A 56126-nucleotide genomic window follows, 5' to 3' on the forward strand; every position below is an offset into this window, starting at 1 on the left:
GAGAAATCCGTGACCCAGAACCCGCGCGAGGTGGCTACCAAGTTTGGCAAGAGCATCGACACCTTCTTTGCTCAAGGATTCCCCGAGGCCGAAACGGCTTTGGCGGTTTGGATTACCTATCTCGAAGATGACGCGCTCAATGGCCCGGACGACCCGTTGTTCCCGGCAACCGACATTGTGCCTCAATCCAACACCGGATTCTCAGCCGAGGGCTTCGCGCGCCGCCCTTGGAAAAGCACCGAACCCGTGCGCAAGATCGTCAACGCCGCCTTCGCCGCCGCAAATCTGGATGCCTTCGGCCCGCACGCCTTTCGCCACATGCTGGCCCGCCACGCCGCCAAGACTTGCACCTCGGTCGCGGAATTGGTCGCCACTTCGCAGAACCTCGGCCATACCGACGTGCTGACAACGTTGCGAAGCTACGGACAGATCAGCCGTGAGCGGCAACGGGCACTGATCACAGGCGAGTCAGGGGATGATGTTCTGGAGGACTGATCAGGTCGATCTGACTGAATTCAATCAAACTTGGGGCGTGGGAACAAGTGTGGGAACGCATTCCGGAGATCTATATATTTACGCTAGAAATCAATCACTTAGCATTGATTTGTGGCGGAGCGGAAGGGATTCGAACCCTCGAGACGGTTCCCCGCCTACACACTTTCCAGGCGTGCGCCTTCGACCACTCGGCCACCGCTCCGCCGGTCGTCCTAAAGGAGACTCGCACCCTATTGCAAGAGCTTATCCACGGATCCACGCCGCAAGGGCAGCAAAATGATACGTTTACCCAGAACTGACATCCTCGGCATCCGGGTGGACAGGGCCTTGAGGCAGAACATCATCGAATACTTCGGTTTTGTCGGGCACCGTCAAGGGCTGACGCAGAACTTCTGGGTTACGGAGCCAGATATCGCGCTGCGCGAAGGGGATCTCGATTTCGGCTTCTGCAAACGCCTTGGCGATCTCGTGGTTCAGTTCTGACTTTACCGTCAAAGACCAGTTCACATCCCGCAAAATCGCGCGAATTTCGAAATCCATCGAGTCTGCGCCAAACCCCTGGAACACCACATTTGGTGCGGGATTGGCTAAGATCATCGGATGGCAATTGGCAACTTCGCGCAGCACCGCCTCGACTTTGCGGGTGTCTGTGCCATAGGCCACACCAACCGGAACGATGACGCGCCCAATGGTATTTCCGCGGGTATAATTGACCACCGACCCGCTGATCAGATCCGAGTTCGGGACGATTACATCGGTGCGGTCAAAGGTTTCAATCCGGGTGGCGCGCACCGAAATGTCGCGGACATATCCCATCATCCCCCCAACCGAAATCCAGTCACCCTTGGAAATCGGGCGTTCAATCAGAAGGATGATACCAGACACAAAGTTCGACACGATTGTCTGTAGCCCAAAACCAATCCCGACTGACAGCGCACCGGCAACAATCGCAAGTGACGACAGATCCATCCCTGCCCCTGTGATCGCAACCAAAGCGGCGATGACGATGCCTACATATCCGGTCCCGGACACAATGGCGTTCTGCCCTCCGGCGTCGATGTTGGTCTTGGGCAACAGCGAGTTGCGCAACCCGCTTTGCAACAGGCGGGTGACCATGTAGCCCACACCAAAGATGGCAGCGGCAGCCACGATCGTCACGGGTGCAAACGTCGTGTCCCCAACCTCAAAACCGGCAAGGAACTGCGACCAGATTTCGGTCAGGTTTGCGACACGCCCGCCCCAGATCAGTACCAGAACCGGAAGCGCAAGGGCGCTGAGAACGAAGCCGACAATCACGGTAAACAAAGAATCGCGCGCCACTTCGGGACGCCCGGTTGCCCAGGCCGCGAAATCGCCTAGGAACTGTTGCAAAACGATAATGACTGCGATCAGGGCCAGAGTGTTCACGGCCGGGAAAATCAACGCTTCTGCTGCGTACACATAACCCGCCGCCGCAAGGATAGGCGCCGCTGCAGACAGCAGAAACAGCCCCCGTCTCAGAACGCGCACTATGGCGCTGAATCCGGCACGGCGAGGTGTTTCTTCTTCACCTTCGTTCGCCGGTTTTGGCTGCGCACGGAAAAACTGCAATCGGAACAAGATCAACGCCGTTGTTACGATGATCGGAAACGCTGCGACGGCGCGCGACGGTTCCGAGATGTTTTCGATGCGTTCGAACAGATTGACCATGTTCAGCAGAACAATCATCACAGCCAGCAAATCGACATAAACGCGCAACTCGGCCAAACGCACCGGGCTAAGTTTGATCAAACGTTCATTGTCGTCGCGGCGGCCAATCGTTTGCGTTCCGATCCAATGATAAATCAGGAACACGGCAGCCCACTGCGGAACAGACTCAAGAATTAACTGACCTCTGAGACCCAGAACATTTGCGGTTGTTATTGCCTCGATAAGAGCGACGGTCCCCAGGAACGGCAGTACGATTTTGGCAAGCGATACGACAAAACTCCAGACGCCGGATCCAGACCCTCCAAACCGACGCATGAAATCGCCAAAACGATTGGCCCAATGCGTCCCCCGCACAATCAGAACAAGACCAACCATGGTCCAAAGCAGGATGATGAACGCATTGTCGCGAATGTTTTCCCGCGTTGAATCAAGACTAAGAGCGACCTCAGTCTCGTTCACGAGGGCCTTTGCCGCCTTCACGAAGTCCTGGTAAAACAGTGCCCAATGATCAGGAAGCAAAGGCGACGGGCCTCGGGACAGCAGCTTTTTCCGCTGCCGTTCGCGAATGATACGATCAATTTCCGAAATCAATCCATCGGATCGGCTATACGCCTCTTCCGCAACGATGCGCGGCACCCGCAGCTTATCCAGTCGACCTGTCAGATGGGCCCTGAGGTCGGCAATGTCCTGCGCCTCTTCCTCGCCTTCTCCTGGCGGGGCTGGCAGGCTCGCGACCTGGGCTTCAAGCGTCTTGATCCGCGCCGAATTCTCGTTTCGCACTTTGTTGAAAAGCTCGCGATATTGAACGATGTCAGCGCGCAGCTTTTCCATTGCCGCGCTTGATGCCCGGTTTGCATCAACAACCTGCTCGGCTCTGTCCGCCACCTTGATCCAGTTGGCATAGTAATCGCGGCCCTCATCGCTGAGTTGCGCATGGGCCGGGACTGCGACCCACAAGAACAGCGCCGCCAGCAGGCATGTCAGAGCACGGCCCATCACCGTCATGTCAAACGTCCTCGAACACGCCTGGAATTGAAGCCGGAGCTCGGGTCATCCAGTCGGGCACAGGCAAGTCTTTTTCGCGAAGGAAATCGGGGTTGAACAGTTTGGACTGATACCGGGTACCAAAATCGCAGAGCACCGTAACAATCCGATGGCCGGGTCCAAGATCACGCGCCATGCGCACGGCACCCGCGATGTTGATCGCCGTCGATCCGCCCATCACCAGACCCTCTTCGCGCAGCAGATCGAAGACATACGGCAGCGCTTCGGTGTCGGGAACCTGATAGCAGAAATCGGGTTTGAACCCTTCCAGATTCTTGGTGATCCGCACCTGACCTATGCCTTCGGCGATGGATCCGCCTTCCATCGCGATCTCGCCAGTCGTGTAATAGCTGTACAACCCTGCCCCCATCGGATCGGCCAGACCGATCTTAACGCCCTTGGGCTGCAACGCTTCGGCAATTCCGGCCAGTGTGCCACCCGAGCCAACAGCACAGATGAACCCATCGACCTTGCCGCCGGTCTGTTCCCAGATTTCAGGCCCCGTAGTTTCGACATGAGCCTGCTTGTTGGCCACGTTGTCGAATTGATTGGCCCAGATCGCGCCGTTGGGTTCGGTTTTGTTCAATTCATGCGCAAGGCGTTCTGAATACCGTACAAAGTTGTTGGGGTTGCGATACGGAGCGGCGGGCACCTGTACCAGCTCGGCACCGGCCAGACGCAACATGTCTTTCTTTTCTTCGCTCTGGGTCTCAGGGATCACGATGACTGTCTTGAACCCCATCGAGGCCCCGACCAGCGCAAGACCGATACCGGTATTGCCTGCAGTCCCTTCGACGATGGTGCCGCCAGGCTTGAGATCCCCACGCGCAATCGCATCGCGAATGATGTATAGAGCGGCCCGATCCTTGACCGATTGTCCCGGGTTCATGAACTCGGCTTTGCCCAGGATTTCACATCCGGTCAGTTCGCTCACCTTCCGAAGGCGGATCAGTGGGGTATGTCCAACGGCGTCAGCCAGATCCTTAGCAATGCGCATGATGTCCTCGATATATTGAAGTCTAGCTTCTGGTGTAGCGCTCGCCCTACCCGACCTCAAGCGATCTTGCGCAGCCGATCACGATGCCGTGCTAGCCAAAGCGCCGTCGTAACCAATGGCATGTCGCGGTAAACATGTGCGTCGATCCCATCCATCAGAGCGTCATAGGTGATGATCTGGCTGCGGATATCTTCGCCCTCTTCCGCCAAACCGCCCGTGTCAGTGGTGTCTGTCAGGTCGGCTAGGCCTATGTAAAGATGCAGGTATTCGCTGGATGATCCGGTGCTGGAATACACCTCTCCGGCCTTCTCAATTGCTTTCAACGTCAATCCGGCCTCTTCCATTGCTTCGCGATGGGCCGACTGGTCTGGGGTTTCGCCGGGGTCGACCAAGCCTGCTACCGGTTCCCACACCCAAGGGGACCGGTCTCCGCACATAAACACCGGGGCGCGAAACTGTTCGATCAGCAAAACGCAATCACGGACTGGATCGTACGGCAGCACCACCGCTGCCTGCCCGACCATCAACGCCCCACGGTTCAACGGGGTACTCATGGTCCCGTCATGGCGACGAAACCGTAAATCCGCCTCTTCTACGCCAAAGAAGTTCAGATAGGCCCGCCTGTGATTCAAGACCACAACGTCCGTGTCAATGTCCCGGTTCGGGTCGGCTGGCCGGTTTTGCGCCGCCAACCACGCGGCAGCCCGGATCCGGATCGATGGCAGCCGTTCTGCGGCCTCTTCTGCGGTCAGCCGACCGAAAAACGCCATCACTTCTTCCGCTGCGCGCAGGCTGAGTGGGCCCCATTTCGAAATCCAGTCTTCCAGATGCCAATCCGCCCCCGGAACCCACTGATTTGAGGACGGAAAGAACACCTGAGCATTCGCCTTTTCACCCTGCGGCAGCGTCACTTCCAACGGCTTCAGATCATAATCAAATGCCCCTTCATAAAAGGACAAACGCGCCCGGTCATCCTCGGTCAACCCGCGCACCAGTACGCCCCGCGCCGTAGCATCTGACTGAACCTGAATGATCGGAAACGGCTGATTGTGGACCCAGGTCACCAAATGGCCAGGTAGCACTGCTTCGGCTGTTTCAACATCCTTGCGGCCAAGAACAAGTTCCAGCAGCGGCGCATAGCACAGCGTGCCATAAAAGAACAAATCGTTCACGTCACCCTCAACGTTTAAAATCAATGGATTACGGCCATCTCTTCCAGGAATAATCCGTAGCCAGCCCAGCAAGCGCGCCGCCGACGGCCAAAGTGACCAGAATGACCGGATTCAACAAGTACGCGCCAAATTCGACCATGTGTTCGAAAATCGCGAAAATTGCCTCAAACGGCCCGTCATAATAGTTCCGCATGGCCAGACGCAGCATTTCGTTGCCACCTTGCACAAACAGGCCCCAAAACACCAAAGCCAAAGCGCCAGTCAGCCCGTTGGTGATTGCAGCCGAAAAGCCGTTTCCAGCGCGCCTGCCCATCAAGACCCAGCCCACCAGAAACCCGATCACGATGTTTACAACAGTGAAATAGCCGAAATCCGTGTCGTCCGGCATTAGCGGCATAATCATCCCGGATAAGATAAACGCCAGTAAAGCAAGACAGGCGGCGGCAGTAAGACGGGCGGCGTCGGGCATTCGGGTCTTTCAGATATTACACAGGTTTTTTGACTGTTATCTGCGTAACATCACATACCGCATTGTCAAAGGCCGCTGCACATGAAGTCAGATAGAAATTCCACATCCGGCGGAACCGGTCATCAAAACCCATCTCGGAAATCTGATCCCATTTATCATTGAAGGTTTGGTGCCAGCGACGCAGTGTCAGATCATAGCTGGCCCCAAATTCAACCGATTGCACCAACCCCAGCCCGGCCTTGTCGATCTGTTCGCGCAGCACCAAAGGGCTTGGCAGCATACCGCCGGGGAAAATGTGCTTCTGGATGAAATCCACACCACGCCTATAGATCTCCCATCGTGAATCGGCCACGGTGATGATCTGCAAAGTCGCATTGGCGCCGGGTTTCAGTCGGTCTCTGACAGCATCGAAATAGGTCGGCCAGTACTTCTCGCCAACGGCTTCGAACATTTCAATACTGGCGATTCCGTCATAGGTTCCACGCTCGTCTCGATAGTCCTGCATCTTGAACTCGACAAGATCGGAAAGTCCCGCTTTTTCAATGCGGTCTACGGCAAAGTTATACTGTTCCTGACTGATCGTCAGACCGGTGACCCGAAGTCCCCGTTCTTTGGCGGCAAATTCAGCAAACCCGCCCCAACCACAGCCGATTTCAAGAATGTGGTCCCCCGGTTTGGCTCCCATCTGATCAATCATGCTGGCGTATTTTGCCGTCTGTGCCTTCTCCAGACTCTCTTGTCCCGTTTCGAACAAGGCACTTGAATATGTCATCGTCTCATCCAGCCACATGCCGTAGAACTCATTCCCAAGATCATAGTGATACGAAATGTTCTTCTTCGCCTGAGATTTATGGTTTCGCTGCAACCAAAAGCGCATCCGCTCGTACGCGCGAACCAGCCCCATGCCGGGGAAATCGTCATAGACCGTTTCGGTGCTTTGGTGCACCAGATCCATAAAGGCCTGCAGATCGGGTGTACTCCACCAGCCATCCAGATAAGCATCGCTGAACCCCAGATCCCCTTCGCGGATCAACCGCGCGAACAAATCAACATTGTGCACGTCCAGCTCGGCCACAGCGCCCGGGGCCGCCGCTTCGACGCGAAACATACGACCGTCCGGCAGCTTGATATCAAGCCGCCCGGCCCCCAGTTGTTCCAGCATTTGAAACACCTGAGCAAAATAGCGCGGCAGGTTGCCTTGCCCTTCGGTCGTCGTCAAAATCATGTCTTCCCCCATTCCCCGATCACGATGTCAGGCTAGGTCGAACTTTGCCATCGGGCAAGATTTCCGTGCGTTGCGGCGCAGTTGACCGATCTTGATAGGCTGCAAGCGCCCTCTTTCGACCTTCCGCGATGTCCACGATTGGCTGCGGGTATGGCGCATCGGGCGTCAACGCCCAACTGCACGGAACGGCGTCAAAATACCTCAGTGCCGTATCCGACGGATGCGCCTGTCCTTCGGCAATCCATCGACGCGCGTAAGCGCCACGGGGATCAAACTTCGTCAGTTGGGTTACGGGGTTGAACACCCGGAAATACGGCGCTGCATCGGGACCAGATCCGGCGACCCATTGCCAGCCCATCGCATTGCTGGCCGGGTCCCAGTCCGTCAGGCATTGTTCGAACCAATCCAATCCAATTTTCCAGTGCGTCATCAGATGTTTGGTCAGGTAACTGCCGACAATCATCCGGGCCCGGTTGTGCATGCGACCCGTGACAAACATCTCACGCATCGCGGCATCGACAAAGGGCACGCCAGTACGCCCACGTTTCCAGGCGGTCACCTCTGGCGAGTCCGCATCCGTCTTCCAGGGAAAGCCATCCCATTCAGGTCGCCAGTTTCCTGTCAGGATATGTGGTGTGTGATACATCAGGTGATACGCGAACTCGCGCCAGACCAGTTCCTTCAGGAAATGCTCGGCACCGCGTTTCCCTTCTTCTTGTGCCCGCATTCCTGCGTGCCACATCTGATGCGGGCTGATCTCACCATAGGTGAGATACTCTGACATCCCCGAGGTCGCATCCTCGGACGGGCAATCCCGCGCCTCTTTGTAATTCTCAATCCGATCTGAAATGAAGGCGTCCAGTCGTTCGTGTGCAGCGTCTTCGCCCGGACGCACATGTTTGCGGACCACATCTGCACCACGTTGCATTGCCGTGCCCAGAGCCCAGTGGTTCAACACGTCAGAGACCGGCCATTCTGCTGGCGCAGGTATGTGAGCGGGCGCCGCCACTGGCGTATCCACGTGGCGTCCGCGAACCGCGCGCCACATTGGCGAATAGACCCGATAAAATCCACCGGTCTTGGTTTCGACAGTCCAGGGCTCGAACAACAGATGCCCACCGAACGACCGTGCCTCAACACCTTGCGCCTTCAAAGCAGTCTTGATCTCAGTATCTCGCGCACAAGCATGAGGATCATAGGCCCGGGTCCACCAAACCGCTCCGGCACCGGTTTGAGCAATCAACGATTTCAGTTGCTCCAGTGCCTTCCCGCGCCGCAAGACCAGGCGGCTCCCGCGCGCCTCGATGGCTTGGGAAAAGACCTCAAGCCCCAGACCAAGTCGCCATTTGGGCGCGGCTCCAAGCGTTTCTACGGCTTCGTCACAAATAAAAACCGGGATCACCGGCCGCCCCGTCGCACAGGCCGCCGCCAGCGCCGGATGGTCGCTCAGCCGCAAGTCGCGCCTGAACCATAATAGGATCGGAGAATGGATATCGGTCATGACCTGCCTGCTATGTTTTGATGGGTACGCAGGACAAGGAAAAGCGGATCACAAAACGCGGTCAAGCGCTTGCAAAAGCTGATCGATTTCAGATTGCGATGTGTAATGCGTAAAGCTGAGCCGCAAGACACCGCGGCTCAGGTCCGCGCCCATCGCGGTCAGCGGGCGCAGAGCATAGAAATCGCCACCACCAGCCATGATCCCGTGCTCCGCCAATTCGGCGGCAACCGGTTCAGCTTCGCGGTTCAGGGCCAACGCAACCGTTGGGGCCCGCCGCGTCGCATCAGACGGTCCCAGAAGGCGCAGGTCATTGCGGTCTTTCACGGCATCCAGAACGGGCTGCAACAGACGTGTTTCGTGTTCGTGGATAAGGTCGTTTACAAAGGCCGACCGCGCTGTGGCACCGTTTTTCGGGCCGTCATGATGATCGCACACAAGATCAACGTAATCCGCCATACCTGCGCTGGCGGCGACCTGCGCATGATCCGGTCCTGCAGGAGTGAAGCGTTTGTACAGAGCGTCAGCATTGAAATGATGCGCCTGGTTCGGCAGCATTTCCCCCAGCGCACGGCGCATGACCATCAGCCCCTGATGCGGACCAAAGGTCTTGTAAGCCGAGAACAGATAGATATCCGGCCCCAGCGCGCCCACATCCGGGAATCCGTGCGGCGCGTATGACACCCCATCAACACAGACAAACGCGCCAGCAGCATGGGCAATCGACGTGATCTCGGTCACTGGGTTGATCTCGCCCACCACGTTCGAGCAATGCGGAAAGCAGACCAACCGGACCTTTTCATCCAGCAACTCTTCCAGCTTTTCCGGGTCAAGGTGGCCTGTGACCGGATCAACCTTCCATTCGCGAACTTCGACCCCATCCCCAGCCAAACGCCGCCACGGGCCGGAATTCGCTTCGTGATCCTGATCCGTAACCACGATTGCTTCGCCGGGTTTAATCCACTGCCGGAACGCTTGCGCCAGAACATAGGTGTTTTGCGTGGTCGACGGACCAAAGCTCAGCTCGTCGGTCTCAACGCCCAGAATGGCCGCCATCCGCATCCGCGCTTCGTCCATCTCTTCGCCCGCAAGGCGGCTGGCCTCATAGGGCGCATAGGGCTGCACTTTGCGCTGGGTGTAATACCGCGTCAAACGGTCGATCACTGGCTTGCAAGTATATGATCCGCCTGCATTTTCAAAGAACGCCTGCCCATGCAAAGACGGTTCGGAAAAGGCCGGAAACTGCGCCCGGACGAAATCAATATCCAACTGAGGCATCTTGCCTGTCTCCTGTGTTTCTGATCCCATCCGGCGGAGTGCTTATGCGCCGGAGGATCCCCAATACATGGCAGGTCTTCCAGCCAAGCCGACCTCTGAACCCGTCAAAGACACCGGCAACCCATCACCCAAACACGGTCATAGATGAACGGATTTGGTGTAAAATCCTGCGGGTTGGAATTCAAGCACCGATGGTCCGATTGCCCTGAGTTTGGTCCGTTTTGTACCGCCGTAAAACCGGTCATCTTCCGTTTTGTACAAAAATCCGGCGGGGGTTTTGGCCCCCGTTTCTGAACATTTGGTTAAGTCGAACGGTGACACTGACGCGCAACGCAAGCCGGGGCGCGGCTGCCTGGGCGGGCGCGGCCCGGCGTTCCGCCGGGCGTTGCGTTAATGGCGGGCAGCGAGCACGGCATAGATAGCGGCGGTAAAGAACAGGATCACATCCTTGTCGATCAGATGCGCGCCGCTGCCAAGATAGGCCAGAGACAAACTGCCATAAATCGCGTTGTGGCAGGTTGCGATCCGAACGTAATCATTCAGTTTGGTCTTAAGTTCTTTCAGTTTGGTTTTGATCGTCTCAAACATCCTTTCTCTCTCTCGATGGTTGAGCCGTGCCTAGGATTGGCTCATGTTGGTTATCAGCGCTTGAAACCAAAATGCCGTTTCCCCGCCCCCTTGGGGAGCCGGTCCAAGGTTAGAGAAGTTAGAGATTGTTAGAGATGCCCGACAGTTTCGGGGCCCGGTTTGGGCGATTGATCAAACGTGTGCGCGGGGATCTGGGTGTGACCCAGCCCGATCTGGCCGATCAGGTGTTCGGGGACCGCGCGCGCAAGGGCGATATTTCAAAGCTGGAAAACGGGCGTGTTCCCAATCCGCAGGCCGAAACAGTTGCCAAGATCTGCGGCGCTCTGGGGATTGATCCCACTGAGGTTGAAGCGCTGCACCATACAAACGAGGACGATACGCCCGAGATCGTTCAAAGACTGCTGGCTGAAAAAGAGGCCCACGCCAATGACCTGAAAGTGGCGCACGCTTTGGTTGTGTCGCTGGCGTATCGCTATGCCGAGGGAAATCCGGGCGACTTTGACGGCGCGCTGAAGGGTCTGGAACGCGCGTTGGAAGTGGCGGCGGAGGAACGGGCAAAGGGGGACTTGCCGTCGAACACCAGTGACGCGGTGGATGTGGTGTTGCGCCGGATTGATGATTTGAATGACGCAGGTCGCGTTGAGGATGGCGTGGCCGAGATCCGCCGGGCGCTGGCGGCGCAGGCCGATGAAGTCGAACGCCAGAAGGCCGCGCAGGGGCGGATGTTTGACAAGGGCATCGCGCAGGCGGTGCTGGCCCGCGATGTGGATCTGGCGGTTGAAATGGAACTCGGCAAGTTGGAACTGGAGGGCGGCGGGTTTGAGGATTTGCGGTCGGTCCGTCGAGTTTGGTACGAACGTGGGCGCGACAAAGGGTTGCGCTTTGATCTGGAGGTGGCGATTGCGCTAGCGGAGATCGCGTGTGATCGCGCCAGCGATGCGGATGAAAAAGGCAATGCGCTGAATGATCTGGGCCTTGCGCTCTGGACCCTCGGGCAACGCCAAAGCGGCACGGACCAGTTGGAGCAGGCCGTCACCGCCTATCGCGCCGCGCTGGAGGCGTGGACCCGCGACCGCGTGCCGCTCGATTGGGCCATGACACAGAACAATCTGGGCAATGCGCTCTGGACCCTCGGGCAACGCGAAAGTGGCACAGAGCGGCTGGAGCAGGCCGTCATCGCCTATCACGCCGCGCTGGAGGAATGGACCCGCGACCGCGTGCCGACTGACTGGGCCATGACACAAAACAATCTGGGCGTTGCGCTCAAAACCCTCGGGGAACGCGAAAGCGGCACAGAGCGGCTGGAGCAGGCCGTCACCGCCTATCGCGCCGCACTGGAGGAGCGGACCCGCGACCGCGTGCCGCTCGACTGGGCCATGACACAGGAAAACATGGCATTGGTGTATCTGGCGATGGCCGAAAAGGCGGACCCGGAGGAGCAAGGGCCGCTTCTTTCCAAGGCGCTGACCCATGTCGATCTGGCGTTGGAGGTGTTTGATCCTGCGGAGACACCCTACAACCATGACAAGGCGAGCCGGTTGCGGGACGCGTTGATGGACGCGCTGCAATAAGGCGGTGTCCCGTTTGGTCGACGCAGGGCGGCTGGCCCCATAGGCGCATGAGGTGAACGTTGCGCTGGGTGCAATCGCCCAGCACTCGGTCGATCATCGGCTGACAGGTGTAAGACCCGGCCCCTGACCCAAAACGGCCAACCCGAATATGCCGGGCTGGCCGCATCGTGATCAACCGTCGGATCAGAAACTGATCGCAGTATCCGCCGCCAGCATCGATGCCGCCATTTCGCCGGGGTTCGCGACGCCGATCCCATCCAGCAGAACCTCAGCTGTCGAGCCCTTGCCGGGCAGATAGATGGCGCAGACCTCGACCTTGGCACCCGGCAGGCCCATGATCATCTTCATCAGGCCTTGCGGGCTCATATCCTTGGGTGGCTGGCCTGCCGTGGCGTTGGCAGGCGCGTCTTTCAGGGCCAGATCGCCTGCCGGGCCACACAGCAGGATATGCGGGGCCGCGCCCTGTTTGGCGGCCTGCATCGTCAACACCATGGCCATCAACTGGGTCTGTGGTTCAGGGGCGGTCAGAATTGTGACCAGTGTTTCTTTGTCATCGGCGCTGGCAGTTCCGGCAAATGCAGTCAGGGCAATGGCGGCGGCGGTCAGAAGGCGTTTCATCGTTACTCGATCCTTTTAGGTGTTCCCGTACAAAGCCTAGAAGATACTTCGTGGATACAGCTTTGTAGGGCGGGTCTAACGCGAACCGAGCGGTGGCCATTTGATCCAGATCAGATACATGCAATTTTTGGAATTTATTTAAACGAAAAAAAGGGGCGGCACCACTGGCCCGCCCCATCTACTCAATCTGGCGCCAAATTCAGGCGTTCACGTCCACCACGACTCGCCCTTTGACCTGTCCCTTGAGGATGTCAGCCCCCAGCTGAGGCAAATCTGACAGAGTCGCCGGGTGCACCATGTCCTCCAGCTTGTCCATCGGCAGATCCGAGGCGATGCGATTCCAAGCTCGAACACGATTGTCATATGGCTGCATGACCGAGTCGATGCCGAGCAAATTCACGCCACGCAGCAGAAATGGGATTACCGTCGCAGGCAACCCGGCGCCCCCGGCCAAACCAACGGACGCGACAGAGCACCCGTACTTCATCTGGCCCAGAACCCGTGCCAACATAGCACCGCCGACAGCATCGACGCACCCCGCCCAGGATTCCGCTTCCAATGGGCGCTTGACGGTTTCGTTGATCTCTTCACGGGCCACGATCTGTGTGGCCCCCAGCGATTTCAGGTAATCCGTAGTTTCGGGACGACCAGTCACGCCTGCCACCTCATAACCAAGGTTCGACAAGATCGCTGTCGCAACAGAACCAACGCCCCCGGCGGCCCCGGTGACCAGAACCGGGCCATGGTTTTTTTCCAGCCCGTGATCTTCCAGCGCCATCACCGCCAGCATCGCCGTAAATCCTGCCGTGCCCACTGCCATCGCCTGACGGGTATCCAGCCCTTTCGGAAGCGGCACCAGCCAATCGGCTTTCACCCGCGCTTTCTGAGAATACCCACCCCAGTGCGCTTCGCCCACACGCCAGCCGGTCAAAACGACCTTGTCGCCGGGTTTATAGCGATCATCCGACGACTCTTCGACAGTTCCGGCAAAATCGATGCCCGGAATATGCGGGTACTTGCGGACCAATCCGCCACCCGGCCCAATGCAAAGACCGTCCTTATAGTTCACAGTCGAATAGTCGACTGCCACCAGAACCTCGGCTTCGGGCAGATCAGAAACATCGATCTGCTTCACCGCGGCGCTGGTTTTACCGCTCTCTTCGTCCTTGTCGACAACCAGTGCATTAAACATTCGTTTCTCCTTTTTTGCGGGGCTTCGGCCCCCAAATTGTTGCGTCCAGAGCCATCAGGCCCAAAAACTGTCACGGACCGTCGCGCTGCGTATGCCTTCTGGCGTTTCGACTTCTATGCGCGCGCCTGCATCCCAATGGCTCAGTCGGATCATCCCGATCGCGACGTTCGCCTGAAAATCAGGTGACCAAGCGGCCGAGGTTACCTGTCCGACACGACGCCCATCGGCATAACACGGCCAGATTCGATCACAGGGTGGAACGGCATCCCCATCAATCTCGATGGCCCGGATCTGCTGCACCGGACCTTCCTTGGCCACCCGCAACAAAGCATCCCGCCCGACGCAGCCGATGGCGGTATGGGTATTACAGAACCGGCCAAGGCCGCATTCGTGCGGGGTGTTGTCGTCGGTCATGTCGTTACCATAGGACAAAAGCCCGCTTTCGATCCGCTCGATCAGATTGGGGCATCCGGCTCGCACGTCCAGGTCTTCTCCCGCCTCGAACAACGCGTTCCAAAGCGGCATGCCGATATCGCCGCCCTCGACATAAATCTCGAACCCACCCTGTTTGGAGTACCCGGAACGCGCCACCGCCATGTCGCGTCCCTGAAAGGAGAACATGTCGAACTTGAAAAACCGAATGTCGCGAACCCGGTCGCCAAACACCCGCGCCATCAAGTCGTCGGCTTTTGGTCCTTGCACGGCCAGCGGTGAAACATCGGGTTCGTCCACAAGAACGTCCAGCCTGTAGCCGTTGGCGATGCCCTTGACCCACAACAGAAGATCACTGTCCGCGATTGAAATCCACCAACGATCCTCGGCCAGTTTCACGGCCACAGGATCGTTCAACATTCCCCCCGTTTCGTCGACAATCGGGATGTAATAGCACTGCCCGGCCAACATGCCTCGCAAATCCCTTGGCGTCAGCATTTGCATCAAACGCCCCGCATCTGGGCCGCGCAATTCCACCTGACGTTCGCAAGACACATCCCAGACCTGAACCGCCGTCTTCAGGTGACGATAGTCAGCCTCGACACTATCAAAAACCGTCGGCAACAACATGCGGTTGTAGACCGTGAAACCTTTGACTCCCGCGGCCTCGACACCGTCAGAAAACGGAGTCCGACGCAGCCTGCGAGAAAGTGAAATCGTTGCCATGATTACGCCTCCGGCATCATAACGAGATCGCTCACCGGGGCCTCGGCCCCGGCGGCGGTCAGCATCCCGTGAATCTGCCCACGGTGATGCGTCTGGTGGTTGAACATGTGCACAGCGCACATGGCGAAGGGTCGGGTCATCTGCGCCCCAATCGAACTTGAAAACCAGGTCAGGTCCCCGGCCAAAGTCACATCCTCGACGGCGTCTGCCCATTCCAGAATACGCTTGTCCGCATGCAAACGCGCAGGACACCAGTCGGCATAACTTGGGGTCAATGACGGGCTGTCCGAAATAGAGACTGCGGGACTGTCACCGCCATCAAACCGCGCCATCCACATCAGGTCGCCCCAAAGCAGATGGCTGAGTGTGCCCATGATAGATCCGAAAAACGCCTGACGATCCTGCATCAGATCGACCTCGGGTAACACCTGAATACTTTGCAACAACTGATTGTTTTGCCACGCATTATAGCGCGCCATCATGATGCAGTAGTCGCGCGTGATCATTACCGTGGCCCGTGCCAGTCGATCTGGCAGATCTCGGCCGAGCGGCCTTCGAAATCCCAGACCCGCCCAAAAGCGCGCAGGCGCCCCTTGGTCGCCGTCGCGACCGTGATGTCGGGTCCCATCCAGTATTCGGTGTTCGAAATCACGATGTCTTCATCCTTGTCCTTGCCGGACACCGGATGCACAACGCCTTCGATCTTGCGTCCCACGGTGATGTGGCGGGTCTTGCCATCCGTCTCATAGGATACAGGCTGACGTTCGGCGCCCAGGAACTCTCCGACCAGCACCTTGAACAACCCGGTCGTTCCCTTGGCCTGACCGCTGAAGATCTTGACCAGCGCTTCATAAGCCGCATGGCTGGCGCGGTCGTCGATGAACACAGCCGCTTTCCAGTTGCCGCGCGACATCATGCCGGGGATTTCGATCATCAGACCGACATTCAGCCCACTCAGGTCTTCGTCGCCATAGTGACCTTCGTCGATGCGCACGCCACCCCATGTCTGGCAGTGGCCTTCGGTCGGGGGATGCTTACCCAGGGACACAACGCAGGGGCAGAACACCGTGCAGTTGCAGTTCAGGATCAGTTCGCCCTTCATCGACCAGGGCGTCAGCCCCGGATCGGTTTTGTCCGCCGCCGGGTGGCGGCTGTCAATTTTTGCTGGCACTTCCAACCGGTCGCTTGCCATAGTTTCGTTCCTCCTCAGATCAATCCAAACCCGATCACCACAGCGCCCGCAATCAGCAAGGCGCCCAACGGACGGGTCACATATCGCCCGATTTCGGGCAGTTTCTCTAACACCATGATCACGGTCGCCAGCCCCATGAAGGCCAGGTTCATGACCCCACCGACAAAGGCCAGCAGCATCAGCGCCCAGCAACAGCCCAGGCACACCAGCCCAAGACGCAGGCCGTTTTTCCACGGTCCCTCGTCCCAGTGCTGCATGAAAAAGGTCAGCGGGCGGCGGCACTTGCTTAGACACGCTTCTTTCACCGGCGAAAACTGATAGAGCCCAGCCACAACCAGCAGCGCGGCCGACAACACAGGAGCAGCACTTTGACCAAGAGGGTCAAGCAACCCTGCCCTAAACAGACCCATCTGCGCCGTCGCGGCCAGAACCGCAAACCCCAGCCATACCGACAGATACCCGGCAATCAGCCGCGTCATGCGAATTTCAGTGCTTTGCCCCAGTTCTTCATAGGTCGCCAAAGCCGGGAGTGCCGTTGGTGCCATCATCGCGGCAGACATCAAGGCCCACATCGCGACCATCCGCACCCAACCGGCAGCATCCGGGGTCAACGTACAGAAATTCTGCCAGAATTCAGCGCCATACAGCCTGCCAATGGCGCGCAATTCAGCTGGAACCGACATTAGGTACAGAGCGATCCATGCCAGCAGGATGCCCGCGAACAAGGTCAGCCAATGCGGCGCGCTCATGGCTCTGATACGGTCCGACAGCATGATCCCCCTCCGGTGTCCTGACGACTCATCACTTGCAATTTAAATGTCAGACTTTTAAATGTCTGACAAATGAAAAGTTTGCATCCATGAAGATCGATCCCAAAAGCACAGGCGACCTGTCCACCCAGATCGCGCAGGCGATCCGCGATGCCATCATTGGCGGCGATCTGATCGTTGATGAGCGATTGCCGTCCGAAGCCGAGCTGGCGGACCAGTTCCAGGTCTCGCGCCCCACGGTGCGCGAGGCGTTGAAGCGGCTGGCCGCACAATCCCTCATCCGCACACAACGCGGCGCATCTGGCGGAGCATTTGTGAACCGGCTGTCATTTCAGGACGCCTATGCACAACAGGTCACGACCTCGACCCTGTTGCTGTCTATGAATGCCGTGAAGTTCGACACAGCTTGCGAGGCGCGCTATGCGCTTGAACGCGCCTGTGGCCCGTTGTCTGCCGAACGCCGAAACCCGGATCATCTGGCGACCATGCGCGCCGAGATTCACCGCCAATCCCAACCCGGACTGTCTGACGAGGCCTTTTGCGCCTCGGATGTGGCGTTTCACCGGGCCTTGGTGGATGCGGCGGAAAACCCGGTTTTGTCCTATCAATTGGCGGGCGCGGTCGAAGCGATGCAACCGCTGATGAACATGATCACCTTCACCGCCCGATCCCGCGAACAGATCGTCGCGTTCCATACCCGGATTGCCGACGCGCTTGAAGCCCATGACAGCGCTGCCGTCGATCAGTCTTTGCGCGAACTGGCGGCCTATACGATCTCACTCGCTGACCAGCTGATGCGGAAACGCAAACAGACGACTTAACCGGCCAGCGGCGGCAAACCCACGACGACCCCCTCGCGGATGACCTCCGGATCATAGGCTTTGCGCGCGAACACCTCGCGCACCATCGGAGCGAAATGCGCCAAAGATTGGGTCGGGTATTCGGGGTCGAAAGACGATTGATCCCAGCGTTCACAAAACGCAGCACAGCTTTCGAAACACGGATGATCGCGATATTCGTCGCGGGCGTTTTTGTCCCAGCCATAGTGGTGGCCATAATACAGCATCTGGAAAATACCGTGATGTTCCACCACCCAGGACACCTCCCAGCGCAAGAATGGGCGGATGATTTCAGCCGACATCCGGTCGTGGTTCTGCGGGGCAAGACCATCGCCGATGTCATGCAACAACGCGCCCACAATCCAGTCGATATCCGCGCCTTCCTGTTCGGCCCGCGTCGCGGCCTGAAGCCCGTGGGTCAGACGCGTGATGCGGTACCCTTCCAGTGTGAACTGGCCTTGCCTCTCAAGCTCTTGCAGAATGCGATCGCCCGTCATGGCGTGAAACGGGCGTTCAAGTTCAGCCAGAAGCTCGTATTCTGCCTTGGTGCCATCCTTCATCTGGGTGAAGGACACGGTTTGCGAGGTTTCTGTCATGATGATGCCCCTTCAGACCATCCAAATATTCAATTTGACCTGCGCGCGCGGGCGGCCACCCTAAGTGTGATCCCGGATTTCGGGATCGTAAAGCGCCATATCCGCCGAATGACCACGCACCTGCGACGAATCCCTCTTGAATTCTCGCCCCAACACACCGATATTCCTGTTGTTCCCTCGGGAACTATGGACATAAACGCGCTCGTAATAAGCGGTTCGGACCCGGGGGCGGTACCCGGCGACTCCACCAATAATCCTTCATTTGAGGATCATGGGGTCGAAATAGGATCGACGGACGTCTAAAGGGGTTAGCTTTGTTTCGGCTGGGTGCCACCGTATCGGCCCAAACTGTACAATTGCAAATGACAATCGTGCTCCGGCAATGGCAGTAGCAGCGTAAGCTGTTAATGTCGCCGAAACTTAAGTCCTTGTGCCTAGCAGCGTAAGGCGGGGTTCGCAGGCACCTGGCAACAGAAGCCTGCACTTCCCTCCCTTTTCATTATCCTTTGGCCCGCTTTAGCATCCCGAACAAATCGCGTGGATCGTCGGGATCGGCCAGCATATCAAGCTGGATAAAAAACTCGGTGCCCTGAATGGATTTCAGCACATAACGCAGGGCCGAAAAATCTTCGATCGCAAAGCCGACACTGTCGAACAGAGTGATCTGACGATCACCGGTCCGTCCCGGTACAACCCCTGAAAACACCTGCCACAGTTCGGTCACTGCATGGTCCACGTCCAGCTGCTGGATCTCGCCCTCGACCCGCGTCTGTTCCGGGTATTCAACAAAAATATCCGACCGCAGCAGAATGTCACGATGCAGTTCGGTCTTACCCGGGCAATCGCCGCCGATGGCGTTGATGTGCACACCGTCGCCGATCATGTTGTCTGTCAGGATGGTCGCATTCTGCTTGTCTGCCGTGCAGGTCGTGATGATCTGCGCACCTTCCATGCTGTCCTCCCCGCTTTTGCAGGGGATAACCGTCAGGCCGGACCCCGCCAGATTGCGCGCACATTTTTGCGTCGCGGCCGGATCGGCGTCGTACAACCGCACGGTCTTGATCCCGCAAATCGCTTTGAACGCCAGACACTGGAACTCGGACTGGGCGCCATTACCGATCATCGCCATTGTCGTGGCGCCTTTTGGTGCCAGATGTTTCGCCACCAGCGCCGACATGGCAGCGGTGCGCAAGGCGGTCAGAATGGTCATCTCGGTCAAAAGCTTCGGGTACCCGCTATCCACATCAGCCAGCAGGCCAAACGCGGTCACAGTCTGAAGCCCTTCTTTCGTGTTCTTGGGATGGCCATTGACGTATTTAAACCCGTACATGTGCCCGTCCGAAGTTGGCATCAGTTCAATGACGCCCACGTCCGAATGGCTGGCGATACGCGGGGTTTTGTCAAAGCTTTCCCATCGCAAGAAATCGGCTTCGATCTCATCAGCCAATTCCCGCAGAACGGTTTCGATCCCGATGTGATGGACCAGACCCATCATGTGTTCGACCGACACGAAGGGAACGTAAGCAAGGTGCGAGGGCAATGGGGTCATATGTGTTCTCCTGATCGTACCACGTGGTCTCCTGCGCGATCATCCAAAAACCCTTCACACCACGCGTCGCTGCGAAGACCGGTATGGGAAGGATGAAATCCGCCTTGGAGTCCAAAGGATCCGATTAATGATAAGACCGACTCTTTTTCATTCACACTGACAAAATGTTCTGATTGCACTGAAACAATTGCCAATTTGATAAGCCTGACTTACTAAAGTGCTATGCAGATGTTTGACGATCTCGACCAGAAACTGATTGGTATTCTGCGCGAAGATGGCCGCGCCCCGATCTCAAAGCTTGCGTCGATCCTAGGTGTGTCGCGCGCCACTGTGCAAAGCCGTCTGGATCGGTTGCTGGACAGTGGCGCGGTTCTGGGTTTCACCATCCGCGCCCGTCAGGATCACGGGCCGGACGGGGTGCATGCGATCATGATGATCGAAGTATCGGGCCAGTCCACCACAGCCGTGATCCGCAAATTGCGCGGCCTGCCAGAGTTGCGGCAATTGCATTCGACCAACGGAAAATGGGACCTCGTCGCGCAACTAAGTGCCGAAAGCCTGACCGATTTCGACCGCGTCCTGCGACAGGTGCGCGGCGTCGACGGAATCACGAACAGCGAAACTTCGATCCTGCTGAGCTCGGTCTGACACCAGAAAAAGTACGAACGATCAAAGGGTTACTTCTTCAATCCGTGCCCTCAGTGAAACACGCCACGATGACCGCGCGGCGTGACGCCGACCTGCGCACTGAACGCTTTCGAAAAATATGAGGTCGACGGCAATTTCGACAAAGGTCTCCAGATCATGGCAGCGCTGATGCCCCTGATGCGCGTGCTGGAACAAGGCACCAAGTATATCCAATGGGTCAAGCATGGCTGCGAAATGGACGGTTTGCACCCTGGACCACCCCGCCCGACCTTAAAAACGCTGAACAGCGATGACAAACGGCAGCTCGAGCAAGTGGTTCGGCTGCTGAAAGTCACCATTTCCCACATCGAAGCCGAGTAACTGGCATGAGCGACCTTCTGACACCCGAAGAATACAACACCATTGCCGCCGGTCTAATCCTGCTGTCTGATGCCAGTGCCGCACGCATATTTCGGATCGGTTGTGGAGAGCCTCGCTTTGGGACGCGCTTTTCGTTGCGCAGCAACCATATTCGGCTTCTTCCACAAACCTCGTCCGGTGATGGACGACCCGTTCAGGTTGGGCGTTGGGTAGTTATATTATGCCACGCCCTCCACCTTCTCGGGACGGAATTCAGTGCCACCAGTCCACAGGCGATGCAGTAGGACCGCAAGCTTTCGTACGACGGCGACGACCGCACGGCGTCTGCCTTTTGTTCGCATCAAACGCATTCCCCATGACTTGATTTGTGATCTAGCCCTTGTGCGCATCAGTAATGAATTGGCTGCTGCATAGCGGATCGCACGGGCATCGCGGTCTCCCGCTCGGGATATGCTACCTGGGTCATCGTGCTCGCCTGATTGCTACCGTCGAGATGAAAGGCCAGAGTGCGCACCAACGGTTCGGGAACTTTTGAAGTGAGCAAGATCATCAATGGCGGCTTTGAAAGTAAGTGCCGCAATCGGGCCAACGCCCGGAACAGTCATCATCCGCAGGCAGACTTCATCATTGCGGGCCGCGCGTTTGACCCGCTGCTCCAGCGCGAGATAGTTTTGGTAAACCGCAAAGCGCGCGTCCTGCAGCGGCAGAGTTGCCTGAGACAATACCTTATCGGCTGCGATCAAAGGGCCCACGAGGTCATTTAAGCTGCCATGCTGGACAGTTTTTTAGAAGGCGCAGTCCGAAGATCTTTAACAGCCCGCGAACCTTGTTTGCCAGATCAATGGTTTTGTGGAGCAGGGCTTTTCGGCAGTTCAACAAAGCGCGTATGTTGTGGGCTTCACGGCTCTTCATATGAACCGGGCTGAACCAACCTGTCAGTAAAATCTGCGCAATCCCTCGGGCATCGTTCTTATCTGTCTTGTTGCGCACCGCCGACAGTGCGGCGCTGACTTGTCGGGCTTCCATACAGACAACGTCGAAACTGTCGTTGGTCAATCCATAGAAAAGATGTGGCTCTTCGTGCCCGCTTCAATACCGATCCGAACAACCGGTTGAGCGAAGCCTTTCAAGCAATTTTTGATCTCATCAACATCACATGCCAACTCGCGCTCGAGAATGATCGCGCCCTTGGTTTCCAAAACGCATAGCACGTACGACCGCAGCGACACATCCAGTCCGGCAAAATAATCCATCGTCTTTCTCCCTTGCTTACAGATTTCCTGCGATCCGATCGGGAGCATTACTTCATTCAGGGTTAGCCCAGTTACGCATGCTCTGGGCCGGGTTGCAGGCATGATAGGTGAACTCGGCAGAAATGGTCGTGATCAGATCGCGTACCAAAGCCCGATTTAGATGCACATGGTCACCCGGTACATCGGCCCCGACCCGTTTCCGGTCGGCTGGCGCAATGGGGTCGCGAAAGATCACGCCGACGTATTCGAGGATACTCATCGAAGCCGCATCGATCCCGACGATCTGTTCGTCATCCATCGGCCCGCAAATCGGCAGGTTGTTTTTCAACTTCGACAGCATTCTTGCGTCAGATTTCGCCCGATGCGTTCCGCTGCCAAATCCATCCGCACTCTCCCAAGCCTGCTCGTCAGCTCATAGTGAGGTCAATCTTTGCAGTTCGGCAATCAACACTGCGAAGCGTTTCTCCCGGAATCGACAGTACAGCCGTTTGTCAGCAATTCGGGCTCACGGAACGGGCCTGACAAGTTGCGACGATACGTGCACTGCCAGTGGCCGTCAGCCCATCGCCCGATCAAAGGCCTCGACAATGGCGTTTGCCCGACGGGCAACCTCGTCCACGGCCATACCCGGCGTGTAAAGCGCTGACCCGATGCCAAAGCCGTCCGCGCTGGCCTGCAGCCAGTCGGCGAAATTCTCGGGCCCTGCCCCGCCAACCGCAAACACTTGCGTGCCTTGCGGCAAGACCGCTCTCAACGCTTTTAACCCATCAGGTCCGGCCAGAGTGCCCGGAAACAGCTTCAATCCGGACGCCCCGGCCCGCAGCGCGGCAAAGGCTTCGGTCGGGGTGAAAATGCCGGGCCAGCTTTGCAGGCCCAAATGGCAGGTATGTGAGATCACGATCGGATCGCAATTCGGGGAAACGATCAGCCTGCCCCCAGCGGCCGCAACCGCATCGACCTGTGCTGTTTCAAGTACCGTTCCTGCGCCAATCAAAGCCCTGTCGCCCAGCGCATTGGCCATAGCGCGAATACTGTCGATTGGGTTGGGCGAATTCAGTGGAACTTCGATCCGTTCGATCCCAGCGGCGACCAGAGCTGTTGCGATCGAAACCGCCTCGTCCGGGCTGATGCCCCTTAGTATCGCGATAATGGCGCGGCTCATGTCTGTGTCTCCAATGTCATGCGGGCGGCGATAAGGCCCGCCAGCGTCATCTCTGTCCCACTCAGCGCTTGCGCCGGTACGCCCTGGCGGGCCAGAGCCTGGACATAGATGCCCGCCAACGCGTCTGCCCCGATCACGGCAACCTGCTGCCCCAGCCAATAAGGGCGCGCTGCGGCCAGTTCTGTTCCGATCAGCATCCCCGACAGGCGGGCACGGGCGCGGTCCGGGTCCTGCCCGTCCAGCAAGTCCCCCGCCCGCAGCCCGAACAACCGGGCTGCCAGCCTTTCAGGCCGCGATAGGGTCTCATCCATAGCCTCTGCAAATGCGTCCTGATCCCAGCCATCGCCGATTGAGTGGCGCAGCACGGATGCGGTCGACAACAAATTGAAAAGTTCCCCGGTCATGAAGGTTTGAAAGCTAACTACCTCATCCGCGCTGATATGCGCCCATTTCGTGTGGGTGCCCGGCAGGCAGATCACGCCATCCCAGCCCGGATTTAACGACAGAAACCCGGCGATCTGGGTTTCTTCGCCGCGCATGACATCTGCCGGCTTTGCCTGTTTCAGACCCGGAACGACAAACACCCTGAATCGATCCGTCGTGTCCGGAATCCGCATCGGTGTCTTGGGCATCGGCGTCGTTGGCACCGCCGCATATGGCACTTCGAACCAGCCTTGTCGCGCGCCCACCATGCCACAAGCGACGACGTCAACCGGAGCAGACCCGCACCAGTCGCCCACCAGTTCCACAAGGGCAGGTTCAAAATCGTCCTTACTCAATTGGCCCATACCGTTGTCCGAGGTTGCGCGGGCTACAACCTCGGTCCCATCCATCGCCCAGGCCCGCAGATGCGAGGTGCCCCAGTCAACGGAGATCCATTCAGCGTTCACAGTCATCCCTTACCCCGACACCACAACGCCGCCATCGACGGCCATGCACTGACCCGTCATCATCCGGCTGGTGTTGGACGCAAGAAACAACACTGGCTCGACAATATCCGCAGGCGCCAGATGCTCTTTCAGACACTGGCGCTCCAGATGTCCGGCCAGATCTTCCGGGGTGGCCCACAGGTCCAGCTGCTTCTGGGTCAACACCCAGCCCGGAGCCAGCGCATTGACGCGAATCCCGCGCGGCCCCAGCTCGCGTGCCAGACTGCGGGTCATCCCTGTAATGGCGGCATTTGCCGAGGTGTAAGCCGGGTATCCAGCATTGCCCATGATATAACTGATCGAACTGAAATTGATGATCGCCCCGCCATCCGTCATCTGACGGGCGGCTTCCTGACAGGCAAAGAAATACGCCTTCAGGTTCACCGCCATCATCCGATCCCAATACTCTTCGGTCACCTCGTCCAACGAATGGCGTTCGTCATTAGCGGCATTGTTGACCAGAATATCGATTGGGCCATGTGTGCGGGCAACGTTCTGCATGGCCGCGCGAAGCTGACTGACATCCGCGATGTCGCCCTGAACAAACAACGGAGCCTGACCATGTTTGGCTGCCATTTCGGCGACGAAATCACCGGCGTCCGATCGTCCAATGAACCCGACGCGCGCACCCTGCGACAGGAACCCATCTGTCAGGGCCGCTCCAATTCCGGACCCACCACCCGTGATAAAAACAGACTGTCCCGCAAGGTCGCGAAAACTGGCATGACTTTCCATTGATGGTCCCTCCTCATGACACGCTCTTTATGGGCAGCTTCGCACGTCAGTACCAGACAGCAAAACGGCCTTCAGGCCGGAAGAGGTCCCCCTTGCCATTACCCTTTGGCAATAAAGGCCGTCGCCTCGATTTCAAGAAGCGCGTCATCTTCGATCAAGTCGCTGATCACGATCATCGACATGGCCGGGAAATGTCGACCAAACACCTTGCGATAAACTTGGCCGACCTCGCGCTGACGGGCCAGATATTCGGCCTTGTCCTTAATGAACCACGTCAGACGACCAACATCTGACACATCCCCACCAGCCGCGCGCACGATGTCGGCAATATTGCTCAGCGCCTGCTCCATCTGGCCGATGAAATCATGCGACACAAACACTTTGTCCTTGGTCCAGCCGATCTGACCTCCGACATGCAACGTTCCATCCGGCATCAGCATGCCGTTGGCGTACCCAAGGGCCGGAGCCCATCCTTCGGGATGGATAACTTCTGGTTTCATTCTGCCCTCTCCTCCTTTGTCGTGATCCGTGTCGCAGTGCTGCCCGATCAGGTGACCCAGGACACGACCTGATACTTTGGGTCGCGCCACAAGTCTTGATTTATGACCTCGCCTATAACCTCGGCAGCCCGGCGCACATCGTCTTCGTCCAAGTATAGCGGTGTAAAGCCAAACCGCATGATATCAGGTGCGCGGAAGTCGCCGATCACGTCCCGGTCACTGAGGGCCTGTATAACGGCATAGCCATGCTGGAACGCAAAAGACACCTGAGAGCCACGCTGGTTTGCATCCCGCGGTGAAGCAAGAAGCAGATCCGGGCAACGGGCTTCGACCTCGGCAATGAACAGATCCGACAACCCAATGGACGCGGTGCGCAGGTCGGCCATGTCGACACCGTCCCAGACATCAAGGGCGACATCCAGAACCGACAACTGCAGGATCGGCGGCGTTCCAACCCGCAACCGTTCGGTCGACATGGCCGGGCGATATCCGGTCTCCATGGCAAACGGCGCATCATGGCCCAACCACCCCGACAACGCCGGCTGCACATCCAGGATCAGATCAGGTCGCGCATAGATGAACGCAGGCGCACCGGGGCCGCCATTCAGATACTTGTATGTACAGCCCACTGCGAACTCTGTCTGGCTTGCGGTCAGATCGACAGGAACCGCCCCGGCACTATGCGCAAGATCCCAGATCATCACGGCCCCGGCGGCATGCGCCCGGCGCGTGATCGCCTGCATGTCATGCATCCGCCCGGTGCGATAATCGACATGGGTCAGCATCACCACGGCGACCTCGTCAGTGATTGCCTCGGCCACATCTTCGGGCGCAGGCGTGTGCAGGTCATAGTCTTTGTCGATGGTGCCGATCAGCCCCTGCGCCATGTACAAATCGGACGGAAAGTTGCCATTATCGGACAAAATAACCTTTCGTCCGGGCCGCAGCTTCAAAGCAGCCGCCAGCGCCTGATAAACTTTGATTGACAGAGTATCGCCAGTTGCAACCGACCCGGCGGGTGCCCCGATCAAACCACCGATCCGGTCGCCGATCTGTTGCGGCATCGACATCCAGCCAGCCGTGTTCCAGGCCCGGATCAGGTCCGCGCCCCATTCGCCCTGCATCGTTGACGCCACCCGGTCAACTGCACCCTTGGGCAATGGCCCAAGGGAATTGCCGTCAAGGTATATCACCCCATCGGGCAGTTCGAACCGGTCCTTGCGAAACACACTTGCCGTCATAGTCACAACTCTCCGCGCAAATGCCAAAGTTCTGGAAACAATTCGACGCTCAGCATCTTGCGCAGATACTGAACCCCCGATGTGCCGCCGGTTCCACGTTTGAACCCGATCACCCGCTCGACTGTCGTCACGTGGTTAAACCGCCACCGGCGAAAATAGTCTTCCAGATCGACCAGTTTTTCGGCCAAATCGTACATTGTCCAAAAGGTGTCGACGTTCTCGTAAACCGTTTTCCACCGCGCCTGGATCTCGGGCACCGCCGCATGCGGCGACATCAACTGCGGCGCTGGCACGTGGTCCTCATGCCCATCGACGGTACGAAACAACAGGCGCACGACCTCATCATAAAAACTGGGCCGCGCCAGTTCATCTGACAGCAACTTATGGACATCCGGCACGTGTTCATGTGGCTTCAGCATATTCGGATTGCGATTGCCCAGCACGTATTCAATCATCCGGTACTGATAGGACTGAAATCCGGAAGACGGCCCGAGCGCTTCGCGAAATGTCGTGTAATCAGCGGGTGTCATGGTGCGCAGTACATCCCACGCGTTGTTCAGCTGTTCAAAAATCCGGCTCACCCGGGCAAGCATCTTGAACATCTGCGACGTGTCACCGGCAATCAGCGCATCCCGGGCCTGGCTCATTTCGTGAATAGCCAGCTTCATCCACAGCTCACTGGTCTGGTGTTGGATGATGAACAGCATTTCGTCTGGGGCCGTGCTGTGGGGATGTTGCTGATCGAGCAAGGTATCCAGCTTCAGGTAATCCCCATAGGACATTGCATCGGCAAAGCCCATTTTGGCGCCTTCATTACCCGGGTCATAGGGCTGGCTGCTCATTCCGCATCCCTCAGTCTAAAGCGCTGAATCTTGCCGCTCTCGGTTTTGGGCAAGGCTTTGGCAAAGATGATCGAACGCGGATATTTATAGGGCGCAATCATCGCCTTCACATGGTCCTGCAGCAGTTTGACAAGCGCCTTGCTTGGGGCTTCGTCGCCCCCTAACACCACATGCGCTTCGACAATTTGCCCGCGGTCGTCATCGGGCACCCCGATCACGGCGCATTCAGCCACCGCGTCATGCGCCAACAACGCCGCTTCGACTTCGGGACCGGCAATGTTGTACCCGGCCGAGATGATCATATCGTCGCTGCGGGCGGCAAAGCGGAAATACCCGTCACCGTCCATGACGAAGGCATCCCCCGTGATGTTCCACCCGTCGCGAACATACTCGTCCTGCCGTTCGCCGCGCAGATACCGACACCCGGTTGGGCCACGCACCGCCAGTTGCCCGACCTCGCCCGGCGCAACCTCTGCCCCATCCGGGCCAATCACCCGCGCCTGATACCCCACCACGGGTTTGCCTGTGCAAGCGGGTTTGTGATCTTCGAACCTGTTGGTGATAAAGATATGCAGCATCTCGGTCGCACCGATCCCGTCCAGCATCGGCTTGCCGGTCTTGGCCTTCCATTCATCGTACACTGGCGCTGGCAAGGTCTCCCCCGCCGACACGGCCGCCCTGAGCGAGGACAAATCCGCGCCCTCATCCATCGCCCGCAACATCGCGCGATACGCAGTCGGAGCCGTAAAGCAGACGGTGGCCTTATACTTCTCGATGATCTCGATCATGTTGGGCGGAGTCGCGGCCTCAAGCAACGTCGCCGCCGCGCCGAACCGCAAGGGAAAGATCGCCAGCCCGCCCAGCCCAAAGGTAAAGGCCAAGGGTGGTGATCCAACAAAGATGTCATCCGGTTGAACCTTCAGCACTTCGCGGGCATAGCCATCGGCGACGATCAAAAGATCGCGGTGAAAATGCAGTGTTGCCTTGGGGTTACCGGTGGACCCTGATGTGAACCCAATCAGGGCCACGTCATCCTGGCTGGTCTCGACCGCCTCGAAACCCACCGGTTTTTCCAGTGCCAGCCGGTCAAGTTCGGCGTCGTGATTGGCAGTTCCGTCAAAGCCGACAACGGTGTTCAAATGATCACTCATCTTCGCGCAGGCGGTCATTTCGTCCATCAACCGCGTGTCGCACAGAGCGTGGGTGATTTCGGCCTTTTCGACATATTTTGCCAGCTCGCCCGCCCGCAGCATCGGCATCGTGTTGACCACAACCGCCCCCGCCTTGGTGGCCGCCAACCAGCAGGCCACCATCGCCGGATTGTTGGCCGACCGGATCAGCACCCGGTTGCCGGGCCGCACCCCCAGATCATCGACAAGCACATGCGCCAGCCTGTTGGTCCAGTCCGCCAATTCCTTGTAGGTGCGCCTACGCCCATTGCCGATCAGCGCTGTGCGGTCGCCAAACCCCTGCGCGACCATGGCATCGGTCAGCGCGACACCGGCGTTCAACCGATCAGGATAATCGAACCCGCCCAGCAGCAGGTCAGGCCAGCTGTCAAAAGCGGGCAGGTTATCGCGGGTAAACGTGTCGGTGTGGGCAGAGGGTTGCAACATGCTCAGCCTCCCTGATGCGTGGAAAGAGCCTGACGGGCAATGACAACGCGCTGCACGTCGGATGCCCCTTCGTAAATCCGCAAGGCTCTGATTTCGCGATACAGCTTTTCGACGGTCTCACCCGATTTCACGCCGTCGCCACCATGTAACTGTACGGCCTTATCGATGACGACCTGCGCCTGATCGGTGGCAAACAGCTTGGCCATTGCCGCTTCGCGTGTGACGCGCGGTGCGCCGCTGTCCTTGGTCCAGGCCGCGCGGTACACCAGCAAAGCGGCCGCATCCACATCCAGCGCCATATCGGCGATATGCCCCTGCACCATCTGCAAATCAAACAGCGGTGCGCCCTGAACATGGCGCGTCGTCACCCGCTCCAACGCCTCATCCAATGCGCGGCGCGCAAATCCCAACGCCGCCGCCGCGACGGTTGAGCGGAACACATCCAGAACCGACATCGCAATCCGGAACCCCTGCCCCGGCTCTCCGATCATGGCACTGGCCGGAATCCGACACTCACTAAACCGCAACGTCGCCAGCGGGTGCGGTGCAATCACATTCAAACGCTCGGTGACCTCAAACCCTGACACCCCGGCGGGCACAATGAACGCCGACAACCCTTTGGCCCCGGGCGCTTCGCCAGTGCGCGCAAACACCGTATAAACATCGGCAATCCCACCATTCGAAATCCAGGTCTTTTCACCGTTCAAAACCCAAAAATCACCATCTCGCGTCGCGGTCATCGTCGAATTTGCAACGTCCGACCCGGATTGGGGTTCGGTCAACGCGAAAGCCGAAATCGCGTCACCCGCACGGGTCCGCGTCAGCCATTCCGACTTTTGCGCCGCGCTGCCAAACAACGAAATCGCACCGGTGCCCAACCCCTGCATCGCAAAGGCAAAATCTGCCAGACCGTCATGTCGCGCCAGGGTTTCGCGGATCAGGCACAAAGATCGCACATCCAGCCCTGCGCCAGTCACAGGGTCAACTGCCGAATGCAACAGAAACCCGGCCTCTCCCAGCATTGCCACGATCTGTCGGCAAGCCGCATCGGTATCCGAATGATCCACCGCACCCAGATACGCCCCGGCCCACTCATCCAGTCTTGCCGCCAAGTCGCGATGCCGCTCTTCAAAGAAGGGCCATGTCAGAAAACTCTTGTCAGCCATGTCGCACCATTTCCGCTTCTTTCTTGTTTCAAATACCTTGGGGGAGTCGCGCACAGCGCGGCGGGGGCAGCGCCCCCTTCATTCTGTCAGTCGCCTTCAAACACCGGTTTCTCTTTGGCGACAAACGCGTGGTAGGCACGATGGAAATCCTGCCCCTGCATGCAAATCGCCTGTGCCTGCGCTTCGGCCTCGATGGCCTGATCCAGCCCCATCGACCATTCCTGCGCCAGCATCGTCTTGGTCATCATGTTGGCAAAGCCCGGCCCGGCAGCGATGCGGCGCGCCATGTCCTGCGCAGTTCCCATCAAATCGTCCGCCTCGACCACCCGGTTGAAGAACCCCCAGTTCAGGCCTTCTTCGGCCGTCATCGCCCGGCCCAGATACAACAGCTCTGCCGCGCGGCCTTGCCCGATGATCCTCGGCAGGATCGCGCAGGCGCCCATATCGCACCCGGCCAGCCCGACGCGGTTGAACAGAAATGCGGTCTTGGCGCCGGGTGTCGCCACCCGCAGGTCCGACGCCATCGCGATAATCGCCCCGGCTCCGGCACAGATCCCGTCCACGGCGGCAATAATCGGTTTACCGCAGCCAATCATCGCCTTGACCAGATCGCCGGTCATCCGGGTGAACGCCAGCAACTCTTTCATGTTCATTTTGGTCAGCGGCCCGATGATGTCATGCACGTCCCCGCCGGAACTGAAGTTGCCGCCATTGGGCGCAAAGACCACGACCTTCACATCATCATCGTAATGAAGATCGCGAAACCAGTCGCGCAACTCGGCGTAGCTGTCAAAGGTCAGCGGGTTTTTCCGTTCGGGCCGGTCCAGAGACACAGTGGCAATGCCATCCTCAATCCGGCAGCTGAAATGGGTCACGTCCTGTCGCATATCTACTCCTGTTCTTCCAAGGCGGCCGTAAGATGGTCCAAACGCAGGATCATCCCATCGATATCATCGGCATTCAGCCCGCCCAGTATTTCGTCAATCCAGGCCTCGTGGGCCGTTGCGTGGTCGTCGAACAGCGCCTGGCCCTTTGGCGTCAACCGGACGCGGTTGGCACGCCGATCCCCTGGCACGGCCACACGCAGTGCCAGACCTTCTTCGGCCAGTTTGTCGACGATGCCTGTAATGTTGCCATTCGACACGCGCAGCATTTTTGAGATTTCGCTCATCTTCAGACCGTCAGGCGCGCGGGATAAAGCCGACATCACGTCAAACCGTGGCAAGGTCCAATTGCAGTTCTGACGCAGGCGGCGGCGCACCTCGTCCTCGACCATGCTGCTGGCCTTGAGCAGTTTCAACCACAGCCGCAGCCGTTCCTTCGAAATCGGCTCGGATTCCGGTTCGCTCAGTGGGTTCGCAGTCATATCTCTCCCCCCGATAGCGACAACGCATGCCCATTTACCGATCGTGCCGCGTCCGAGCACAGCCAAACAGCAGTTCCGGCCACTTCGTCGGTCTGGATAAACCGTTTCTGCGGGTTGCCCGCGACCAGTGAGGCGCGCGCCTTGTCATCGCTCATCCCGGTTTTTTCGATGATGTTCACGATCGAGCGGTCCAACATCGGCGTGTCGATGAACCCCGGACAGATCGCGTTGACCGTGACCCCACTGCTCGCCAGTTCCAGCGCCAATGCCTTGGTGAGCCCGACAACGCCGTGCTTGGCGGCGCAATAGGCCGAGACATAGGAATACCCCTTCAACCCGGCGGTCGATGCAATGGCGATCATCCGCCCCCACCCAGCGGACTTCATGTCCGGCAAGGCTGCCTGCCAGACATTGGCCACCCCTATCAGGTTCACCGACAGCATGGATTGCAGCATGTCCGATGACATCTTTGCAAAGGGCACGCTGTCGGCTGCCCCCGCATTGGCGACAACGATCTCGACCGGGCCGTTCAGCCCGCGCGCCTGCCGGAACGCCGCTTTGACGGCGACGTCATCCGTAACATCACACGTCACCCAACCAATGAACTTGTGCTGTTTTGCAACCTCGCGCAACGGCCCTTCGCGCCGTCCCATGACAGTGACTTTGGCCCCGGCATGCGCCAGTTGCTGGGCAATCTCGGCCCCGACGCCAGTGCCGCCGCCCGTGACGATGGCGTGTTTTCCCTCGATGCTCATACCCGGATCATCTCTGCATCCCGATCCGCAAGACGCCAGGCCTGATCGCGACCTGCCTCATATGGCAGCGGCCATACCGCGTGCCGGTCGCCAATTTTGGCCGCTTCGTGCAGCGTCCAGTACGGATCGGCCAGATGCGGGCGACCGATGGCGACCAGATCGGCCCGGCCAGCCATCAGGATCGAATTGGCATGGTCAGCTTCATAGATATTGCCAACGGCCATGGTGCTGATCCCGGCCTCGTTACGGATCCGGTCCGAAAACGGCGTCTGGAACATCCTGCCATAAACCGGCTTGCCCTGGGTCGAGGTCTGACCCGCAGAAACATCAATGATGTCCGCGCCTGCGGCGCTGAACGCTTTGGCGATCTCGACCGCCTCTTCCGGTGTGACACCATTTTCCGCGACCCAGTCATTGGCCGAAATCCGCACCGACATCGGCTTGCCTTCGGGCCAGACGGCACGCATGGCGCGGAACACTTCCAACGGATACCGCAGTCGGTTTTCCAGACTGCCGCCATAGTCATCCACGCGCTGGTTCGACAGCGGAGAGATAAAGGACGAGATCAGATAGCCATGGGCGGCGTGCAGTTCGACCATGTCGAACCCGGCCCGTTCGGCCATTTCAGTGGCTGCCACAAACTGAGCTTTTATCCGATCCATGTCGTCCCGGCTGGCGGCCTTTGGCGTGGCGTTGGTCGCGGACCATGGAATGTCCGACGCCGAGATCAGATCCCAGTTTCCGTCTGCCAGCGGCTGGTCCATGCCTTCCCAACCCAGGTTGGTCGACCCTTTGCGGCCCGAATGCCCGATCTGGCAACAGATCGCAGCCTGCGTTTCGGCATGAACGAACGACGTCAGCCGCGCCCATGCTGTTTCATGCTCGGGCGTATAAAGGCCCGGACACCCCGGCGTGATCCGCCCTTCGGGCGACACGCAAGTCATCTCGGTGTAGACCAGCCCGGCCCCGCCTTTGGCGCGCTCGCCATAATGGATCAGATGCCAATCGGTCGGACAGCCATCGACGGCTTTGTACTGTGCCATAGGCGACACCACCAAACGGTTCTTCAGCTCAAGATCGCGCAAAGTATAGGGCGCAAACATCGGTACCCGCACGGGCGCATCGCTGGACACGCCAGATTGCGTCTGGAACCATTTCTCGGCTGACTCCAGCCAATCCGGATCGCGCAACCGCAGGTTTTCGTGACTGATCCGCTGCGACCGGGTCAGCAAGGAGTAATTGAACTGCACCGGATCAAGGTCGAGGTATCGTTCGACCTGCTCAAACCATTCAAGCGAATTGCGTGCCGCCGATTGCAAACGCAACACTTCCAGTCGGCGTTCTTCCTGATAGCGCTCAAACGCGGCTTGCATCGTTGGTTCCGAATGCAAATAGCTGGCCAGCGTGATCGCGCTGTCAAACGCCAGACGCGATCCTGACCCAATCGAAAAATGCCCGGTGGCTGCGGCATCGCCCATCAGAACCACGTTGTCGTGGTGCCAGTTTTCACAGATCACGCGCGGGAAGTTCATCCAGACCGCCGAGCCACGCAGGTGGTCGGCGTTTGACATCAGATCATGCCCGCCCAGATGGGCCTCGAACACCTTGCGACAGGTTTCGACAATGTCCTCTTTGGACATATCCGCAAACCCCCAGTTGTCCCAGGTGTCTTGCTGGCATTCGACGATGAAGGTCGCTGTCTGGTCATCGAACTGATAAACATGCGCCCACATCCAGCCGTGCGGTGTCTTTTCGAAGATAAACGTGAATGCATCATTGAATTTCTGATGTGTGCCAAGCCAGATGAACTTACATTCGCGCACGTCGACATCCGGCTTGAACTGATCGGCAAAAACCGACCGCGTGCGCGAATTGATCCCATCGCAGGCCACCACAAGATCATAGTCGTCCTTAAAGGTCTCTGCGGTGTCGAACTCGGCTTCAAACCGCAATTCCACACCCAGTTCCAGCGCGCGTTCTTGCAGCAAGCTCAGCATCTGCCGCCGACCGATCCCGGCAAACCCATGTCCACCAGACACCGTGCGCACACCGTCATGAATGACGGCAATGTCATCCCAATAAGCAAAGTGATCGCGAATTGCCTTGGCGCTTTTGGGGTCGTTTTCTTCCAGATTTTCAAGCGCATCATCGGACAGCACCACACCCCAGCCGAATGTGTCGTTGGCCTTGTTGCGCTCGAAAACAACCACGTCATGGGACGGGTCCCGCAGCTTCATTGAGATTGCAAAATAGAGCCCCGCAGGCCCGCCACCCAAACACGCAACACGCATGGTTCACTTCCTTTCGACGACAGACCCAAAATGGCCAACCGAACACGGATCAGCCTAGGTGAGTCGCCTATTTGCTTCAAGTTTAAAATATCGATGCATGAATTAGTTTTAGTTCTCCGCCGATCACAAAAAAAACCCGGCGCCAGATCTGGCGCCGGGTTTTGCAGTGTTTCAAGTCAACGGTTCAGGCCGTTGCCACAGCACGGTCAGGCGCAATGCGGGCTGTCAGACTGCCAGCGATGTTGTGGGATATGCTTGGAGTGGGCCGCAGCATACCGCGCTTCTTCCCACTGCTTTTTCCACGCCCGCCAGTCATGCAGTTCAGTATCCGGCGCCACACGCGACCGGGCAACGAAGTCGGGAAAATGCGAGCGACCTGTCGGTTGCCCGGATACGTTGAACCGAATGTCGAAAGACCAGCGATAGCCGTCCGACGTGTTGGGCCCCGCGCAATGCGGCGTCAGCGGATCGATCAGAACAAGGCTTCCGGCCTTGACCTCGATAGGAACTGCGCGGTCCTGCTCGATGAAGGGATCTGCAATCGCCGTCTGGGTCTTGGGGCAATGTGGATACATCTGGGCCGGTGGATTTGGGATGACCTGTAAGCACCCGTTTTCAACCGTCGCATCCGTGATCGCGATCCACACCGTCAGAATGTCGGTGTCATCCGCCTCTTCATGGCCAACCCCGCGATCCTGATGCCAGTCAGTCGTTGTGATATGCGCGCGTAGTTCACCCTCGGGCACTTCGTTTTGCGGTGGCTTGATACGTACGTGCTGGATCGGGTTTGAGGTCAGTTCGCCCCCCAGAAGGCTTTCGGCGACATCCAGCACGTTGGGATGGGTGAGCAGCCCGAATACGGCCGGACCGAAATGAAATGGCGTATCTTCCGTGATATCCGCGTGCGGCAACGAGATATCAAGCGGTTGAAACCACTCCAGACCCGCTGCCCGCACGTGATCCAGCATCTCAAAGAACGACAGCCCATCCGGCGGATCTGCGACCAGACCAGCCGCGTGCCAATCGTCATAAAGCCGGCGCAAGGCATCGCTGTATTCGTCGTGCACCGCCTGCAATGTCGCCGCGTCGACAGCCTCCGGAACGACAAGATACCCTTGCGTCCGGAAGGCTTCGACTTGCGACGCAGACAGCATGATCGCCCCTTAAAGCAGCACGGTCACAATTGACGGCCAGACCAGCAAGATAGTGATCGCAAACACCTGAATCCCGATGAAAGGCAGGAAACCACGGAAGATGTCGGTCAGCGAGATATGCGGCGGCGCCACGGATTTCAGATAGAACGCTGCCGGTCCAAACGGAGGTGACAGGAAACTGACCTGCATGTTCATACAGAACAAAACTCCGAACCAGACAGACAGGTACTTAGCATCCAAAATCCCGATGAAACCAATCTCTTCAATCGGCAAGCGCTGCACAATGGGCAGAAACACAGGGATGATCAGCAAAACGATGCCCACCCAATCCATGAAAGCGCCCATGAACAGCAGGATCAGCATCATCACCAGCAAGATGCCCATCGTCGGCAGATCTGCACCAATGATCATATTGGCCACATAAGTCGGACCGCCAGCGATGGTATAGGCCCCGGCCAGCGCTGCTGCACCGATGGTCACCCAAATGATCGTACCGGTTGATTTCAGCGTCCGCATCAAGCTGTCCCAAACCAGATCGAACGAGGCTTCTCCGCGGAAAATGGCAAGGATCAGAACGCTGATCGCCCCCATGCCGGCGGCTTCGGTGATGCCGGTGATACCGCCATAGATCGACCCCAGAACAACGCCGATGACAACGATGGGGGCGACAAGCCCCTTGCCCATCGACCAGCCCAAAGCCGACCGTTCACGGCCAAAGGCAAACAGCGCCAACAGCACCGAGATCACGACGATACCAGCAAACCAGGGCACATCGCCCGGCGTGCCCCAACGGATCGCGTCTTCACCTTCGACGTATGTGTTCTGACCCATCATTGTAAAGAACAACGCGCGCAGGAACAGGATCGAACAGAAGCCCGCGACCAGGATGTTAAGGAACGCTCCGAACAGGGCCAGCTTTGCCCGGCCCACAGGTTCCCCCGGAACCGGCTCGGGCAGAGGAGCGTCTTCGGGGCGCAATTGCGTGCGGATAATGATGTAAACGATGAAGAAGCTCGCCAGCATGAACCCCGGAACGAAAGCTCCTGTGAACAAAGCCTTGATCGAGGTTTCCGTGATCAGCCCATAGATAATCAAAACGATCGAGGGAGGGATCATAGTGCCAAGCGATCCGCTGGCGCAGATCGTCCCGATGGCAAGATTTTGATTATACCCCAGCCTCAGCATCTGTGGCAAAGCGATCAGGCCCAGCAGCACGACCTCGCCCCCAATGATGCCGGACATCGCCGCCATGATCACAGCCATGATCGAGGTCACAATGGCGATGCCACCGCGTGTCCCGCTGAGCCAGACGTTCAGCGAAGAATACATGTCCTTGGCGATGCCGGACCGTTCCAGCAGGGCCGCCATGAAGATGAACAGCGGAATGGATATGAGAACATAGTCCGTTAAGAGCCCGTATATCTTCTGCGCCAGAATGTTTAAGGGCCCCGATCCGGGTCTTCCGGTCAGAATGCCTTCGCCAAATGTCCAGGGGGCGGTCATAAGCTGAGGCTCGAACTTCATGACAAGCACAAGGACGGCCAGGAAGGCCGACGCCATGCCCAAGGGCATACCGATGGCCAATAGAATGAGAAGTCCCATAAGAAGGACAATTGAGATCGTGCCGATATCCATTATTTATGCCTCGTCTGGCTGCCTTGAATGGCGCCTCGGGTAACATCCAGGTCTCCGGTGCCTTCTGCCCCGACTGCGGCGCGCAGACGCGCCAATTCATCTTCGTCGATGTCATCGGCTGCGGTATGTATCACCGGCTCGGCGTTCCAGTCGTTGATCAGGTTGAGTATGGACTGAATGGCAACAAGCGTGACGATCAGCAGAACCATCGGTTTCAGCGTCGCCGGGATCGGCGGATCAAAGGCGGTGCCAAACGTCTCCCATCGGTGCATTTTCGAAAACGCTTCGCCATAGCCGCCATAGACAAGGGCAAAGGCGAAAACCACGATCAAAGACGTTGAAATCACGTCGCAGACCCGCTGCCAGAAGCGTGGCATCATGTCATACAACAGGAAGATGCGGATGTGGCTGCGTTGCTGCATGGCGTAAAGCCCGGCGCAGAGAAACACAAAACCAGCAAGCCACAGTGATAACTCGTTCGCCCAAAGCGTCGGCGCTTCGAAGGCATATCGCAGGATCACTTCGTACAGCATGACCGTTGTCAGCAGGACAATCAGCATCATGGTGATCCGGCCGACAAACAGCGCCACACGGTCTAGGGTGCTTTCCCCATCGAACTCCATCGGCGCGCGCCGCACTGTCAGAACGCCAAGGATCATGAAAACGATCATCCCGGTCGCGGCCAAATAGTCGATCCAGTCTGCTTCACCGCCAAAGGGACCGGGCATACCGGGCGTTACATCGTTACGGTGATGCAGTCCGCGCAAGTTGTCGACCTGGCTGGCATCGGGCGGAAACCAATCCAGTGTGAAAGCTGGCAAATGCCAAATGATCCAACCAGCGCATAGAATGAACAGAAGTGGCATGATCCATTCAATAAAGCTTCCGGATTTTTCCTGCATGTGCTCCCCCAGCGCCGAGACATCATCTCGCCCATGCGCCTAGCCTGTATGTCTTAAATTGATCGGGCCCCGCTTGATGCGGGGCCCTTTTGCTTACATCTCGAAGATTAATTTGAGACGAGACCCAGCTGCGTCAGGTAAGCCATGTGTGACTCGACAAGCGCTTTTGCTTCCGGCGTGGTCGCAAACTCGGGCCATGTGGCCTGGGCTGCGGCACGGAACTTGGCCAGTTCTTCAGGTGCCCACTGAGACAGGGTCACGCCCTGCTCACGCAGCATGGCAGCCGCTTCAGCATTGGCCTTTTCAAAGGTCAGAGCCGTGCGCAGAGCCAGCGCCTCGAAGCCAACCTTCATGATCCGCTGATGATGCGCAGGCATCGCGTTGAAGACCTCAAGGTTACAGGCAAGGTGGTCAGACGGCATCGAGTGGAAGCCGGGGAAGTTGGCGTATTTGACGATGTCATACAGACCCAGACCAACGTTATTGGCCAGGCCGGATGCGTCAGCACCATCGATGATGCCGGTTTCCAGCGCGGTAAAGATCTCGGTGAAATCCATCACGATTGGCGATGCGCCCAGCTTTTCAAAGATCTTTGTTTCCATGCCCGGGGGCGAACGGAATTTCCAGTCTTTGAAGTCTGCAACCTTCTCGATTGGCTTGGACGAAGCAAAGCTTTCCTGTCCATAAATCCACCAGCCGATCAGCTCCATGCCGTACTTGTTGTACAGTGGTTTTGCGGCTTCACGCCCGCCACCGTAATACAGCCACGACAGCTGCTGGTAGGGGGTCGCATACCCGCCCATGATATCGCCAACGAACTGGAACGCCGGGTTTTTACCGGTTTGGTAGCCACCGCCGGTAAAGTCGCAGTCCAGAATGCCGGACGCGGCCGCGTCGAACGTCTCGACCGATTTCACAACCGACGAGCTCCAGAACATCTCGACCTGAATTTCGCCATTCGACATCGCCGTGATATCGTCAATGTAACCCTGTGCCAGCTTACCCGATACGGTTTCAGGCGCATAATGCGTCTGAATACGCAGCGAGGTCGTCTGGGCTGCGGCGGGCAGCGTTGTGGCCAGCGCAAGCGCTGTGGCCGAGGCCGCCATGGAAAGCTTCTTCATCATCTTCATTTGGTTCCTCCCTATATTATTAGCCTGTGGTCGGATCCTTGACCCCAGGCGGTAGAATCTTCAAGTTTGGTATGACCAAGCTAGCGACGCCCCTATTTTCTGGCAAGAAAATTGTTGATTTCACATTTTTTTCGATATTTTACTGTTTTCACGGAATTTTGAGGCCAATTTGGGAAAACTGTTGTCCGACCAAAACCTCTTTGAGCAGATGCGCGCCCGGGTCGTGAACGGCGAATTTGCCCCCGGCCAAAGGCTGAAAGCCGAACAATTGAAGGCGGATTACGGGGTATCCGCGTCTACCATGCGCGAAATGCTGTTTCGCCTGTCCACCTTCGGTCTTGTCGACTTTCAGGAACAACGCGGTTTCCGCCTGCCAGAACACTCTGCCGACCTACTGCATGATCTGACCCAGTTCCGCATCCTGCTTGAATGCCAAGGCACGTGCCTGTCAATTCGACTGGGTGATCTGGAATGGGAGGCCCGCCTGTCTGCCGCCCACCACAAGTTAAGCCACATTGAATCGCGATTGTGTGTCGAGGATCTGTCCCCCGAATTTCTGGCACTTTGGACTGGTGCCGAACTGGAGTTTCACCAGACCTTGATCGACGATTGCGGCTCGGACACGCTGAAGCAAACCCATGGCGTCATCTATCAGCGCTTTCGTCAGCAAATGATCGCAACGGACAAGCGGGTCGATTACGTTCCCGAGAACATCAAAGAACATCAGGGCATACTGGATGCCGCGCTGAACAAGGACGAGGATCTGACCTGCAATCGCATCCGCGAGCACCTGTCGCGCAACCTGATCCGACCACTGACGAAAAAGGCGCAGGTCATCGTGTGATGACCCTGCGCCTGTTTCGGTTAGGGCCTGGATCTGAGCAAACCGCTTATCGCCCCATCCAGCCACCATCCACCACAAGGACCTCGCCGTTGACATAGTCTGACGCGGACGAGGCCAGGAATACAGCCGGGCCACCAAAGTCAGCAGGCGTGCCCCAGCGCCCTTGCGGGATGCGTTCCAGAATGGACTTGGACCTGTCTGGATCATCCTGCAAAGCCTGCGTGTTGTCGGTCGCGATGTACCCCGGCGCGATGGCATTGACGTTTACGCCCCTGCCCGCCCATTCATTGGACAGCGCCTTGGTCAGCTGACCAATTCCACCTTTCGAGGCCGCATAACCCGGCACAGTAATTCCGCCCTGAAACGTCAGGAGCGATGCGGTGAAGATGATCTTGCCGCTGCCGCGTTCGACCATGCCGCGCCCGATTTCGCGCGACAGAACAAACTGGGCCGACAGGTTCACCTCGATCACATTGTCCCACATCTCATCCGGATGCTCGGCTGCGGGTTTGCGCTGAATAGTCCCGGCGTTGTTTATCAGAATATCCGGGGCAACCCCGTCATTTTTCAGCTGATCAATGAAACCATGCAAAGCCGCGCGATCCGAGAAATCGCATTGGTAGGCTTTGAAATCGCGCCCCAGCGCTGTCACGGCTTGATCTACGTCACTGCCTGACAACTCTAGCGACGCTGACACGCCAACGATATCCGCCCCGGCCGAGGCCAGCGCCTCGGCCATGCCGCGCCCGATCCCGCGTTTGCACCCGGTAACAAGCGCCGTCTTGCCGCTCAGATCAAAAGCCGAAAGGATGTTCATGCCAATTCTCCTACCTTGATCAGGCTTTTCATCGCGGTCGGGCTGCTGTCGAGCGATTCAAATGCGCTCTGAATATCGGCCAGCGGGCTGACATCGGTGATGATCGTATCCGCATCAACACCGCCGCTCAGGATCGTGGCGATGGCCTTTTCGTAGTCCTCAGGTTCGTACACCCGCGCTCCGATCAACTTCAGCTCACGCCAGAAGAACTGGAACAGGTCGATTTGTGGTTTCTGAGCATGGATCGCAACCATCACGATCCGCGCCCGCGTGGCCGCCACGGCCGTCATCGCATCCACCCCAGGCTGGGTCCCCGACACTTCGAACACCACATCCGCGCCTTTGTCGCCTGTGCGGGCATTGATCACCGCTGGCAGGTCTTCTTCCGCCGGGTTCACCGTGTCGAACCCCAGCTTTTGGGCAATCGCCAGCCGATGCGGGTTCACCTCGGAAATCACCACATTCCCACCAGCATCCCGCGCGACCATCGCCACAAGAACGCCAATCGGGCCGCCCCCAATCACCACAACGTCTTCGCCCGGCTGCAAGCCAGACAGGCGCACGTCGTGGCAGGCCACGGCCACGGGTTCAATCAGCGCGGCATGGTCCAGCCGCAGATCGTCCGGCAAAATATGCAAAGTGTGCGCTGGAACCGTCCAGACCTCTTGCATCGCCCCATCGGTATCCAGGCCAAGGAACTTCAGCTTGTGACAGATATGAAAATGCCCCGCCGTGCAGGCCGGGCATTCGCCACAATGATCCAGCGGACGCACGACCACCTTTTGACCGGCAACCACATTGGTCACACCTGCGCCCACGCTGTCGACGATCCCCGACATTTCATGCCCGATCACCCGGTTCAAACCGACGCGCGCATCCATGTTGCCATGGAAAACATGCATATCGGTGCCGCAGATCCCGCAATAGGCAATGCGGATCGCCGCCTCGCCCGGACCGGGGTCTTGCGGTTTTGCCTGCTCCACCGAAAATGTCCTGTCGCCCCTGTAAAAGGCAGCCGAGATCGTATCAGCGCTCATTTGTGCATTCCTTCATGTGCGGATTTGAGTTTGCCCCAGTCAAACGTCACACCGATGCCAGGCACATCCGGTGCCACGGCCCGGTGGTTTTCGACCACAAGCGGACGGGTTGTATATTGATCGATCGGGAAAGAGTGGACTTCCAGCCAGCCCGCGTTGGGTTGGGCCGACATCAGGCTGACATGCAGCTCCTGCATGCCGTGGCTGCACACCGGTATGTCGTGCTGTCGGCTAAGCTTTGCCACCTGCAACCATCCGGTAATACCGCCGCAATTGCTGGCGTCCGGTTGAATGAAACTGAGCTGGGCCTGATCAAACGCGTATTCGAATTCGTGAATCGTATGCAGGTTTTCCCCCATTGCCAACGGGATTTCGGTCGCTTGGGCGATACGTGCAAACCCCGCGTAATCATCCGGGATCGTGGGCTCTTCGAACCATGTGATGTCAAACGGTTCAAACGCCTTTGACGCGATAATCGCCTGTTCGACGCTCATTGAATAGTTGGCATCAACCATGAACGTGACATCTGGTCCGATCAGGTCGCGCACGGCGGCGATGCGCTCCACATCCTCGGTCAGCGTCGGCTGGCCGATCTTGATCTTCACGCCGTTGAACCCGGCGGTCAGATAACCCCGGACGCTGTCCAACAGCTTGGGCAACGGAAACCCCAGATCGATCCCGCCCGCATAGGCCCGACATCGGTCCGACGCCCCGCCCGCCATCTTCACCAACGATTGTCCGGACCGTTTGCCCCGCAAATCCCACAACGCAATATCCACCGCCGAGATCGCAAACGACGCGACCCCGCCGCGGGCCACATAGTGCACATGCCATTGCATCGCGTCATACAGGTCTTCAACGTCGCTGCTGTCCTGCCCGATCAGAAACGGTTTCAGGTCGTGCTCAATCATTGCAGCGATGGCCCGGCCACCCCGCCCCCCGGTATAGGTGTATCCGGTGCCTTCTTCGCCATTGGCCAGTGTCACTGTCGCTGTGATCAGTTCGAAATGCGTATGATCGCCATGCTTGGCGTCGCTTAGAACTTCGGCCAGCGGGACGTCAAATATCTGAACCCGCACATCGCTGATTTCGGTCATTGCTGTCTTACTCCCCCCACCCCACCGCGACCGTTGGCGCCAGAAGAATCGCTTGCGATTCGAGCCTCAGCCTGCTTTGGTATGACCAAACTAGACTCAGATCACCGAAATTGCCAAGCCTTGTCACACAATCATCCCGGTGCGTCACACTGCGGATTTGCGCCATCTGCGCACCGACAATAACAGGCAAAGTATCGCAGCTATCCGAAACGGCCCCATGACTGATGCCAGCGCCCCAAAGACCGCTTCCCCTCAGACCGACAAACGGGCTGCAGATGACCTGTTCCGAATTCTTGAGCGTAAGATTTCGTCAGGTGAGCTTGAAGAAGGCGCACCTTTGCCGCCGGAACGCGAAATCGTTCAAACCTATGGCGTCAGCCGCACAGTGGTCCGCGAAGCTGTGCTGGCCCTTTCGAACAAAGGCCTTGTCGAAGCCAAACCGCGCTTTCGACCCATCGTGCGCAAACCCAGCGCCGATACCGCGCTGGAAACCATCGAAAGCCTTGTGCGCCGCCTGCTGGTCCAACCCAATGGCGTCAAAAACCTGTTCGACACCCGTATTCTGGTCGAGGCCGCATTGGTGCGCGAAGCTGCTGTAAAGGCCAACAAAAGCGACATCGCCAACCTGAAAACGGCGCTGGACGCCAATCTGGAGGCAATCTCGGACAATGACGCGTTCTATCGATCGGACATGGCGTTTCACGCAATTTTCTTCGACATTTCAGGCAACCCGCTGCTGCCTGCCATTCACCGCGCCTATACCGCATGGCTTGCCCCGCAATGGAAGCAGATGCCGCGCATGGCTGATCGCAACCGAACCAACTACGACTCTCACAAAGCCATATTCGATGCCATCCTGATGCGCGATCCCGACGCCGCCGAGGCTGCTTTGCGCCGCCACATGACAGACGCGTGGACCCAAGTGCAGATGACATTCGGTGATATCTGAAGGACATGCCCCGCCGATGAACCCCCTGAACAAAATCGCCTGCATTGGCGAAGTCATGATCGAACTGGTCACCCAGGCCGATGGGCACACCGATCTGAACATCGCTGGTGACACCTATAACACGGCTGTTTATCTGGCTCACCTGTTGGCCGAGACCGACAGTCAAGTGTCCTATGTCACTGCATTGGGACAAGATCGGTTTTCCAAACGCGTGCTGAGCGACATGGAACAGCACGGCATCATGGCGGACTACGTCGAGATCCGTGACGACAAGGTGATCGGGCTCTATGCCATCGATACGGACGCCAATGGTGAACGCAGCTTTACCTATTGGCGGTCCGACAGTGCTGCACGCACCCTGTTTTCTGAACCGGCTCAGATCGGGCTGGACCAGTTGATGGGGTTTGACCTGATCTTCCTGTCCGGCATCACTTTGGCAATCCTGCCCGAAGGCACCCGTCAGGCCCTGTTTGATCTGCTCGACCAGTTCCGGCTGGCAGGCGGTCTTGTGGCGTATGACAGCAATCACCGCCCCCAACTTTGGAACACGATAGATCAGGCGCGGGCCGTAAACGCCCAGATGTGGGCCAGAACCGATATCGGGCTGCCGTCGGTCGATGACGAAATGGCGATATTCGGTGAAACCGACGAGATCTCGGTTCTGTCACGCCTGCGCACAGCAGGGTTGCAGCAGGGTGCACTCAAGCAAGGCGCGACCGGCCCTGTTGCCCTGTCACCAGACGTCGCACCGCAATCATGGCCGCCGGTTCAGTCCGTGATAGATACCACCGCCGCCGGCGACAGCTTTAACGCCGGATTTCTGGCTGGCATTGCCACCGGAACCGGACCCGAAAAAGCGATGGAGTTGGGCCACGCCCTCGCCTCCGAAGTCATCCAGCATCGCGGCGCCATTGTGCCCTGGCAAAACATCTCCACCAGAACCGGCCGTTGACCTGGCGGTTTCGTCCGACCAAAACCCAAACCTGAATACTAGTGATTATGCCTCCGGGGGTGTCGTTTGGCTCAGGCTATTTCACAAACCCAAGACATTTCGGAAGCGTTCGAAACCCTACTAAGCCGCCTTCGAACAGGCGCGCTTCGTAAAGTAAGTTGTTGTTTTTTCCGACCTGTTGTTTCCATCCCAGCAGCACTTTGCACCGTTTTTTGCCCGGAAATCAGTCCTTCAAGTTGCCACCTCAACGACGGATCGCGTGGTTCAGCGTGAAGCACATAGGCGGATAGACCAAAGGAGTGCCTTTTTTTATCATGTTTTCGGCACTAATCAGTCCTTGGATAAACCCGCATTTCCCAAGTAACTTGACGTTTTCACACCTCTGAATGCCAGTAACGTGTTATATTTCAGCATGTTAATTGGGCTGAAGGTGGCGGATTATGGATCACCCAGAGGGTGCGGGCAAAACGGGCGATGGGCGGCTTGGTTTTGACCGTCGGGTGCGGCTGGAATTTCGCGGCACGCAGCTCAGTTCCGACGGCGGTTTGCTGGTGATGTGCGAGTTGGATGAAGTGCTCGGGCTGTCTGATCTTGCGTCCGGTCCGCTCAATGACACCCGCCGGGGCAAGAACATCGTTCACCGGCTTGACGGACTTTATCGACAATCGGTTTATGGACGTCTGGCGGGCTACGAAGACGTCAATGATGCTGACCGTCTCTCCCTTGATCCGGTCATGCGCCAAGTGGTGGGTGGTCGGGCTGTCGAGGCGCAGGCGGCCTCGGCCTCGCAGATGGGACGGTTTGAGATCGAGACGTTGGCCGCGCCCCAGAACCGGAAGGCATTGGCCGACCTTAATGGCCAGTGGATTGACCGCTTCCATGATCGCAACGGGCTCAAATACATCGTGCTGGACATGGATAGTTCCGTCAGCCCGACCCATGGCGATCAGGAAGGCACGGCTTGGAACGGGCATTTTGACTGCACCTGCAATCACCCGAACTTCTTGTTCAACCAGTTTGGCATGCTGGAACGCTGCGCCCTGCGAAACGGCAATGTCCACAGCGCCGACGGCTGGAAGGACGTCCTCGACCCTGTTATGCTGGCCGCAACCTTGGGGGCCGCTTCTTCCGCGCTGACGCCGCCTATGCGATCCCGGCACTCTATGAGCGGCTCGAAGAGGCGGGCTATTTTACGCCATACGGCTGAAGAAGAACGCCGTTCTGGAAGGCTGTATCGCCCGCCGGTTGACCCGACCCGTTGGGCGTCCGTCAAAGACCAAGGTGAAGCGGTTTTACGAGAAGTTCCAATATCAGGCCGCATCCTGGGACAGGCCGCGCCGGGTCATTGCCAAGATCGAATGGCATCCGGGCGAGCTGTTCCCGAAGGTCGGCTTCATCGTCACCAACCTGCCCATGGAGCCGGACGAGGTCACCCGCTTCTACAATCGACGCGGCACCGCCGAGCAGCACATCAAGGAGGGTAAATACGCTTTCCGCTGGACCCGGCTGTCGTGCAAGCGGTTCTGCGACAACGAGGTTCGGCTGCAACTGCACGCGCTGGCCTACAACCAGGCAACATTTCTGCGCTGCATCGAGTTGCCCGAGGCCATGGCCGATTGGTCGTTGACGAGCCTACAACTGAAGCTGATCAAGATCGGCGCCCGCGTCGTGCGTCACGCCCGCGCCATCACTTTCCAGCTTGCCGAGGTAGCGGTCACAGGCCCCATGGTCAGGGCCATCCTAATTGCGATCCACCGCCTTCGAGCGCCGCCGTCATGTGCGTGCCCGCGATCCTAACAGCATCTGAACCAAAGCGGCAGGACAGGTCTGTCCACCACGCTGAAGAACGGCGACGCAGGGCCAAAATGACGCGAGTTTGTGGACCGACCTGCACGAATTCGAGCCTTTTGATCCATGCAAACGCCGCCCGGGGCCCAAAACGCTTGATCAGCAAGCGAAATCAGGCAACCCTGACCTCAAACGGCAGGCCACTTGGGGAATGTCGGTTCCCTTCAGCTTGGTGGTCATTAGGTCTACCAGATCGTCAGGTAGAGGCAGACGTTGTTCGCTCTTGCGCCTTGTGGCCTTCGGGAGTTCGAGACCAGAAAATGGGTTGGTGATCTTCGTGTTCAAGTCGAGTTCTCTGTCAGCCAGATTGACGATTTCCGACATGATAGAGAGTTCACGGCTGATGCTTTCTACTGAGAGCTTCTTGCCGTTGGCTTGGCGATAGTCTTGGAGAAGGTAGTCACGAACCATATGCCATGAGAGCGGCGAAGATCATCCAGCTTCATCTCGCGTGGCGAACCCATCACATGCTCCATGCGGCTGACGATACGGTCCAACCGTGTGGCCTTGTCCTTGTCGTCCTTAACACGCTCCCGAGAGTAAATGTTGATGGCGTCCTGAAGGGTAGCTGCAGGTGCCTGAGCATTGGGGTGGGATAACGCCTTGAGGACCAGAGGGTCTTCGCCTTGCTGAGCTAGACCGTGTCTGAGCATGTTCCTAGCGTCGGTCTCGTCCAGACCCGCGACGTCTTCCAGCATTCACTCGGCCTTCAGCAGGGCTGAATGCCAACGCTCCATAGGGCTGCGGGTGTCTTCATCACCTCGAAGCGTTACTCTCGATTCATCGACCAGCTTGTCGAAGCCACGGGCGATGGCGTCATACTCAGCCAGCATCTTCGCACCTGTCTTGTGCTTGAGATGCACTTGGAACCATTCCTGCCCAAGAATCTGCTGAACGCCTTTGGGGATACGGCGAAGATAACGGGGGTTCGTCTTGTTCTTACCGACCATGTCGAGATTGGGGAGTTTCATCGTCAAAGCCATCTCGTGTGCCCTCGGTGTGTTAGCTTTTGTGTGTTCGCCAAGCAACCGATAGGCCTTGTTTTTCAGTGAAATGACGGCTTTCAGCCTTGTCACTGGTGCGGGTGAAGGGACTCGAACCCCCACGCCAAAGGCGCCAGAACCTAAATCTGGTGCGTCTACCAATTCCGCCACACCCGCACACAGGCAGACCCGATCAGGATCTGCGCATGCTGCGCTCATAGCAAAGCTTGAAATCCGATGCGAGTGAAATCCGACGGGTGATCTAAGATTTGGTTTTTCAACGCAAATCCCCTCCGCCCCCTTCAATCAAAGTCAAAAAAAGCCGCGACAGCGGCACAAAAAGGACGTATTCTTAAAAGAAAAACTGAGGCAAATGAGCGAGAACGTTATGACACCAACCCCAACGGGGCGGGGTCAGAAGAGCGATGGACTTCTGCAACCTGCGCTACTCGACCTTCCCACCACTCGACTGGCCTGTGGCACCACAGTGCTGACAATGGACGGCGATATGCCGGTCGAATTTCTGTCGCCCGGAGACCGGATCATCACCCGCGACAGCGGTATGGCGCGTCTGTCTCACATCAGCTTTAGCCATAGGCCTGTCAACGCAATTGCTATTCAGGCCGGCTCATTGGGCGATACCCGTCCTGAGACGGACATGATCCTTCCCATCGATCAGTTGGTTCTGATCCGCGATTGGCGGGCACAGGCGCTGTTCGGCACTCCTCAGGCAACGGTGCAAGCGGGCGACCTGACAGATGGTGAATTTATTCGCGATCTGGGTGTCCTGAACATGCGGCTCACCCACCTGCATTTCAATCGCCCGCACGTGATCTATGCCGGGGGCCTCGAACTTGTAGCCGCTTTGCCGCACACCGAACACGCCCAGGCCGCCTGACGCGCCTTAAGCACCCAATGACCTGAACACCGCGGGCAATTGCTCGGGCAGATCTTCAGCGATCAGGCCCGGGCCGAACTGCAGCGCACATTCTACATGTAGCCACGCGGCGGTTTCCGCCGCCTGTATGGGCTTGAAGCCACGCGCCAGCAGCCCGGTGATGAACCCGGCCAGCACATCGCCCGATCCGGCCGTGGCCAACCACGGCGCAGCCCGGTCATAAACAGCGGCGTTCACACTGCAGGTTCCGGTTTCATCCGCAATAACGGTATCAGGCCCTTTGAATAGGACAGTGCAGCCTGCCCGCTTGGCAGCTGCGCGCGTAGCGTCGACCTTGGAATAGGCCGGCCCCTTGACCGGGGTCTCGTTCAGCTTGGCCGCGATGTCCGGAAACAGCCGCGCGAACTCGCCGCCATGCGGGGTGAGCACACAATTTCGGTGCAGCATCCCGAACAAGTCGTCAGGCGCATCCGCAAATGCCGTCAAAGCATCCGCATCCAGAACCGTCGCCCGCGTGGCCTTCAAGGCCGTCGGCACCAGATCCCGCGCCCGTTCGATCCCCAGTCCGGGACCAAGACACAGGGCGTTCAGCCGCGTATCGCCTAACACCCCATCCAGCCCAGCCGCATCATCGGCGCGCTTTAGCATCAGGGCCGTGATCTGACACGCCACCTCCATTTGCGCCGACCCCGGAACCGCCAGCGTCACCAGCCCCGCCCCAATCCTGAGCGCCCCCCGCGCCGCCAACCGCGCCGCGCCGGTCGTGCCGGCACCGCCTGAGAGCATCAGGGCGTGTCCATGAGTGTATTTGTGGCCATTTTCCCGTCTGATGCCGCGCGTGTATACATTCACCAAAGTACGCTCAGCTACATCCATATCATGCATCTGGTGTGGCAACTGACTTTCCAAGCCGATGTCCACTTCCACCAACTTGCGCGAGATCTTTGCCAGTGGTTCCAAAAAGTGTCCTAGTTTGGCCCTTTGAAATGTAACCACCAGAGGCGCGATTGCGTACGCCGCGCTATCGGCGCCAAGCAGTTTGCCACTATCCGCACAAAACCCGGATGGAATATCCACTGAGACAGCGAAGTCCTCGTATTGATACAAGTCGGATACAATCCTCAACAAACCCGCTTCCAAGGGACGTGTAAGACCCGTCCCAAACAATGCATCGACGGCAATGACGGGCTCAATACTGCACTGTTCGTCCAGAGTCTCGTGCACTTTGAGCGGTTTGACACACCCCAATAAGCTCCACCGGTCATAGTTCGCCCGCGCATCCGGCGGTAGCGTCTCGGCATCTCCATACAGAAACACCTCCACGTCCCAGCCGCGCTCCTTCAACAACCGCGCCACGACGAACCCGTCGCCGCCATTGTTGCCCGGTCCGCACAAAACGACCGCCCGCTTCCACTCTTGCGAAACACAATCGGGGAACTGCGAAACTGTGCTCTCTTCTTCATAAACGAAGGCCTGCCATCCCTCGTAAATCGCCTCAACCACGCCCTGCCCCGCCCGCTCCATCAACTCCAGACCGGTGACCTCGCCAGAGGCAATCGCTGCCTGCTCAATCGCCCGCATCTGAGCCGCTGTCAGCAGTTCCGTCATGCCCAATCCCCCGTCGATTCAAAAACGATTACTTTTTGTGCAAGTCGCACATTTTTTTGACAAGCAGGCCAATTCGCCCGGCCCAGCCCAAACCGCGACATCGTATGCGATTGTGGCTCCCACTTAGAAGTGATCTCTCCCAGCGAGACAAGGTTGCGAGGAGTCCACCGATGAAAAAGATCGAAGCGATCATCAAACCGTTCAAACTGGACGAAGTGAAAGAAGCGTTGCAAGACGTCGGCGTTCAGGGTCTGAGCGTGATCGAGGTCAAGGGCTTTGGCCGCCAGAAGGGCCACACTGAACTCTACCGCGGCGCCGAATACGTCGTGGATTTCCTGCCCAAGGTAAAGATCGAGGTCGTTCTGGATGACGATCAGGTCGATGGTGCTATCGATGCCATCGTGAACGCTGCCAAGACCGACAAGATCGGCGATGGCAAGATCTTTGTCACCAATGTTGAACAGACCATTCGCATCCGGACCGGCGAAACCGGTTCAGACGCGCTCTGATCACAGATCACAGACCCAATTTTTCTGAATTTCCAAACGAGAGGACCAAAGGGAATGAGCATTGACGCAGTTCTTCAGCTGATCAAGGAAGAAGAAGCGGAATACGTTGATATCCGTTTCACCGACCCGCGCGGCAAGCTGCAGCACGTGACGGTCATGTCGGACCAGGTCGACGAAGACTTCCTTGAAGAAGGCTTCATGTTCGACGGTTCGTCGATCGCCGGCTGGAAGTCGATCGAAGCTTCAGACATGAAACTGATGCCCGACACGACAAGCGCATATGTCGATCCGTTCTATGCGGAAAAGACGATCTGCATCCATTGTTCGGTTGTTGAGCCCGACACGGGTGAGCCCTACGAACGGGATCCGCGCGGCACTGCCGAAAAAGCCGAAGCCTATTTGATTTCCAGCGGCATTGGCGACACGGCCTACATGGGCCCCGAGGCCGAGTTCTTCCTGTTCGACAACGTCAAATTCGCCGTTGAAATGAACAAGGTTGCCTATGAGGTCGACGCGACAGACGCATCCTGGAACACAGATGCCGATTTCGAAATGGGCAACATGGGCCATCGTCCCGGCGTCAAGGGTGGCTACTTCCCGGTGAACCCGGTCGACGAAGCGCAAGACCTGCGTTCGGAAATGCTGTCGACGATGAAGCGTCTTGGCATGAAGGTCGACAAGCACCACCACGAAGTTGCGTCTTGTCAGCACGAACTGGGCCTGATCTTTGGCACAGTGACCAAACAAGCGGACGAGCTGCAGAAATACAAATACGTCATCCATAACGTAGCGCACGCTTACGGCAAATCGGCGACCTTCATGCCGAAGCCGATCGCAGGCGACAATGGCACCGGCATGCACGTGAACATGTCGATCTGGAAAGACGGCAAGCCGATCTTTGCTGGCGACAAATACGCCGACCTGTCGGACGAAGCGCTGTATTTCATTGGCGGCATCCTGAAGCACGCCAAGACCCTGAACGCGTTCACCAACCCGTCGACCAACAGCTATAAGCGTCTGATCCCGGGTTTCGAAGCCCCGGTTCTGCGCGCCTATTCGGCCCGTAACCGGTCGGGTTGTGTGCGTATTCCATGGTCGGAATCGCCGAAAGCCAAGCGCGTCGAGGCCCGTTTCCCCGATCCGTCGGCAAACCCCTATCTGTGCTTTGCAGCCCTGCTGATGGCTGGCCTTGACGGGATCAAGAACAAGATCCACCCGGGCGAAGCCATGGACAAGAACCTCTATGATCTGCCTGCAGAAGAACTTGCCGGAATCCCGACAGTCTGTGGATCGCTACGCGAAGCACTGGATTGCCTGGCCGACGATCATGACTTCCTGTTGGCGGGCGACGTGTTCACCAAAGACCAGATCGATGGTTATATCGAACTGAAGATGGAAGAGCTGCAAGCTTACGAGCACACGCCGCACCCCGTCGAATACGCGCTGTATTACAGCTGCTGATCAAAGTTTGATCCTGTGATCTTGGGGCGTCCCGTTGGGGCGCCCTTTTCATTTTTGATCGTCCAAGTGGCCGTGTTCGGTTTTTGGGTATTTGGAACAAGAAAGAAGCAGGGCGCGTCTTCAATCTGGGCGATTGCATTCGTACGACAGGCAGGCTAAATCCGCGCTCCCCACTTTTGATGGAGACGGGTCATGGCGGTTTTGGGGATCGATTTCGGGACATCAAATTCGGCGGCAGGAGTCGCGGTCGGCGGCCAGCCTTGGCTGATCAATCTGGAACCTGGCGCCACAACTTTGCCGACGGCTGTTTTCTTTCCCGAGGACAGGTCTGGAATGCGGATCGGAGAGCGGGCCGTAAGAGCCCTGATTTCCGGTGAAGACGGTCGGTTCATGCGCGCGCTCAAGAGTCTTCTGGGTACTCCGCTTTTGCATGAGGAGCGCCGGTTCTATGGCCAGAAGATGACTTTTGCCGATATCGTTTCGGGGTTTCTGGCCGACGTGAAAGCCCGGGCCGAGGCCGCGACGCATCAGTCGTTTGACCATGCATTGTCAGGCCGACCTGTTCGGTTTCACAGCTCTGATGAGACACGCAATGCCCGGGCCGAGGCCGATTTGCGGGCCTGCTATCTGGCTGCCGGGTTTACAGACGTGAAGTTCATGTTCGAACCCGAAGCAGCCTTGCGGGCCACTCCGGCGCAACCCGGACTTGGGATGATCGTGGATATCGGCGGTGGTACGACGGATTTCACGGTGTTCGAACAGGGTGACAGCGGTGCGGCGCGTATTCTGGCGTCTTTTGGTGTGCGGATCGGCGGGACGGATTTTGACCGCCAGCTTAGCATCGATCATGTCATGCCGCTGCTGGGGCGCGGGTCGGGCATCCGCAACAGTTTTGGCGGCGGCAGCCTTCCGGCCCCCAACCGGTTGTTCAACGATCTCGCGACCTGGCAGATGATTCCGTTTCTCTATGCGCCCGAACCCCGGCGCGCGGTGGCGGACCTGGCGCGGCACGCAGTCGAACCCGAGAAACTGGCACGGTTTCGGACTGTATTGGACGACGAACTGGGCCATGATCTGGCTTTTGCCGTCGAAGCGGGCAAAATACATGCCAATGACGCGGCAGACACCGGAATCCGGATTGGCATGATCGAACGTGGTCTGAGCGCCCCGCTTTCACCGGAATTGCTGGAACAAAGCCTCAGCAGCAGTATTGGGAAAATCCGTCAGGCGGCCTGTGACGCGCTGGCGTTGGCCGATGTTCAACCAGAACGCATTTCCCGTCTGGTTATGGTTGGCGGGTCGTCGCTGATGACGGCCCTGCGACGCGATATGCAGTTCCTTTGCCCCTCGGCCACAATCGAAACCGGCAACGCGATGACGGCGGTGGCGGATGGATTGGCGTTAAGTGCCGAACACGCGTTTTCCTGACGTCCGCAGTTTTCGACAAGACCTGCCTGCCCGTCATAGCCCTTTGGGGCGTGTATGGTTAAGGTCGCCGATAACCCGCCATCAAAAAGGAATTCATCTATGCGCATGTTACCCCTGTCAACGCTGGTCGCTGCCGCGCTGGCCCTGCCCGTCACGGCCCAAACCATCGACCGGATCACCGAAACCGGCGAATTGCGGTTGGGATATCGCATTGACGCAGCCCCTTTGTCTTTCGCGGATGAGGCCGGGCTGCCTGCCGGGTATTCAGTCTTGCTGTGCGCCGAGATTGCACAGGGCATCGCCAACGCGCTCAAAATGGAAGAGTTGAACGCCGACTTCTTCGCCATCTCTCCGACGGATCGGTTCGACAAGGTGGCTGCAGGCGAGATTGATTTGCTGTGTGGTGCTGCAACAATCACCCTGGGTCGACGCGCGCTGGTCGACTTTTCCATCCCGACCTTTGTTGATGGAGCCGCCCTGATGCTTCCGGCAGATGCCCCGGGCCAGTTCGCCGACCTTAAAGGCAAGCGGATCGGCGTGCGCGGCGCCACAACCACCGAAGAAGCGTTAAACAATTCCCTGACCCGGTCTGGCATAGAGGCCGAAGTTGTTGCCTTTGACGCGCATGATCAGGGCATGGAGGCCATGAAGGCGGGCGAGATTGACGCCTATTTCGCCGACCAGTCGATCTTGTTGTATCTGCAAGCCACCAGCGGCGCGCACAACGATTTCAAAGTCTCGAACGAAATCCTGAGCATCGAAAAACAAGGGCTTGCGCTGGCCCGCGGGGACACTGATTTCCGGCTGATGGTCGATAGCATCGTGTCAGAGCTCTATAAAAACGGCAAAATGGAAGAGATCTTTGCCACAACCATGCCCGGTGCCACGGCTGGCAATGCGCTGCGGGCTCTGCATCTGATTGCGCCGACCCTGCCTTAAGGCATCTGGAAACGACTTGGCGATTTGCCCGGCGCACGATAGTGTCGGGCAAATGGTGTTTTTGATTTTTGGGGGCGTTATGCGGCGGATCCTTTCAGGTTTAGCGATTGGTTTTTCACTTTTGAGCGCTCCGGCGGCCATTGCGGCCTCGTGTGGCAACACAAGTTCGGGGTTCGAGGCCTGGAAAGTTGATTTCGCCAAGGATGCCAAAAAGGCCGGTGTGAAATCCAAAGGTCTGCAGGCGCTGGCTCAGTCACGATACGCCACCTCAACGATCTCTGCAGACCGCAACCAGAAGAGTTTCCGCTACAGCCTTGATAAATTCATGCAGATCAGGGGCGCGGATGTGATCGTTGCGCAGGGCCGCAAACGCAAAGCCGCCAATCCTGCGTTTTTCGCCGCTCTTGAAAAGCAGTACGGCGTTCCGGCGGGCGTACTGATCGCCATTCACGGAATGGAAACCGGGTTTGGACGCTTCATGGGCGACAGCAAGGTCGTGTCGGCCATCGTAACGCTGGCCTATGATTGCCGCCGCTCCGAGTTCTTTATCCCACACGCCATAGGAGCATTGAAGCTTGTCGATCAGGGCGCGATCACCGGAAACACCCTGGGCGCCAAACATGGTGAACTTGGGCACACCCAATTCTTGCCCGGAAATGCGCTGACTTACGGTGTTGATGGCAACGGCGACGGGCGTGTCGATTTTTACAATCTCACGGACTCACTCGCCTCTACGGCGAACTACTTGCGCCAAAAGGGCTGGAAAAAGGGCCGCGGCTACCAGCCGGGCGAGCCAAATTTTGCAGTTCTCCAACAATGGAATGCCGCAACTGTCTACCAGCAGGCAATTGCAATCATGGGCGCACGTATCGACAAATAGTCCGTTTGGTATCAAACGGATTTTGGCCGCAGTCCCGCCCCATTCCGAACACAAACTGACGAATTCTCCTTAAAATTGTAGATTTCGGGTCTCTAAGCGATGCCCAGGCCACCTGATTTCGCCCACAACTTTCTGTGATTGGGCCAAACTTTCTCCCCAATTCGCCTCTAGATTGAGTGGTAAGCCCAAATCTCAAGGAGGCGAACTATGACACAAACTGACAGATATCACGGCGGCTTGATCTACGC

Annotated in this window: 57 protein-coding genes, 2 tRNA genes, 1 other RNA gene and 2 pseudogenes (1 of these 62 running past the window's edge); 18 read left to right on the forward strand and 44 right to left on the reverse strand. The window is 57.9% G+C overall.

From position 1 onward, the window contains the following. On the forward strand, positions 1-495 hold a 495-nt coding region (locus tag FOY56_RS00005; protein WP_508619500.1), incomplete at its 5' end, for a site-specific integrase. Between the two features lie 112 nt (positions 496-607). On the opposite strand, the gene FOY56_RS00010 is transcribed toward FOY56_RS00005, so the two are convergent. From FOY56_RS00010 to FOY56_RS00050, 9 genes are all read right to left on the reverse strand, one after another. Next, positions 608-697: transfer RNA gene (locus tag FOY56_RS00010), tRNA-Ser, on the reverse strand. An 83-nt stretch (positions 698-780) separates the two neighbouring features. Then, positions 781-3189, reverse strand: a complete 2409-nt coding sequence (locus FOY56_RS00015; protein ID WP_246139371.1) for a DUF3772 domain-containing protein — start codon at positions 3187-3189, stop codon at positions 781-783. Between the two features lies 1 nt (position 3190). Further along, entirely contained in the window at positions 3191-4225 is a 1035-nt protein-coding gene (locus FOY56_RS00020) for a cysteine synthase A (protein WP_146343743.1), read from the reverse strand. Between the two features lie 56 nt (positions 4226-4281). Further along, positions 4282-5397: an NUDIX domain-containing protein gene (locus FOY56_RS00025; protein WP_146343744.1), complete on the reverse strand. Its 1116-nt coding sequence runs from the start codon at positions 5395-5397 to the stop codon at positions 4282-4284. Between the two features lie 28 nt (positions 5398-5425). Further along, positions 5426-5866 (reverse strand): TrgA family protein, encoded by a 441-nt coding sequence (locus FOY56_RS00030; protein WP_146343745.1) that lies wholly within the window; start codon positions 5864-5866, stop codon positions 5426-5428. A 16-nt stretch (positions 5867-5882) separates the two neighbouring features. Further along, the gene (locus tag FOY56_RS00035; RefSeq protein WP_146343746.1) at positions 5883-7091 is read right to left on the reverse strand and encodes an SAM-dependent methyltransferase; all 1209 of its coding nucleotides are present in this window, start codon (positions 7089-7091) and stop codon (positions 5883-5885) included. 19 nt (positions 7092-7110) lie between these two features. After that, complete coding sequence (locus tag FOY56_RS00040; RefSeq protein WP_146343747.1) at positions 7111-8592, reverse strand: cryptochrome/photolyase family protein; 1482 nt, start codon at positions 8590-8592, stop codon at positions 7111-7113. Positions 8593-8640: 48 nt separating this feature from the next. After that, positions 8641-9867 carry an aminotransferase class V-fold PLP-dependent enzyme gene (locus tag FOY56_RS00045; protein ID WP_146343748.1) on the reverse strand — a complete coding sequence of 409 codons (1227 nt, stop codon included), beginning with the start codon at positions 9865-9867 and terminating at the stop codon, positions 8641-8643. A gap of 390 nt (positions 9868-10257) precedes the next feature. Further along, positions 10258-10455: a hypothetical protein gene (locus FOY56_RS00050; RefSeq protein WP_146343749.1), complete on the reverse strand. Its 198-nt coding sequence runs from the start codon at positions 10453-10455 to the stop codon at positions 10258-10260. Between the two features lie 134 nt (positions 10456-10589). Between FOY56_RS00050 and FOY56_RS00055 the strand changes: the two genes are divergently transcribed. Next, positions 10590-12026, forward strand: coding sequence for a helix-turn-helix domain-containing protein (locus tag FOY56_RS00055; RefSeq protein ID WP_146343750.1), 1437 nt, complete (start codon positions 10590-10592; stop codon positions 12024-12026). 183 nt (positions 12027-12209) lie between these two features. Here the strand turns inward: FOY56_RS00055 and FOY56_RS00060 are convergent, their stop codons facing one another. The 6 genes from FOY56_RS00060 to FOY56_RS00085 all read right to left on the reverse strand — a co-directional run bounded on the left by FOY56_RS00060 (position 12210) and on the right by FOY56_RS00085 (position 16935). After that, positions 12210-12644 (reverse strand): DsrE family protein, encoded by a 435-nt coding sequence (locus FOY56_RS00060; protein ID WP_146343751.1) that lies wholly within the window; start codon positions 12642-12644, stop codon positions 12210-12212. 199 nt (positions 12645-12843) lie between these two features. After that, positions 12844-13836, reverse strand: a complete 993-nt coding sequence (gene acuI, locus FOY56_RS00065; protein WP_146343752.1) for an acryloyl-CoA reductase — start codon at positions 13834-13836, stop codon at positions 12844-12846. Positions 13837-13890: 54 nt separating this feature from the next. Continuing rightward, positions 13891-14994 (reverse strand): dimethylsulfoniopropionate demethylase, encoded by a 1104-nt coding sequence (locus FOY56_RS00070; protein ID WP_146343753.1) that lies wholly within the window; start codon positions 14992-14994, stop codon positions 13891-13893. A gap of 2 nt (positions 14995-14996) precedes the next feature. After that, positions 14997-15500: a DinB family protein gene (locus FOY56_RS00075; RefSeq protein ID WP_146343754.1), complete on the reverse strand. Its 504-nt coding sequence runs from the start codon at positions 15498-15500 to the stop codon at positions 14997-14999. Next, on the reverse strand, positions 15500-16096 hold the full coding sequence (locus FOY56_RS00080; protein WP_246139403.1) for a DUF1326 domain-containing protein: 597 nt from the start codon (positions 16094-16096) through the stop codon (positions 15500-15502). Before FOY56_RS00080 ends, FOY56_RS00075 begins: the two co-directional genes overlap by 1 nt. A 104-nt stretch (positions 16097-16200) precedes the next feature. Next, positions 16201-16935 (reverse strand): DUF2182 domain-containing protein, encoded by a 735-nt coding sequence (locus tag FOY56_RS00085; RefSeq protein ID WP_146344544.1) that lies wholly within the window; start codon positions 16933-16935, stop codon positions 16201-16203. A 110-nt stretch (positions 16936-17045) separates the two neighbouring features. Between FOY56_RS00085 and FOY56_RS00090 the strand changes: the two genes are divergently transcribed. After that, positions 17046-17777 (forward strand): FadR/GntR family transcriptional regulator, encoded by a 732-nt coding sequence (locus FOY56_RS00090; RefSeq protein WP_146343756.1) that lies wholly within the window; start codon positions 17046-17048, stop codon positions 17775-17777. Here the strand turns inward: FOY56_RS00090 and FOY56_RS00095 are convergent. Next, positions 17774-18391: an HD domain-containing protein gene (locus FOY56_RS00095; protein WP_246139372.1), complete on the reverse strand. Its 618-nt coding sequence runs from the start codon at positions 18389-18391 to the stop codon at positions 17774-17776. The genes FOY56_RS00090 and FOY56_RS00095 overlap by 4 nt on opposite strands. A 132-nt stretch (positions 18392-18523) precedes the next feature. Between FOY56_RS00095 and ssrA the strand changes: the two genes are divergently transcribed. Beyond that, positions 18524-18876: a transfer-messenger RNA gene (gene ssrA, locus FOY56_RS00100) on the forward strand. Between the two features lie 14 nt (positions 18877-18890). On the opposite strand, the gene ocd is transcribed toward ssrA, so the two are convergent. Beyond that, positions 18891-19940, reverse strand: a complete 1050-nt coding sequence (ocd, locus tag FOY56_RS00105) for an ornithine cyclodeaminase (protein ID WP_146343757.1) — start codon at positions 19938-19940, stop codon at positions 18891-18893. A 228-nt stretch (positions 19941-20168) separates the two neighbouring features. Between ocd and FOY56_RS00110 the strand changes: the two genes are divergently transcribed. Further along, positions 20169-20588 carry an Lrp/AsnC family transcriptional regulator gene (locus tag FOY56_RS00110; RefSeq protein WP_246139373.1) on the forward strand — a complete coding sequence of 140 codons (420 nt, stop codon included), beginning with the start codon at positions 20169-20171 and terminating at the stop codon, positions 20586-20588. A gap of 81 nt (positions 20589-20669) precedes the next feature. Next, the gene (locus FOY56_RS00115; protein WP_222434948.1) at positions 20670-20948 is read left to right on the forward strand and encodes a beta/alpha barrel domain-containing protein; all 279 of its coding nucleotides are present in this window, start codon (positions 20670-20672) and stop codon (positions 20946-20948) included. A 482-nt stretch (positions 20949-21430) separates the two neighbouring features. Here the strand turns inward: FOY56_RS00115 and FOY56_RS23825 are convergent, their stop codons facing one another. Then, positions 21431-21529: a hypothetical protein gene (locus FOY56_RS23825; RefSeq protein WP_246139404.1), complete on the reverse strand. Its 99-nt coding sequence runs from the start codon at positions 21527-21529 to the stop codon at positions 21431-21433. Here FOY56_RS23825 and FOY56_RS23830 point away from each other — a divergent pair. Beyond that, a complete protein-coding gene (locus FOY56_RS23830; RefSeq protein WP_246139410.1) occupies positions 21485-21712 on the forward strand; it encodes a hypothetical protein in 228 nt (75 codons plus the stop codon). The two genes, FOY56_RS23825 and FOY56_RS23830, sit on opposite strands and share 45 nt — an antisense overlap. Here FOY56_RS23830 and FOY56_RS23835 read toward each other — a convergent pair. The 19 genes and pseudogenes from FOY56_RS23835 to FOY56_RS00205 all read right to left on the reverse strand — a co-directional run bounded on the left by FOY56_RS23835 (position 21705) and on the right by FOY56_RS00205 (position 39628). Further along, positions 21705-21974, reverse strand: coding sequence for an IS110 family transposase (locus FOY56_RS23835; RefSeq protein ID WP_246139374.1), 270 nt, complete (start codon positions 21972-21974; stop codon positions 21705-21707). The genes FOY56_RS23830 and FOY56_RS23835 overlap by 8 nt on opposite strands. 26 nt (positions 21975-22000) lie before the next feature. After that, positions 22001-22201 carry a hypothetical protein gene (locus tag FOY56_RS23840; protein WP_246139375.1) on the reverse strand — a complete coding sequence of 67 codons (201 nt, stop codon included), beginning with the start codon at positions 22199-22201 and terminating at the stop codon, positions 22001-22003. A gap of 52 nt (positions 22202-22253) precedes the next feature. Continuing rightward, positions 22254-22553: pseudogene (locus FOY56_RS00125) on the reverse strand (trimethylamine methyltransferase family protein); the annotation flags it as partial. 204 nt (positions 22554-22757) lie between these two features. Beyond that, entirely contained in the window at positions 22758-23363 is a 606-nt protein-coding gene (locus tag FOY56_RS00130) for a 2-dehydro-3-deoxy-6-phosphogalactonate aldolase (RefSeq protein ID WP_146343760.1), read from the reverse strand. Further along, positions 23360-24259, reverse strand: coding sequence for a 2-dehydro-3-deoxygalactonokinase (locus FOY56_RS00135; RefSeq protein WP_146343761.1), 900 nt, complete (start codon positions 24257-24259; stop codon positions 23360-23362). Before FOY56_RS00135 ends, FOY56_RS00130 begins: the two co-directional genes overlap by 4 nt. 3 nt (positions 24260-24262) lie before the next feature. Further along, positions 24263-25027 carry an SDR family NAD(P)-dependent oxidoreductase gene (locus FOY56_RS00140; protein WP_146343762.1) on the reverse strand — a complete coding sequence of 255 codons (765 nt, stop codon included), beginning with the start codon at positions 25025-25027 and terminating at the stop codon, positions 24263-24265. Between the two features lie 98 nt (positions 25028-25125). Continuing rightward, on the reverse strand, positions 25126-25527 hold the full coding sequence (locus FOY56_RS00145; RefSeq protein ID WP_146343763.1) for a RidA family protein: 402 nt from the start codon (positions 25525-25527) through the stop codon (positions 25126-25128). Positions 25528-25574: 47 nt separating this feature from the next. Then, entirely contained in the window at positions 25575-26768 is a 1194-nt protein-coding gene (gene kynU, locus FOY56_RS00150; RefSeq protein ID WP_146343764.1) for a kynureninase, read from the reverse strand. 2 nt (positions 26769-26770) lie between these two features. Continuing rightward, the gene (locus FOY56_RS00155; RefSeq protein ID WP_146343765.1) at positions 26771-27610 is read right to left on the reverse strand and encodes a tryptophan 2,3-dioxygenase; all 840 of its coding nucleotides are present in this window, start codon (positions 27608-27610) and stop codon (positions 26771-26773) included. Next, positions 27607-29226 (reverse strand): AMP-binding protein, encoded by a 1620-nt coding sequence (locus tag FOY56_RS00160; protein WP_146343766.1) that lies wholly within the window; start codon positions 29224-29226, stop codon positions 27607-27609. The genes FOY56_RS00155 and FOY56_RS00160 overlap by 4 nt, the downstream gene beginning before the upstream one ends. 2 nt (positions 29227-29228) lie before the next feature. Then, complete coding sequence (locus FOY56_RS00165) at positions 29229-30392, reverse strand: acyl-CoA dehydrogenase family protein (protein WP_146343767.1); 1164 nt, start codon at positions 30390-30392, stop codon at positions 29229-29231. A gap of 86 nt (positions 30393-30478) precedes the next feature. Next, positions 30479-31279, reverse strand: a complete 801-nt coding sequence (locus FOY56_RS00170) for an enoyl-CoA hydratase family protein (RefSeq protein WP_146343768.1) — start codon at positions 31277-31279, stop codon at positions 30479-30481. A gap of 2 nt (positions 31280-31281) precedes the next feature. Then, positions 31282-31758, reverse strand: coding sequence for a MarR family winged helix-turn-helix transcriptional regulator (locus FOY56_RS00175; RefSeq protein WP_146343769.1), 477 nt, complete (start codon positions 31756-31758; stop codon positions 31282-31284). Beyond that, entirely contained in the window at positions 31755-32513 is a 759-nt protein-coding gene (locus FOY56_RS00180; RefSeq protein ID WP_146343770.1) for an SDR family NAD(P)-dependent oxidoreductase, read from the reverse strand. Before FOY56_RS00180 ends, FOY56_RS00175 begins: the two co-directional genes overlap by 4 nt. Next, positions 32510-34804, reverse strand: coding sequence for a bifunctional salicylyl-CoA 5-hydroxylase/oxidoreductase (locus FOY56_RS00185; RefSeq protein WP_146343771.1), 2295 nt, complete (start codon positions 34802-34804; stop codon positions 32510-32512). The genes FOY56_RS00180 and FOY56_RS00185 overlap by 4 nt, the downstream gene beginning before the upstream one ends. Before the next feature lie 206 nt (positions 34805-35010). Then, the gene (locus FOY56_RS00190) at positions 35011-35958 is read right to left on the reverse strand and encodes a phytanoyl-CoA dioxygenase family protein (protein ID WP_146343772.1); all 948 of its coding nucleotides are present in this window, start codon (positions 35956-35958) and stop codon (positions 35011-35013) included. A 9-nt stretch (positions 35959-35967) separates the two neighbouring features. Beyond that, positions 35968-37593, reverse strand: a complete 1626-nt coding sequence (locus tag FOY56_RS00195) for a TRAP transporter large permease (protein WP_146343773.1) — start codon at positions 37591-37593, stop codon at positions 35968-35970. After that, positions 37593-38495 (reverse strand): TRAP transporter small permease subunit, encoded by a 903-nt coding sequence (locus FOY56_RS00200; RefSeq protein WP_146343774.1) that lies wholly within the window; start codon positions 38493-38495, stop codon positions 37593-37595. The genes FOY56_RS00195 and FOY56_RS00200 overlap by 1 nt, the downstream gene beginning before the upstream one ends. A 107-nt stretch (positions 38496-38602) precedes the next feature. Next, a complete protein-coding gene (locus tag FOY56_RS00205) occupies positions 38603-39628 on the reverse strand; it encodes a TRAP transporter substrate-binding protein (RefSeq protein ID WP_146343775.1) in 1026 nt (341 codons plus the stop codon). 181 nt (positions 39629-39809) lie between these two features. Between FOY56_RS00205 and FOY56_RS00210 the strand changes: the two genes are divergently transcribed. Further along, positions 39810-40472 (forward strand): GntR family transcriptional regulator, encoded by a 663-nt coding sequence (locus FOY56_RS00210; protein ID WP_146343776.1) that lies wholly within the window; start codon positions 39810-39812, stop codon positions 40470-40472. A gap of 46 nt (positions 40473-40518) precedes the next feature. Here the strand turns inward: FOY56_RS00210 and FOY56_RS00215 are convergent, their stop codons facing one another. From FOY56_RS00215 to FOY56_RS00225, 3 genes are read right to left on the reverse strand one after another with little or no spacing between them, the layout of a single operon-like run. Continuing rightward, on the reverse strand, positions 40519-41283 hold the full coding sequence (locus FOY56_RS00215; RefSeq protein ID WP_146344546.1) for an SDR family oxidoreductase: 765 nt from the start codon (positions 41281-41283) through the stop codon (positions 40519-40521). Positions 41284-41285: 2 nt separating this feature from the next. Then, positions 41286-42326, reverse strand: a complete 1041-nt coding sequence (locus FOY56_RS00220; RefSeq protein WP_146343777.1) for a zinc-dependent alcohol dehydrogenase — start codon at positions 42324-42326, stop codon at positions 41286-41288. Further along, entirely contained in the window at positions 42323-43423 is a 1101-nt protein-coding gene (locus tag FOY56_RS00225; protein WP_146343778.1) for a mandelate racemase/muconate lactonizing enzyme family protein, read from the reverse strand. The genes FOY56_RS00220 and FOY56_RS00225 overlap by 4 nt, the downstream gene beginning before the upstream one ends. A gap of 217 nt (positions 43424-43640) precedes the next feature. On the opposite strand from FOY56_RS00225, the gene FOY56_RS00230 reads away from it, so the two are divergent. From FOY56_RS00230 to FOY56_RS00240, 3 genes and pseudogenes are all read left to right on the forward strand, one after another. After that, on the forward strand, positions 43641-44372 hold the full coding sequence (locus tag FOY56_RS00230) for an FCD domain-containing protein (protein ID WP_146343779.1): 732 nt from the start codon (positions 43641-43643) through the stop codon (positions 44370-44372). A 16-nt stretch (positions 44373-44388) separates the two neighbouring features. Then, positions 44389-45324, forward strand: coding sequence for a sugar kinase (locus tag FOY56_RS00235; protein ID WP_146343780.1), 936 nt, complete (start codon positions 44389-44391; stop codon positions 45322-45324). 440 nt (positions 45325-45764) lie between these two features. Then, positions 45765-47121 (forward strand): annotated as a pseudogene (locus tag FOY56_RS00240) (IS1380 family transposase). A 401-nt stretch (positions 47122-47522) separates the two neighbouring features. Here the strand turns inward: FOY56_RS00240 and FOY56_RS00245 are convergent. The 3 genes from FOY56_RS00245 to FOY56_RS00255 form a co-directional block, all read right to left on the reverse strand. Further along, the gene (locus FOY56_RS00245) at positions 47523-47870 is read right to left on the reverse strand and encodes a hypothetical protein (protein ID WP_146343781.1); all 348 of its coding nucleotides are present in this window, start codon (positions 47868-47870) and stop codon (positions 47523-47525) included. Further along, positions 47871-48155, reverse strand: a complete 285-nt coding sequence (locus FOY56_RS00250) for a hypothetical protein (protein ID WP_146343782.1) — start codon at positions 48153-48155, stop codon at positions 47871-47873. It abuts the gene before it with no gap. A 93-nt stretch (positions 48156-48248) separates the two neighbouring features. Continuing rightward, a tRNA-Leu gene (locus FOY56_RS00255) sits at positions 48249-48332 on the reverse strand. A gap of 211 nt (positions 48333-48543) precedes the next feature. On the opposite strand from FOY56_RS00255, the gene FOY56_RS00260 reads away from it, so the two are divergent. Next, the gene (locus FOY56_RS00260; protein WP_146343783.1) at positions 48544-49053 is read left to right on the forward strand and encodes a Hint domain-containing protein; all 510 of its coding nucleotides are present in this window, start codon (positions 48544-48546) and stop codon (positions 49051-49053) included. Positions 49054-49059: 6 nt separating this feature from the next. On the opposite strand, the gene FOY56_RS00265 is transcribed toward FOY56_RS00260, so the two are convergent. Next, the gene (locus FOY56_RS00265; RefSeq protein WP_146343784.1) at positions 49060-50661 is read right to left on the reverse strand and encodes an NAD(P)H-hydrate dehydratase; all 1602 of its coding nucleotides are present in this window, start codon (positions 50659-50661) and stop codon (positions 49060-49062) included. A 170-nt stretch (positions 50662-50831) separates the two neighbouring features. On the opposite strand from FOY56_RS00265, the gene FOY56_RS00270 reads away from it, so the two are divergent. From FOY56_RS00270 to FOY56_RS00295, 6 genes are all read left to right on the forward strand, one after another. Beyond that, the gene (locus FOY56_RS00270) at positions 50832-51170 is read left to right on the forward strand and encodes a P-II family nitrogen regulator (RefSeq protein WP_146343785.1); all 339 of its coding nucleotides are present in this window, start codon (positions 50832-50834) and stop codon (positions 51168-51170) included. Positions 51171-51224: 54 nt separating this feature from the next. Then, entirely contained in the window at positions 51225-52631 is a 1407-nt protein-coding gene (glnA, locus tag FOY56_RS00275; RefSeq protein ID WP_146343786.1) for a type I glutamate--ammonia ligase, read from the forward strand. Between the two features lie 192 nt (positions 52632-52823). After that, the gene (locus tag FOY56_RS00280; RefSeq protein WP_146343787.1) at positions 52824-54059 is read left to right on the forward strand and encodes an Hsp70 family protein; all 1236 of its coding nucleotides are present in this window, start codon (positions 52824-52826) and stop codon (positions 54057-54059) included. A 99-nt stretch (positions 54060-54158) separates the two neighbouring features. Then, positions 54159-54998, forward strand: a complete 840-nt coding sequence (locus FOY56_RS00285; RefSeq protein ID WP_186766207.1) for an amino acid ABC transporter substrate-binding protein — start codon at positions 54159-54161, stop codon at positions 54996-54998. A gap of 79 nt (positions 54999-55077) precedes the next feature. Beyond that, positions 55078-55878, forward strand: a complete 801-nt coding sequence (locus FOY56_RS00290; protein WP_146343789.1) for a lytic murein transglycosylase — start codon at positions 55078-55080, stop codon at positions 55876-55878. Between the two features lie 207 nt (positions 55879-56085). After that, a protein-coding gene (locus tag FOY56_RS00295; protein ID WP_146343790.1) for a hypothetical protein crosses the window boundary here: on the forward strand, positions 56086-56126 show its beginning. 871 nt of this gene lie beyond the right edge of the window; the window shows 41 of its 912 coding nt (coding positions 1-41); the start codon lies at positions 56086-56088; its stop codon lies beyond the right edge, outside the window.

Source organism: Falsiphaeobacter marinintestinus (genome assembly GCF_007923355.1).
Taxonomy (GTDB): domain Bacteria; phylum Pseudomonadota; class Alphaproteobacteria; order Rhodobacterales; family Rhodobacteraceae; genus Phaeobacter_A; species Phaeobacter_A marinintestinus.

What these genes read in the sequence shown, in the direction of transcription:
- FOY56_RS00015 (WP_246139371.1), bottom strand. Translation starts at nt 3,189, where the DNA reads ATGACGGTGATGGGCCGTGCTCTGACATGCCTGCTGGCGGCGCTGTTC.
- FOY56_RS00020 (WP_146343743.1), bottom strand. Translation starts at nt 4,225, where the DNA reads ATGCGCATTGCTAAGGATCTGGCTGACGCCGTTGGACATACCCCACTG.
- FOY56_RS00030 (WP_146343745.1), bottom strand. Translation starts at nt 5,866, where the DNA reads ATGCCCGACGCCGCCCGTCTTACTGCCGCCGCCTGTCTTGCTTTACTG.
- FOY56_RS00035 (WP_146343746.1), bottom strand. Translation starts at nt 7,091, where the DNA reads ATGATTTTGACGACGACCGAAGGGCAAGGCAACCTGCCGCGCTATTTT.
- FOY56_RS00040 (WP_146343747.1), bottom strand. Translation starts at nt 8,592, where the DNA reads ATGACCGATATCCATTCTCCGATCCTATTATGGTTCAGGCGCGACTTG.
- FOY56_RS00045 (WP_146343748.1), bottom strand. Translation starts at nt 9,867, where the DNA reads ATGCCTCAGTTGGATATTGATTTCGTCCGGGCGCAGTTTCCGGCCTTT.
- FOY56_RS00050 (WP_146343749.1), bottom strand. Translation starts at nt 10,455, where the DNA reads ATGTTTGAGACGATCAAAACCAAACTGAAAGAACTTAAGACCAAACTG.
- FOY56_RS00055 (WP_146343750.1), top strand. Translation starts at nt 10,590, where the DNA reads ATGCCCGACAGTTTCGGGGCCCGGTTTGGGCGATTGATCAAACGTGTG.
- FOY56_RS00060 (WP_146343751.1), bottom strand. Translation starts at nt 12,644, where the DNA reads ATGAAACGCCTTCTGACCGCCGCCGCCATTGCCCTGACTGCATTTGCC.
- acuI (WP_146343752.1), bottom strand. Translation starts at nt 13,836, where the DNA reads ATGTTTAATGCACTGGTTGTCGACAAGGACGAAGAGAGCGGTAAAACC.
- FOY56_RS00070 (WP_146343753.1), bottom strand. Translation starts at nt 14,994, where the DNA reads ATGGCAACGATTTCACTTTCTCGCAGGCTGCGTCGGACTCCGTTTTCT.
- FOY56_RS00075 (WP_146343754.1), bottom strand. Translation starts at nt 15,500, where the DNA reads ATGATCACGCGCGACTACTGCATCATGATGGCGCGCTATAATGCGTGG.
- FOY56_RS00080 (WP_246139403.1), bottom strand. Translation starts at nt 16,096, where the DNA reads ATGAAGGGCGAACTGATCCTGAACTGCAACTGCACGGTGTTCTGCCCC.
- FOY56_RS00085 (WP_146344544.1), bottom strand. Translation starts at nt 16,935, where the DNA reads ATGAGCGCGCCGCATTGGCTGACCTTGTTCGCGGGCATCCTGCTGGCA.
- FOY56_RS00090 (WP_146343756.1), top strand. Translation starts at nt 17,046, where the DNA reads ATGAAGATCGATCCCAAAAGCACAGGCGACCTGTCCACCCAGATCGCG.
- FOY56_RS00095 (WP_246139372.1), bottom strand. Translation starts at nt 18,391, where the DNA reads ATGACAGAAACCTCGCAAACCGTGTCCTTCACCCAGATGAAGGATGGC.
- ocd (WP_146343757.1), bottom strand. Translation starts at nt 19,940, where the DNA reads ATGACCCCATTGCCCTCGCACCTTGCTTACGTTCCCTTCGTGTCGGTC.
- FOY56_RS00110 (WP_246139373.1), top strand. Translation starts at nt 20,169, where the DNA reads ATGTTTGACGATCTCGACCAGAAACTGATTGGTATTCTGCGCGAAGAT.
- FOY56_RS23835 (WP_246139374.1), bottom strand. Translation starts at nt 21,974, where the DNA reads ATGGAAGCCCGACAAGTCAGCGCCGCACTGTCGGCGGTGCGCAACAAG.
- FOY56_RS23840 (WP_246139375.1), bottom strand. Translation starts at nt 22,201, where the DNA reads ATGGATTATTTTGCCGGACTGGATGTGTCGCTGCGGTCGTACGTGCTA.
- FOY56_RS00130 (WP_146343760.1), bottom strand. Translation starts at nt 23,363, where the DNA reads ATGAGCCGCGCCATTATCGCGATACTAAGGGGCATCAGCCCGGACGAG.
- FOY56_RS00135 (WP_146343761.1), bottom strand. Translation starts at nt 24,259, where the DNA reads ATGACTGTGAACGCTGAATGGATCTCCGTTGACTGGGGCACCTCGCAT.
- FOY56_RS00140 (WP_146343762.1), bottom strand. Translation starts at nt 25,027, where the DNA reads ATGGAAAGTCATGCCAGTTTTCGCGACCTTGCGGGACAGTCTGTTTTT.
- FOY56_RS00145 (WP_146343763.1), bottom strand. Translation starts at nt 25,527, where the DNA reads ATGAAACCAGAAGTTATCCATCCCGAAGGATGGGCTCCGGCCCTTGGG.
- kynU (WP_146343764.1), bottom strand. Translation starts at nt 26,768, where the DNA reads ATGACGGCAAGTGTGTTTCGCAAGGACCGGTTCGAACTGCCCGATGGG.
- FOY56_RS00155 (WP_146343765.1), bottom strand. Translation starts at nt 27,610, where the DNA reads ATGAGCAGCCAGCCCTATGACCCGGGTAATGAAGGCGCCAAAATGGGC.
- FOY56_RS00160 (WP_146343766.1), bottom strand. Translation starts at nt 29,226, where the DNA reads ATGTTGCAACCCTCTGCCCACACCGACACGTTTACCCGCGATAACCTG.
- FOY56_RS00165 (WP_146343767.1), bottom strand. Translation starts at nt 30,392, where the DNA reads ATGGCTGACAAGAGTTTTCTGACATGGCCCTTCTTTGAAGAGCGGCAT.
- FOY56_RS00170 (WP_146343768.1), bottom strand. Translation starts at nt 31,279, where the DNA reads ATGCGACAGGACGTGACCCATTTCAGCTGCCGGATTGAGGATGGCATT.
- FOY56_RS00175 (WP_146343769.1), bottom strand. Translation starts at nt 31,758, where the DNA reads ATGACTGCGAACCCACTGAGCGAACCGGAATCCGAGCCGATTTCGAAG.
- FOY56_RS00180 (WP_146343770.1), bottom strand. Translation starts at nt 32,513, where the DNA reads ATGAGCATCGAGGGAAAACACGCCATCGTCACGGGCGGCGGCACTGGC.
- FOY56_RS00185 (WP_146343771.1), bottom strand. Translation starts at nt 34,804, where the DNA reads ATGCGTGTTGCGTGTTTGGGTGGCGGGCCTGCGGGGCTCTATTTTGCA.
- FOY56_RS00190 (WP_146343772.1), bottom strand. Translation starts at nt 35,958, where the DNA reads ATGCTGTCTGCGTCGCAAGTCGAAGCCTTCCGGACGCAAGGGTATCTT.
- FOY56_RS00195 (WP_146343773.1), bottom strand. Translation starts at nt 37,593, where the DNA reads ATGGATATCGGCACGATCTCAATTGTCCTTCTTATGGGACTTCTCATT.
- FOY56_RS00200 (WP_146343774.1), bottom strand. Translation starts at nt 38,495, where the DNA reads ATGCAGGAAAAATCCGGAAGCTTTATTGAATGGATCATGCCACTTCTG.
- FOY56_RS00205 (WP_146343775.1), bottom strand. Translation starts at nt 39,628, where the DNA reads ATGAAGATGATGAAGAAGCTTTCCATGGCGGCCTCGGCCACAGCGCTT.
- FOY56_RS00220 (WP_146343777.1), bottom strand. Translation starts at nt 42,326, where the DNA reads ATGAGCGCTGATACGATCTCGGCTGCCTTTTACAGGGGCGACAGGACA.
- FOY56_RS00225 (WP_146343778.1), bottom strand. Translation starts at nt 43,423, where the DNA reads ATGACCGAAATCAGCGATGTGCGGGTTCAGATATTTGACGTCCCGCTG.
- FOY56_RS00230 (WP_146343779.1), top strand. Translation starts at nt 43,641, where the DNA reads ATGACTGATGCCAGCGCCCCAAAGACCGCTTCCCCTCAGACCGACAAA.
- FOY56_RS00235 (WP_146343780.1), top strand. Translation starts at nt 44,389, where the DNA reads ATGAACCCCCTGAACAAAATCGCCTGCATTGGCGAAGTCATGATCGAA.
- FOY56_RS00245 (WP_146343781.1), bottom strand. Translation starts at nt 47,870, where the DNA reads ATGCTGGAAGACGTCGCGGGTCTGGACGAGACCGACGCTAGGAACATG.
- FOY56_RS00250 (WP_146343782.1), bottom strand. Translation starts at nt 48,155, where the DNA reads ATGGCTTTGACGATGAAACTCCCCAATCTCGACATGGTCGGTAAGAAC.
- FOY56_RS00260 (WP_146343783.1), top strand. Translation starts at nt 48,544, where the DNA reads ATGACACCAACCCCAACGGGGCGGGGTCAGAAGAGCGATGGACTTCTG.
- FOY56_RS00265 (WP_146343784.1), bottom strand. Translation starts at nt 50,661, where the DNA reads ATGACGGAACTGCTGACAGCGGCTCAGATGCGGGCGATTGAGCAGGCA.
- FOY56_RS00270 (WP_146343785.1), top strand. Translation starts at nt 50,832, where the DNA reads ATGAAAAAGATCGAAGCGATCATCAAACCGTTCAAACTGGACGAAGTG.
- glnA (WP_146343786.1), top strand. Translation starts at nt 51,225, where the DNA reads ATGAGCATTGACGCAGTTCTTCAGCTGATCAAGGAAGAAGAAGCGGAA.
- FOY56_RS00280 (WP_146343787.1), top strand. Translation starts at nt 52,824, where the DNA reads ATGGCGGTTTTGGGGATCGATTTCGGGACATCAAATTCGGCGGCAGGA.
- FOY56_RS00285 (WP_186766207.1), top strand. Translation starts at nt 54,159, where the DNA reads ATGCGCATGTTACCCCTGTCAACGCTGGTCGCTGCCGCGCTGGCCCTG.
- FOY56_RS00290 (WP_146343789.1), top strand. Translation starts at nt 55,078, where the DNA reads ATGCGGCGGATCCTTTCAGGTTTAGCGATTGGTTTTTCACTTTTGAGC.